This window comes from Curtobacterium oceanosedimentum (assembly GCF_020297365.1).
Classification (GTDB): Bacteria; Actinomycetota; Actinomycetes; order Actinomycetales; family Microbacteriaceae; genus Curtobacterium.
The window spans coordinates 1-57,671 of sequence record NZ_JAIXIG010000015.1 but is presented as its reverse complement, the minus strand read 5'-3'; the positions used below and the strand labels follow the sequence as shown (position 1 = coordinate 57,671).

At 71.1% G+C, this 57,671-nt stretch carries 49 protein-coding genes (1 of these 49 running past the window's edge); 42 read left to right on the top strand and 7 right to left on the bottom strand.

Going from position 1 to position 57,671, the window contains the following annotated elements; all coding sequences use genetic code 11:
* The 5 genes from dnaE to LEL83_RS08645 form a co-directional block, all read left to right on the top strand.
* Window positions 1–3,397, top strand: the 3' portion of a protein-coding gene (gene dnaE, locus LEL83_RS08665) for a DNA polymerase III subunit alpha (protein WP_232832867.1). The gene continues 83 nt to the left of window position 1, outside the view; the window shows 3,397 of its 3,480 coding nt (coding positions 84–3,480); its start codon lies beyond the left edge, outside the window; its stop codon occupies window positions 3,395–3,397.
* 9 nt (window positions 3,398–3,406) lie between these two features.
* Window positions 3,407–3,757 carry a DUF2200 domain-containing protein gene (locus LEL83_RS08660; RefSeq protein ID WP_225558502.1) on the top strand — a complete coding sequence of 117 codons (351 nt, stop codon included), beginning with the start codon at window positions 3,407–3,409 and terminating at the stop codon, window positions 3,755–3,757.
* A gap of 142 nt (window positions 3,758–3,899) precedes the next feature.
* Entirely contained in the window at window positions 3,900–5,207 is a 1,308-nt protein-coding gene (gene hisD, locus LEL83_RS08655; RefSeq protein ID WP_225558501.1) for a histidinol dehydrogenase, read from the top strand.
* A gap of 13 nt (window positions 5,208–5,220) precedes the next feature.
* Complete coding sequence (gene nrdR, locus LEL83_RS08650; RefSeq protein WP_198658299.1) at window positions 5,221–5,691, top strand: transcriptional regulator NrdR; 471 nt, start codon at window positions 5,221–5,223, stop codon at window positions 5,689–5,691.
* Complete coding sequence (locus tag LEL83_RS08645; RefSeq protein ID WP_225558500.1) at window positions 5,688–6,764, top strand: quinone-dependent dihydroorotate dehydrogenase; 1,077 nt, start codon at window positions 5,688–5,690, stop codon at window positions 6,762–6,764. Before nrdR ends, LEL83_RS08645 begins: the two co-directional genes overlap by 4 nt.
* Window positions 6,765–6,984: 220 nt before the next feature.
* Here LEL83_RS08645 and LEL83_RS08640 read toward each other — a convergent pair whose 3' ends face one another.
* A complete protein-coding gene (locus LEL83_RS08640; RefSeq protein ID WP_225558499.1) occupies window positions 6,985–7,560 on the bottom strand; it encodes a DUF3043 domain-containing protein in 576 nt (191 codons plus the stop codon).
* Window positions 7,561–7,612: 52 nt separating this feature from the next.
* Between LEL83_RS08640 and LEL83_RS08635 the strand changes: the two genes are divergently transcribed.
* From LEL83_RS08635 to LEL83_RS08610, 6 genes are all read left to right on the top strand, one after another.
* Window positions 7,613–9,064, top strand: coding sequence for a dipeptidase (locus tag LEL83_RS08635; RefSeq protein WP_225558498.1), 1,452 nt, complete (start codon window positions 7,613–7,615; stop codon window positions 9,062–9,064).
* 58 nt (window positions 9,065–9,122) lie between these two features.
* Window positions 9,123–9,494, top strand: coding sequence for a HesB/IscA family protein (locus tag LEL83_RS08630; RefSeq protein ID WP_198658303.1), 372 nt, complete (start codon window positions 9,123–9,125; stop codon window positions 9,492–9,494).
* Window positions 9,495–9,786: 292 nt separating this feature from the next.
* The gene (ctaC, locus tag LEL83_RS08625) at window positions 9,787–10,689 is read left to right on the top strand and encodes an aa3-type cytochrome oxidase subunit II (RefSeq protein ID WP_225558497.1); all 903 of its coding nucleotides are present in this window, start codon (window positions 9,787–9,789) and stop codon (window positions 10,687–10,689) included.
* 11 nt (window positions 10,690–10,700) lie between these two features.
* Window positions 10,701–12,437: an aa3-type cytochrome oxidase subunit I gene (ctaD, locus tag LEL83_RS08620; RefSeq protein WP_198658305.1), complete on the top strand. Its 1,737-nt coding sequence runs from the start codon at window positions 10,701–10,703 to the stop codon at window positions 12,435–12,437.
* Between the two features lie 4 nt (window positions 12,438–12,441).
* Window positions 12,442–12,858 (top strand): cytochrome c oxidase subunit 4, encoded by a 417-nt coding sequence (locus LEL83_RS08615; protein ID WP_198658306.1) that lies wholly within the window; start codon window positions 12,442–12,444, stop codon window positions 12,856–12,858.
* Window positions 12,859–13,041: 183 nt separating this feature from the next.
* Complete coding sequence (locus LEL83_RS08610; RefSeq protein ID WP_198658307.1) at window positions 13,042–14,421, top strand: glucose-6-phosphate dehydrogenase; 1,380 nt, start codon at window positions 13,042–13,044, stop codon at window positions 14,419–14,421.
* A 214-nt stretch (window positions 14,422–14,635) separates the two neighbouring features.
* Here the strand turns inward: LEL83_RS08610 and LEL83_RS08605 are convergent, their stop codons facing one another.
* Window positions 14,636–16,537: a glycoside hydrolase family 15 protein gene (locus LEL83_RS08605; protein ID WP_225558496.1), complete on the bottom strand. Its 1,902-nt coding sequence runs from the start codon at window positions 16,535–16,537 to the stop codon at window positions 14,636–14,638.
* A gap of 77 nt (window positions 16,538–16,614) precedes the next feature.
* A complete protein-coding gene (locus LEL83_RS08600) occupies window positions 16,615–17,679 on the bottom strand; it encodes an App1 family protein phosphatidate phosphatase (protein WP_198658309.1) in 1,065 nt (354 codons plus the stop codon).
* Between the two features lie 136 nt (window positions 17,680–17,815).
* On the opposite strand from LEL83_RS08600, the gene LEL83_RS08595 reads away from it, so the two are divergent.
* The 13 genes from LEL83_RS08595 (at window position 17,816) to holA (ending at window position 34,979) form a co-directional block, all read left to right on the top strand.
* Window positions 17,816–18,463 (top strand): TetR/AcrR family transcriptional regulator, encoded by a 648-nt coding sequence (locus LEL83_RS08595; protein WP_198658310.1) that lies wholly within the window; start codon window positions 17,816–17,818, stop codon window positions 18,461–18,463.
* Window positions 18,464–18,675: 212 nt separating this feature from the next.
* The gene (locus LEL83_RS08590) at window positions 18,676–19,602 is read left to right on the top strand and encodes an ABC transporter ATP-binding protein (protein WP_198658311.1); all 927 of its coding nucleotides are present in this window, start codon (window positions 18,676–18,678) and stop codon (window positions 19,600–19,602) included.
* Window positions 19,599–20,315: an ABC transporter permease gene (locus LEL83_RS08585; protein WP_225558495.1), complete on the top strand. Its 717-nt coding sequence runs from the start codon at window positions 19,599–19,601 to the stop codon at window positions 20,313–20,315. The genes LEL83_RS08590 and LEL83_RS08585 overlap by 4 nt, the downstream gene beginning before the upstream one ends.
* Window positions 20,312–21,040: an ABC transporter permease gene (locus tag LEL83_RS08580; RefSeq protein ID WP_225558494.1), complete on the top strand. Its 729-nt coding sequence runs from the start codon at window positions 20,312–20,314 to the stop codon at window positions 21,038–21,040. Before LEL83_RS08585 ends, LEL83_RS08580 begins: the two co-directional genes overlap by 4 nt.
* Window positions 21,037–21,960 carry an ABC transporter substrate-binding protein gene (locus LEL83_RS08575; RefSeq protein ID WP_225558493.1) on the top strand — a complete coding sequence of 308 codons (924 nt, stop codon included), beginning with the start codon at window positions 21,037–21,039 and terminating at the stop codon, window positions 21,958–21,960. The genes LEL83_RS08580 and LEL83_RS08575 overlap by 4 nt, the downstream gene beginning before the upstream one ends.
* 268 nt (window positions 21,961–22,228) lie before the next feature.
* Complete coding sequence (locus LEL83_RS08570) at window positions 22,229–23,641, top strand: cytochrome ubiquinol oxidase subunit I (RefSeq protein ID WP_225558492.1); 1,413 nt, start codon at window positions 22,229–22,231, stop codon at window positions 23,639–23,641.
* Between the two features lie 15 nt (window positions 23,642–23,656).
* Window positions 23,657–24,661 carry a cytochrome d ubiquinol oxidase subunit II gene (gene cydB / locus LEL83_RS08565; protein WP_225558491.1) on the top strand — a complete coding sequence of 335 codons (1,005 nt, stop codon included), beginning with the start codon at window positions 23,657–23,659 and terminating at the stop codon, window positions 24,659–24,661.
* A 10-nt stretch (window positions 24,662–24,671) separates the two neighbouring features.
* A complete protein-coding gene (gene cydD, locus LEL83_RS08560; protein WP_225558490.1) occupies window positions 24,672–26,327 on the top strand; it encodes a thiol reductant ABC exporter subunit CydD in 1,656 nt (551 codons plus the stop codon).
* Window positions 26,324–28,030 carry a thiol reductant ABC exporter subunit CydC gene (gene cydC, locus LEL83_RS08555; protein WP_225558489.1) on the top strand — a complete coding sequence of 569 codons (1,707 nt, stop codon included), beginning with the start codon at window positions 26,324–26,326 and terminating at the stop codon, window positions 28,028–28,030. Before cydD ends, cydC begins: the two co-directional genes overlap by 4 nt.
* Window positions 28,031–28,080: 50 nt before the next feature.
* Window positions 28,081–30,636, top strand: coding sequence for a leucine--tRNA ligase (gene leuS / locus LEL83_RS08550; protein ID WP_225558488.1), 2,556 nt, complete (start codon window positions 28,081–28,083; stop codon window positions 30,634–30,636).
* Between the two features lie 161 nt (window positions 30,637–30,797).
* Window positions 30,798–31,544 carry a ComEA family DNA-binding protein gene (locus tag LEL83_RS08545; protein ID WP_225558487.1) on the top strand — a complete coding sequence of 249 codons (747 nt, stop codon included), beginning with the start codon at window positions 30,798–30,800 and terminating at the stop codon, window positions 31,542–31,544.
* A gap of 11 nt (window positions 31,545–31,555) precedes the next feature.
* The gene (locus tag LEL83_RS08540) at window positions 31,556–34,111 is read left to right on the top strand and encodes a ComEC/Rec2 family competence protein (protein ID WP_225558486.1); all 2,556 of its coding nucleotides are present in this window, start codon (window positions 31,556–31,558) and stop codon (window positions 34,109–34,111) included.
* The gene (gene holA, locus LEL83_RS08535) at window positions 33,996–34,979 is read left to right on the top strand and encodes a DNA polymerase III subunit delta (RefSeq protein WP_225558520.1); all 984 of its coding nucleotides are present in this window, start codon (window positions 33,996–33,998) and stop codon (window positions 34,977–34,979) included. Before LEL83_RS08540 ends, holA begins: the two co-directional genes overlap by 116 nt.
* 239 nt (window positions 34,980–35,218) lie before the next feature.
* On the opposite strand, the gene rpsT is transcribed toward holA, so the two are convergent.
* Window positions 35,219–35,479: a 30S ribosomal protein S20 gene (rpsT, locus tag LEL83_RS08530; RefSeq protein ID WP_017886662.1), complete on the bottom strand. Its 261-nt coding sequence runs from the start codon at window positions 35,477–35,479 to the stop codon at window positions 35,219–35,221.
* 326 nt (window positions 35,480–35,805) lie between these two features.
* Here rpsT and LEL83_RS08525 point away from each other — a divergent pair, with 326 nt between their 5' ends.
* Both LEL83_RS08525 and lepA read left to right on the top strand, forming a co-directional pair.
* Entirely contained in the window at window positions 35,806–36,972 is a 1,167-nt protein-coding gene (locus LEL83_RS08525; RefSeq protein ID WP_225558485.1) for a pyridoxal phosphate-dependent aminotransferase, read from the top strand.
* 155 nt (window positions 36,973–37,127) lie between these two features.
* On the top strand, window positions 37,128–38,975 hold the full coding sequence (lepA, locus tag LEL83_RS08520) for a translation elongation factor 4 (protein WP_198658323.1): 1,848 nt from the start codon (window positions 37,128–37,130) through the stop codon (window positions 38,973–38,975).
* 91 nt (window positions 38,976–39,066) lie between these two features.
* Here the strand turns inward: lepA and LEL83_RS08515 are convergent, their stop codons facing one another.
* Window positions 39,067–39,558 (bottom strand): hypothetical protein, encoded by a 492-nt coding sequence (locus LEL83_RS08515; protein ID WP_225558484.1) that lies wholly within the window; start codon window positions 39,556–39,558, stop codon window positions 39,067–39,069.
* 127 nt (window positions 39,559–39,685) lie between these two features.
* On the opposite strand from LEL83_RS08515, the gene LEL83_RS08510 reads away from it, so the two are divergent.
* Window positions 39,686–40,333, top strand: coding sequence for a DUF1990 domain-containing protein (locus tag LEL83_RS08510; RefSeq protein ID WP_198658325.1), 648 nt, complete (start codon window positions 39,686–39,688; stop codon window positions 40,331–40,333).
* A 65-nt stretch (window positions 40,334–40,398) separates the two neighbouring features.
* On the opposite strand, the gene LEL83_RS08505 is transcribed toward LEL83_RS08510, so the two are convergent.
* A complete protein-coding gene (locus tag LEL83_RS08505; RefSeq protein ID WP_225558483.1) occupies window positions 40,399–41,091 on the bottom strand; it encodes an HAD family hydrolase in 693 nt (230 codons plus the stop codon).
* A 28-nt stretch (window positions 41,092–41,119) separates the two neighbouring features.
* Between LEL83_RS08505 and hemW the strand changes: the two genes are divergently transcribed.
* Window positions 41,120–42,361 (top strand): radical SAM family heme chaperone HemW, encoded by a 1,242-nt coding sequence (hemW, locus tag LEL83_RS08500; protein WP_225558482.1) that lies wholly within the window; start codon window positions 41,120–41,122, stop codon window positions 42,359–42,361.
* Between the two features lie 12 nt (window positions 42,362–42,373).
* On the opposite strand, the gene LEL83_RS08495 is transcribed toward hemW, so the two are convergent.
* Entirely contained in the window at window positions 42,374–42,781 is a 408-nt protein-coding gene (locus LEL83_RS08495; RefSeq protein WP_225558481.1) for a DUF4870 domain-containing protein, read from the bottom strand.
* An 89-nt stretch (window positions 42,782–42,870) separates the two neighbouring features.
* Between LEL83_RS08495 and hrcA the strand changes: the two genes are divergently transcribed.
* From hrcA to recO, 14 genes are all read left to right on the top strand, one after another.
* Window positions 42,871–43,890: a heat-inducible transcriptional repressor HrcA gene (gene hrcA, locus LEL83_RS08490; RefSeq protein ID WP_198658328.1), complete on the top strand. Its 1,020-nt coding sequence runs from the start codon at window positions 42,871–42,873 to the stop codon at window positions 43,888–43,890.
* A 33-nt stretch (window positions 43,891–43,923) separates the two neighbouring features.
* The gene (gene dnaJ / locus LEL83_RS08485) at window positions 43,924–45,039 is read left to right on the top strand and encodes a molecular chaperone DnaJ (protein WP_198658329.1); all 1,116 of its coding nucleotides are present in this window, start codon (window positions 43,924–43,926) and stop codon (window positions 45,037–45,039) included.
* The gene (locus LEL83_RS08480; protein WP_225558480.1) at window positions 45,039–45,776 is read left to right on the top strand and encodes a 16S rRNA (uracil(1498)-N(3))-methyltransferase; all 738 of its coding nucleotides are present in this window, start codon (window positions 45,039–45,041) and stop codon (window positions 45,774–45,776) included. The genes dnaJ and LEL83_RS08480 overlap by 1 nt, the downstream gene beginning before the upstream one ends.
* 38 nt (window positions 45,777–45,814) lie before the next feature.
* Window positions 45,815–46,168: a histidine triad nucleotide-binding protein gene (locus LEL83_RS08475; RefSeq protein ID WP_198658331.1), complete on the top strand. Its 354-nt coding sequence runs from the start codon at window positions 45,815–45,817 to the stop codon at window positions 46,166–46,168.
* Window positions 46,158–47,300: a PhoH family protein gene (locus LEL83_RS08470; protein WP_372454450.1), complete on the top strand. Its 1,143-nt coding sequence runs from the start codon at window positions 46,158–46,160 to the stop codon at window positions 47,298–47,300. The genes LEL83_RS08475 and LEL83_RS08470 overlap by 11 nt, the downstream gene beginning before the upstream one ends.
* Complete coding sequence (gene ybeY, locus LEL83_RS08465) at window positions 47,297–47,758, top strand: rRNA maturation RNase YbeY (RefSeq protein ID WP_198658333.1); 462 nt, start codon at window positions 47,297–47,299, stop codon at window positions 47,756–47,758. Before LEL83_RS08470 ends, ybeY begins: the two co-directional genes overlap by 4 nt.
* Before the next feature lie 3 nt (window positions 47,759–47,761).
* Complete coding sequence (locus tag LEL83_RS08460) at window positions 47,762–49,084, top strand: hemolysin family protein (protein WP_198658334.1); 1,323 nt, start codon at window positions 47,762–47,764, stop codon at window positions 49,082–49,084.
* Window positions 49,081–50,019: a GTPase Era gene (gene era / locus LEL83_RS08455; protein WP_198658335.1), complete on the top strand. Its 939-nt coding sequence runs from the start codon at window positions 49,081–49,083 to the stop codon at window positions 50,017–50,019. The genes LEL83_RS08460 and era overlap by 4 nt, the downstream gene beginning before the upstream one ends.
* The gene (locus tag LEL83_RS08450) at window positions 49,985–51,334 is read left to right on the top strand and encodes a sensor histidine kinase (protein WP_225558479.1); all 1,350 of its coding nucleotides are present in this window, start codon (window positions 49,985–49,987) and stop codon (window positions 51,332–51,334) included. Before era ends, LEL83_RS08450 begins: the two co-directional genes overlap by 35 nt.
* Window positions 51,331–52,020 carry a response regulator gene (locus LEL83_RS08445; protein ID WP_198658336.1) on the top strand — a complete coding sequence of 230 codons (690 nt, stop codon included), beginning with the start codon at window positions 51,331–51,333 and terminating at the stop codon, window positions 52,018–52,020. Before LEL83_RS08450 ends, LEL83_RS08445 begins: the two co-directional genes overlap by 4 nt.
* Before the next feature lie 143 nt (window positions 52,021–52,163).
* The gene (locus LEL83_RS08440) at window positions 52,164–52,916 is read left to right on the top strand and encodes an ABC transporter ATP-binding protein (protein WP_225558478.1); all 753 of its coding nucleotides are present in this window, start codon (window positions 52,164–52,166) and stop codon (window positions 52,914–52,916) included.
* On the top strand, window positions 52,913–54,313 hold the full coding sequence (locus tag LEL83_RS16205; protein ID WP_225558477.1) for an ABC transporter permease: 1,401 nt from the start codon (window positions 52,913–52,915) through the stop codon (window positions 54,311–54,313). Before LEL83_RS08440 ends, LEL83_RS16205 begins: the two co-directional genes overlap by 4 nt.
* Window positions 54,314–54,834: 521 nt before the next feature.
* Window positions 54,835–56,610, top strand: coding sequence for a 2-isopropylmalate synthase (leuA, locus tag LEL83_RS08430; RefSeq protein WP_225558476.1), 1,776 nt, complete (start codon window positions 54,835–54,837; stop codon window positions 56,608–56,610).
* Between the two features lie 247 nt (window positions 56,611–56,857).
* On the top strand, window positions 56,858–57,671 hold an 814-nt coding region (gene recO, locus LEL83_RS08425; RefSeq protein ID WP_225558475.1), incomplete at its 3' end, for a DNA repair protein RecO.

Below are 57,671 nucleotides of genomic sequence, written 5' to 3'. Positions count from 1 at the left end.
CGGCAACATGTTCGGCGCGTTCGAGTTCTGGAAGGCCGCGAAGGCCGGCGGCGTCAAGCCGATCATCGGGACCGAGGCGTACATCACGCCGCGCACCCACCGCTCGGACAAGACCCGTGTGCGCTGGGGCGACGGCGGCGGGGACGACGTGTCGGGTGCCGGGTCGTACACGCACATGACGATGTTCGCCGAGAACACGACCGGCATGCACAACCTGTTCCGGCTGTCGTCGAAGGCGTCGCTCGAGGGCTACTACTTCAAGCCCCGCATGGACATCGAGCTGCTGCAGGAGTACCACGAGGGGATCATCGCCACGACGGGCTGCCCCTCCGGCGAGATCCAGACGCGGCTGCGCCTCGGGCAGTACGACGAGGCCCGACAGGCGGCGGCGGACTACCGCGACATCTTCGGCAAGGAGAACTACTTCGCCGAGGTCATGGACCACGGCCTCGAGATCGAGCGCCGGATCATGACGGACCTGATCCGCCTGGCGAAGGACCTCGACATCCCGCTGGTGGGCACGAACGACCTGCACTACACGCACGCCCACGACGCCAAGTCGCACGCCGCGCTCCTGTGCGTGCAGTCGGGGTCGACGCTGAACGACCCGAACCGCTTCAAGTTCGACGCCGACGAGTTCTACCTGAAGACGCCCGCGCAGATGCGCCACGTCTTCCGCGACAACCTCGAGGCCTGCGACAACACGCTGCTCATCGCCGAGCGGTGCAACGTCGAGTTCGACACCGCCGCCAACTACATGCCGAAGTTCCCGGTGCCCGAGGGCGAGACGGAGCACTCCTGGTTCGAGAAGGAGGTCGCGAAGGGGCTGGAGTACCGGTACCCGGGCGGCATCTCGAAGGAGGTCCAGGAGCGCGCGGACTACGAGGTCGGCATCATCAACCAGATGGGCTTCCCGGGCTACTTCCTGGTGGTCGCCGACTTCATCAACTGGTCGAAGAACAACGGCATCCGGGTCGGTCCGGGCCGTGGCTCCGGTGCCGGTTCGATGGTCGCGTACGCGATGCGCATCACCGACCTCGACCCCATCCGGCACGGCCTGATCTTCGAGCGATTCCTCAACCCTGACCGCGTCTCGATGCCCGACTTCGACGTCGACTTCGACGACCGGCGCCGCGGTGAGGCGATCAAGTACGTCACCGAGAAGTACGGCTCCGAGCGCGTCGCGCAGATCGTCACGTACGGCACCATCAAGGCGAAGCAGGCGCTCAAGGACTCCTCGCGGGTGCTCGGGTTCCCGTTCGGCATGGGCGAGAAGCTCACCAAGGCGATGCCGCCGCCCGTGATGGGCAAGGACATCCCGCTCACCGGGATCTTCGACAAGGACCACCCGCGGTACAAGGAGGCCGTCGACGTCCGCACCGTGGTCGAGACCGACCCCGAGGCGAAGACCGTCTTCGACACCGCGCTCGGCCTCGAGGGGCTGAAGCGCCAGTGGGGCGTGCACGCCGCCGGCGTCATCATGTCGAGCGACCCGCTCATCGACATCATCCCGATCATGAAGCGGGAGCAGGACGGCCAGATCGTCACGCAGTTCGACTACCCGGCAGCGGAGTCGCTCGGCCTGATCAAGATGGACTTCCTGGGGCTCCGCAACCTCACGATCATCAGTGACGCCCTCGACAACATCAAGACCAACCGCGGCACCGAGCTCGACCTCGAGACGATGGGCCTCGAGGACCCGGAGGCCTACGCCCTGCTGCAGCGCGGCGACACCCTGGGCGTGTTCCAGCTCGACGGCGGCCCGATGCGTGGTCTGCTGCGCCTGATGAAGCCGGACAACTTCGAGGACATCTCCGCGCTCATCGCCCTGTACCGTCCTGGGCCGATGGGTGCGAACTCGCACACGAACTACGCGCTCCGCAAGAACGGCGAGCAGCCGATCACGCCGATCCACCCGGAGCTCGAGGAGCCCCTCAAGGACATCATCGGCACGACCTACGGCCTGATCATCTACCAGGAGCAGGTCATGGCGATCGCGCAGAAGGTCGCGGGGTTCTCCCTCGGCCAGGCGGACATCCTCCGCCGCGCGATGGGCAAGAAGAAGAAGTCCGAGCTGGACAAGCAGTACGCGGGCTTCCAGCAGGGCATGAAGGACAACGGGTACTCCGACGCGGCGATCAAGACGCTGTGGGACATCCTGCTGCCGTTCTCCGACTACGCGTTCAACAAAGCGCACTCGGCGGCGTACGGCGTGGTGTCGTTCTGGACGGCCTACCTGAAGGCGCACTACCCGGCCGAGTACATGGCGGCGCTGCTGACGAGTGTCGGCGACGCCCGCGACAAGCTTGCGCTCTACCTCAACGAGTGCCGTCGCATGGGCATCCGGGTGATGCCGCCGGACGTCAACGAGTCGATCGGCTTCTTCGCCGCCGTCGGCGACGACATCCGCTTCGGCATGGGCGCCATCCGCAACGTGGGTTTCAACGTCGTCGACGACATCGTGAAGGCCCGCACCGAGAAGGGCGCCTTCGAGTCCTTCCACGACTTCCTGCGCAAGATCCCGATCTCGTCGGCGAACAAGCGCACGGTCGAGTCACTCATCAAGGCCGGTGCGTTCGACGAGTTCGGCGACACCCGTCGTGCCCTGGTGGAGATCCACGAGGGTGCCGTCGAGGGCGCGGTCAAGGTGAAGCGCGACGAGGCCAACGGCAACGTCGGCTTCGATTTCGACTCCCTCTTCGCCGAGGTCGCCGAGGATGCCCCGAGCGCCGCGGTGTCCCAGGTGCCCGACCGGCCGGAGTGGTCGAAGCGCGACAAGCTGGCGTTCGAGCGCGACATGCTCGGGCTCTACGTGTCCGACCACCCGCTCGCCGGGCTCGAGATCGAGCTCGCGAAGCACCAGTCGATCACCATCGCCGACCTGCTGACCGCCGACGACTCCATCGAGGGCGAGACCGTCACCGTGGCCGGCCTGCTGACGAGCGTGCAGCACCGGGTGGCGAAGTCGAGCGGCAACCCGTACGGCATCGTCCAGATCGAGGACTTCGGCGGCGAGATCGGCGTCATGTTCCTCGGCAAGACGTACCAGGAGTTCGGTCCCTCGCTCGTGGCCGACTCGATCGTCGTGCTGCGCGGCCGCGTGAACGTCCGAGACGACGGCAAGGCCCTGCACGCGGTGAGCATGTTCCAGCCGAACGTCGGCGACGCGATGGGCTCCGGCCCGCTCACGCTGTCGCTGCCCGAACGGCAGGCGACCACCACGACCGTCACGGAGCTCGCCGCCGTGCTCGGCCGGCACCGGGGCGAGACCGAGGTGCGACTGAAACTGCTCAAGGACGAGGTCGCGCGGACCTTCGAGCTGCCGTTCCCGGTCAACCTGACGCCGGACCTGTTCGGGGAGCTGAAGAGCCTGCTCGGGCCGCGCTGCCTGGTGTAGAGGACCACCATGGCCGGACACCGCATCTTCGACACGCCCGTCGCGGACGTCTACGTGCACTACCTCGCGAAGGTGGAGCGCAAGGGGCACACGAAGGCTGAGCTCGACACGGTCATCGCGTGGCTGACCGGCTTCGACGAGACGGCGCTCGCGCGACACCTCGCCGACCGGACGACCTTCGCGGATTTCTTCGCCGCCGCGCACGTCAACCCGGACGCTTCGCTCATCACCGGGGTGATCTGCGGTGTCCGGATCGAGGAACTCGACGACCCGCTCATGCGCAGGATCCGGTACCTCGACAAGCTCGTCGACGAGGTCGCCAGAGGCCGACCGATGGCGAAGATCCTGCGAAGCGTGTGACGGGTCGGCCGGGAGGCGCGGTGCGGGTCCCGCCGCGGCTCGCCCTGCACAGGCGGCTGCGTCCTCCACAGGCGGTTGCGTCTTCCACGAGTGGACCGGCCGGTCCCGCCCGCCGGAGTCACCCTCGGTAGGCTTGGCTCCGATGATGCAGCGAATCGACCTCCGCGGCGGCCTCCCCGCCCGTGCCGAACTCCTCCGACTCATGCCCCGTGCCGTGGGTGACGTGTCGCACGCGGTCGACGCCGCGCGCGAGCTCGTCGAGGACGTCCGACACCGTGGCGCCGCGGCCCTGCACGACCAGGCCGAGCGGTTCGACGGGGGAGCCCCCGCGAACGTCCGGGTGCCGGCTGCCGAGATCGCCGCCGCGGTCGCCGGGCTCACCCCCGAGCTCCGCGCAGCCCTCGACGAGGCGATCCGCCGCGTGCGGGCCGCGAGTGCCGCGCAGATCCCCGCCGGGTCCGTGACCACCCTGGCCGACGGCGCCGAGGTGCACCAGCGCTGGCAGCCGATGCGCCGCGTCGGGCTCTACGTCCCCGGTGGCAAGGCCGTCTACCCGTCGAGCGTCGTGATGAACGTCGTCCCGGCCCAGGCAGCCGGGGTGCGGTCGATCGCCCTCGTGTCCCCGCCGCAGCGCGACCACGGTGGCGCGGTGCACCCGACGATCCTCGCGGCGGCCGGGCTGCTCGGCATCGACGAGGTCTACGCGATGGGCGGCGCCGGAGCCGTCGGCGCCCTGGCGTACGGCGTCGCCGAGATCGACCTCGAGCCGGTCGACCTCATCACCGGTCCGGGCAACAACTACGTCGCCGCGGCGAAGCGTCTGGTGCGCGGCGTCGTCGGGATCGACTCCGAAGCCGGGGCGACCGAGATCCTCGTGATCGCGGACGACACGGCCGACGCCGGGTTCGTCGCCGCCGACCTCATCAGCCAGGCCGAGCACGACGAGCAGGCGGGCAGCGTGCTGGTGACGACGTCACCGGCGTTCGCCGATGCGGTGGAGGCCGCCATCCCGGAACGCACGGCGGTGCTCGGGACGGCCGCGCGCCTCCAGACCGCCCTGGACGGACCGCAGTCCGCCGTGGTCCTGGTGGACTCGCTGGCCGACGCCGCGACCGTGAGCAACGCCTACGGGCCGGAGCACCTGGAGATCCAGACGGCCGACGACGACGCGGTCCTCGCGGACATCGACTCGGCCGGTGCGGTCTTCGTCGGACCGAGCACGCCGGTGAGCCTGGGGGACTACCTGGCGGGGTCGAACCACGTGCTGCCGACCGGTGGACAGGCTCGGTTCGGCTCCGGGCTGTCGGCGTCGACGTTCCTGCGCCCGCAGCAGGTCATCCGCTACACGTCGGACGCGCTCGCGCAGGTCGCCGACCACATCGTGGCGCTGTCCACCGAGGAACAGCTCCCCGCGCACGGGGCCGCCGTGACGGAGCGGACGAACCGCTAGCCTGGGGAACGACATGTTCTGCCCCTTCTGCCGCCACCCGGACTCCCGCGTCGTCGACTCACGGACGAGCGACGACGGAACCTCCATCCGTCGTCGCCGCCAGTGCCCCAACTGCGGGCGGCGGTTCTCGACCACCGAGACCGCTTCGCTCAACGTCGTGAAGCGCAACGGCGTCACCGAGCCTTTCAGCCGCGACAAGATCGTCTCGGGCGTGCGCAAGGCGTGCCAGGGGCGCCCGGTCACCGACGGAGACCTCGCCGTGCTCGCGCAGCGCGTCGAGGAGACCGTGCGGTCGTCGGGGTCGAGCCAGATCGACGCGAACGACATCGGCCTGGCGATCCTGCCGCCGCTCCGCGAGCTCGACGAGGTCGCCTACCTGCGGTTCGCGAGCGTGTACCAGGCCTTCGACTCGCTCGAGGACTTCGAGGACGCCATCGGCCAGCTCCGTCGTGACCACCACGCGTCGGCCGGGACGAGCGCGTGAGCGACCTCGGCGAACGGGCGGTCCGCGGCGGCTACGCGGTCGTCTTCCGGTCGGTCTTCGCGAACATGGACCCCGAGCGGGCGCACCACCTGGCGTTCGCCGTGATCGCCACGTTGCCGCGCGTGCCGTTCCTGGCCGGCATCGTCGAGCGGTACTGCCGCCCGGCTGCCGCCGACGGCGTCACGACGATGGGGATCCACTTCCCCTCGCGCTTCGGCCTGGCCGCCGGCTTCGACAAGGACGCCCGCGGCATCGCCGGGCTCGGCCTGCTCGGGTTCGGCCACGTCGAGGTCGGCACGATCACCGCCAAGCCGCAGCCGGGCAACGAGCGTCCGCGGCTGTTCCGGCTCATCGGCGACCGCGCCCTGATCAACCGGATGGGCTTCAACAACCACGGCGCCGCAGCGGCCGCACGTCGCCTCGAGCGTGCCCGCCGCAACCCCGGTCGGCCCGTCATCGGCGTGAACATCGGCAAGAGCCGCGTCGTCGCGGTCGAGGACGCCATCGACGACTACCTCGAGTCCACCCGACGCCTCGCGACGTTCGCCGACTACCTGGCCGTCAACGTGAGCTCCCCGAACACGCCCGGGCTGCGCGGCCTGCAGGAACTCGACCAGCTGCGGCCCCTGCTGTCCGCCGTCCGCGGCGCCGCCGGCCGGACGCCCGTGCTGGTCAAGATCGCGCCGGACCTGACCGACGAGCAGATCGACGCGATCGCCGGCCTCGCGGTCGAGCTCGGGCTCTCTGGTGTGATCGCGACCAACACGACGATCGACCGGTCCGGGTTGCAGACGCCGAGCGCCGACGTCGAGGCGATGGGCGCCGGCGGCCTGTCCGGAGCTCCGCTCGCCGCCCGGTCGCTCCAGGTCCTGCGCCGCGTGCGCGCTGCCGTCCCGGAGGACTTCTGCATCATCGCCGCCGGGGGCGTCACCACGGAGCAGGACGTGCAGGACCGCATCGAGGCCGGGGCCACCCTGGTGCAGGGCTACACGGCGTTCCTCTACGAGGGGCCGACCTGGGCCGCGCGCATCAACCGCCTGCGGCGGCGACGGGCGCGACGCGCGGCGCGGTAGACGCGACCACCTGACGGACGGGAGGCCCGTGGCGACACCGCCACGGGCCTCCCGTCCGTCCTGGGGGCGCGCCCACGGCCGCTTCGTGAGCAGGAATGGTCGGGTGCGCCGCGTCCACCCGACCATTCCTGCTCACGAAGCACGAGCGGGGGAGTGGGGGTGCGGGAACGACGGAGCGCCGCCCGACCGAGGTCGAGTGGCGCTCCGTCGAGGCCGGGGACTACAGCGCCGGGTACTCGCCGCGCCGGACCTGGGGCTTCGGCAGGCGCAGGAACCGCAGCTGCCACGCCCGCGTGAGGATGTAGAGGAACGTACCGCGCTGCATCTCGCCGAACTTCGCGGTGAGCTTGCGGCGGAGCGACAGCCAGAGCACCACGCAGTCGATGATGAAGAGCGCGACGAACGCCCACACCAGCAGGAGCGAGTACGACGCCACGACGGTCTGCGCCGCGGCGAACCCGACGATCAGGAACAGCACGAGCACCGGCATCATGACCTCGCCGACGTTCCAGCGGGCGTCGATCCAGTTGCGGACGAAGCGGCGCTGATCGCCACGGTCCTTCGCGGGCAGGTAGCGCTCCTCGCCGTTCGCCATGCCCACACGGGCGCGCTCGCGCTCGGAGTTGAGACGCGCGCGGGCAGCCTTCTTGTCGACGGGGGTGCCACCGACGAGGGGACGACGGTTCGCGGCCTCACGCTCCCGGCGCGACGGCGTCGGCCGACCCTTGCCCTGCTCGAGGAGTTCCTCCTCGGACGGGTTGACGGTCGTGTTGGTCTTGGGTGCTGCCTTCGCCACGGTGCGTTCCTGACTGCGGTTGCGTGCTGGATCGTCCTCTAGATTACGGGACATGACCGACACCGACCAGCACAGCACCGCGACCGACCCCGCACTCCTCGACGCCCTGCGCGAACAGGTGCAGGGGGCGTTGCCGACCACGATCGCCGACCTCTCCGCGCTGGTGCGCCTGCCGTCCGTGTCGTGGTCGGCGTTCGACCCCGCGCACGTGCGGGCGAGCGCCGAGGCCGTCGCGGACCTCGCGCGCTCGACGGGGGTCTTCGAGGCGGACGACGTGCGGATCGTGCGGTCCGCGGTGTCCGGCGCGACCGCCGACGTCGCCGAGGCGGACGCCGAGGCGGAGCTCGGCCAGCCGGCGGTGCTCGCCGTCCGTCCGGCACGGAACGGCAAGCCGACCGTCATGCTCTACGCGCACCACGACGTGCAGCCGCAGGGCGACGACGCCCTGTGGGAGACGCCGCCGTTCGAGCCGACCCTGCGCGGCGACCGGCTGTACGGGCGCGGCGCCTCCGACGACAAGGCCGGCGTGATGACGCACATCGCCGCGCTCCGCGCCGTGCACGCGCAGTTCGGTGACGACCTCGACCTCGGCGTGGTCCTGTTCGTCGAGGGCGAGGAGGAGTTCGGCTCCCGTTCCTTCCGCACCTTCCTGCGCGAGCAGAAGGAGCACCTGGCGGCGGACGTCATCGTCGTCGCCGACAGCGACAACTGGTCGACCGAGGTGCCGTCGATCACCGTCTCGCTCCGCGGCAACGTCACGTTCAAGCTCACCCTGACGACCCTCGAGCACGCGAGCCACAGCGGGATGTTCGGGGGAGCGGCCCCCGACGCGATGATCCCGATGGTGCGCCTGCTCGCGTCGCTGCACGACGACGCCGGCTCGGTCGCGGTCGACGGTCTCTCGTCGTACGAGGCGGACGTCCCCGAGCGGACCGACGACGAGCTCGCCACCGACGCCGCGCTCGTGCCCGGGGTCCACCCCATCGGCACGGGTGCCGTGCTCTCGCGCATGTGGTTCCAGCCGTCGATCACGGTCACCGGCATGGACGTGCCGAGCGTGGCCAACGCGTCGAACACGCTGCTGCCGACCGTGTCCGCCCGCGTCTCGGTGCGCGTCGCGCCCGGGCAGGACGCCGAGCAGGCCTTCGCGGCCGTCGAGCGTCACCTGCGCGAGCACGTGCCGTTCGGTGCCCGCCTGGAGATCAGCGAGCCCGACAGCGGTGACGGCTTCCTCGTCGACACGGCCGGCTGGGCCGTCCAGGAGGCCCGGACCGCCATGCGCGAGGGCTGGGGCAACGAGGCGGTCGAGCAGGGCATCGGCGGCTCGATCCCGTTCGTGTCGGACCTGGCCGCCGAGTTCCCGGAGGCCCAGATCCTGGTCACCGGTGTGGAGGACCCGGACACCCGCGCGCACAGCCCGAACGAGTCCCAGCACCTCGGCGTCCTGCACCGCGCGATCGTATCCGAGGCGATCCTGCTCGCCCGGCTCGCGACCCGCAGCTGACGGTGCTTACAATCGACGCCAGGCGCGGTGAACGGCACCGCCCGGAGGGAGACGCGCGATGAGCGACACCATCACCGACGACGCACCGGCGACCGAGGTTCCGTCGCACGGCGTGCTCCTGAGCGACGCCGCCGCCGGCAAGGTCGCCAGCCTGCTCGAGCAGGAGGGCCGCGACGACCTGCGCCTGCGCCTCGCCGTCCAGCCCGGCGGCTGCTCGGGGCTCATCTACCAGCTCTACTTCGACGAGCGTCTGCTCGACGGTGACACCACCGCCGAGTTCGACGGTGTCGAGGTCGTCGTCGACAAGATGAGCGTGCCGTACCTCGACGGCGCGACCATCGACTTCGAGGACACCATCCAGAAGCAGGGCTTCACGATCGACAACCCGAACGCGCAGGGCAGCTGCGCGTGCGGCGACAGCTTCCACTGATCGTCCGTCGATCCGACACGCGAGCGGGGAGTGACCGGTACGGTCGCTCCCCGCTCGCGTTCGTGGGGCCGGACACGCCCCGCGGGAGTGCGGTGTGACCGGGTCCGACGGGGCCGTTCCCGGTGCGGATCGGGGCCACTGGCGTGGCGTGTGTGCGCGAGCGGTGGCGAGCTGCGAGTAAGCTAGGAGTGTTCCAATCAAGCTGGGAGCCAGCACCGCGTCGCCTCTGTGCGGCACACCGTCGCACTCGACGGGCTGACCTCCGAGCTCACGTCTTTTGCGAGAGGTAACAGTGCGTTCGAATCGCCGTATACGTTGGGCGGCCGTCCCGGTGGCCGTCGGTCTGGTCATCGCACTGGCTGGCTGCACGCAGCAGCAGATGAACGGATGGCTCCCCGGCACGGAGGAGACGAAGGACGTCACGAACCACACCAGCCGCGTCGTCGGCCTGTGGACCACCAGCTGGATCGTGCTCCTGGCCGTCGGCCTCATCGTGTGGGGCCTGATCATCTGGGCGGCGATCGTCTACCGCCGGCGGAAGGGCCAGACCGGCCTGCCCGTGCAGATGCGGTACAACATGCCGCTCGAGATCTTCTACACGATCGTGCCGCTGATCCTGGTGCTCGGCTTCTTCGCCTTCACCGCGAAGGACCAGGCCGCCATCGAGCAGCCGTTCGAGGACCCCGACGCCACCGTGCACGTGTACGGCAAGCGCTGGGCGTGGGACTTCAACTACATCAACAAGGACAACCCCGAAGAGAGCGTCTACTACCAGGGCATCCAGGCCCAGGAAGAAGAGGACGCCAACGGGGCGATCGACGAGTCGCAGCTGCCGACCCTCTACCTGCCGCAGGGCAAGAAGGTCGCGATCGAGCTCTCCTCGCGCGACGTCGACCACTCCTTCTGGGTCATCGACTTCCTGTACAAGAAGGACATGCTCCCGGGCAAGACCAACTGGGAGTACTTCATCCCGCAGAAGCTCGGCACCTACCAGGGCAAGTGCGCGGAGCTCTGCGGTGAGTACCACTCGCTGATGCTCTTCCAGGTGAAGGTCGTCACGCCGGCCGAGTACCAGGAGTACCTCGACACCCTGAAGGACCAGGGCAAGGTCGGTCTGCTGGGCGACGAGTACAACACCAACAGCAACGAACCGAACAACAAGGCGCCGGTCGAGGCGTCCAGCGAGAACAAGTAGGGGCTCGTCAGATGACAACGTCACTCGTCGGCCAACCGACCCAGACCTCGACGCCGGACTTCCAGGCGTCGAAGGTGGGCCGGAAGGGCAACATCGTCGTTCGGTGGATCACCTCCACCGACCACAAGACCATCGGGTACATGTACCTGATCGCGTCGTTCATCTTCTTCCTGCTCGCAGGTGTGATGGCCCTCGTGATCCGCGCACAGCTCTTCGAGCCCGGCCTGAACGTGGTCGCGACGAAGGAGCAGTACAACCAGCTGTTCACGATGCACGGCACGATCATGCTGCTGATGTTCGCGACGCCGCTCTTCTCGGGCTTCGCGAACGCGATCATGCCGCTGCAGATCGGTGCGCCGGACGTCGCCTTCCCGCGACTCAACGGCTTCGCGTTCTGGCTCTACCTGTTCGGGTCGCTCATCGCGGTCGGTGGCTTCCTCACCCCGCAGGGCGCCGCCTCGTTCGGTTGGTTCGCCTACGCGCCACTGAGTGACACGACGTTCACACCCGGCCTCGGCGGGACGCTGTGGGTGTTCGGCCTCGGCATGACCGGGTTCTCGACCATCCTCGGCGCGGTGAACTTCATCACCACGATCATCACGATGCGTGCGCCTGGTCTGACCATGTTCCGCATGTCGATCTTCACGTGGAACACCCTGGTGACGGCGCTGCTCGTCCTGATGGCCTTCCCGGTCCTGGCGACCGCGCTGTTCGGCCTCGGGCTCGACCGGGTGTTCAACGCCCAGATCTTCAACCCGGCCAACGGCGGTGCCCTGCTCTGGCAGCACCTCTTCTGGTTCTTCGGGCACCCCGAGGTGTACATCATCGCGCTGCCGTTCTTCGGCATCGTCTCCGAGGTCTTCCCGGTGTTCAGCCGCAAGCCGATCTTCGGGTACAAGACCCTCGTCTACGCGACCATCTCGATCGCCGCCCTGTCGGTCACCGTGTGGGCACACCACATGTACGTCACCGGCGGTGTCCTGCTGCCGTGGTTCTCCCTCATGACGATGCTCATCGCGGTCCCGACCGGCGTGAAGATCTTCAACTGGGTCGGCACCATGTGGCGCGGCTCGGTCACGTTCGAGACCCCGTTGCTCTGGGCGCTCGGCTTCCTCATCACCTTCACGTTCGGTGGTCTCACCGGTGTGATCCTGGCGTCGCCGCCGCTCGACTTCCACGTGTCCGACTCGTACTTCGTGGTCGCGCACTTCCACTACGTGGTCTTCGGGACCGTCGTGTTCGCGATGTTCTCCGGCTTCTACTTCTGGTGGCCGAAGTGGACCGGCAAGATGCTCAACGAGCGCCTCGGCAAGATCCACTTCTGGCTCCTGTTCATCGGCTTCCACACCACGTTCCTCATCCAGCACTGGCTGGGCGTCATCGGCATGCCGCGTCGCTACGCGACCTACCTGCCGAACGACGGCTTCACCTGGATGAACCAGCTGTCGACGATCGGCTCGATGATCCTGGCGATCTCGTTCCTGCCGTTCATCTTCAACGTCTACGTGACCGCTCGGAACGCACCGAAGGTCGCCGTGAACGACCCGTGGGGCTACGGCCGCTCGCTCGAGTGGGCCACCTCGTGCCCGCCGCCGCGCCACAACTTCACGTCGATCCCGCGCATCCGTTCGGAGTCCCCGGCCTTCGACTTGAACCACCCCGAGGCCGGTGTGCCGATCGGCGTGGGTCCCGCGAAGGACGCTCCGGATGCCCCGACCTACGACGCCGCGAAGGGCGAGGTGAAGTAACGCCATGCGCGCCAACGTCAACCTGTTCTGGATCCTCTTCGGGTTCTTCATCGTCGCCGATGCGGCGTACACGATCTGGGCGTACATCTACTACGGCCGGCCCGAGTGGGTCGGTACGGTCGCCATCGGCCTCACCGGGATCATGTCCGCGTTCATCGCGTTCTACCTGGCGAAGGTCATGGGCTCCCAGGGCGGCGTGCTGCCCGAGGACCGCCCGGACGCCAACATCGAGGACGGCGACGCCGAGCTCGGGCACTTCAGCCCGTGGTCGTGGTGGCCCATCCTGCTGGCCGCCGCGGTCGGCGTCTGCTTCCTCGGCGTCGCGGCGGGCCTGTGGATCGTCCCGATCGGCCTCGTCCTCGTGACGATCACCCTGGTCGGCTGGGTCTACGAGTACTACCGCGGCAACTTCGGGCACTGACCCGGCGCTGCAGCGCACCGACACTTCGGGCGGCACCAGAACGGTGCCGCCCGTAGTGCGTCCAGGTGACGATCTCCGGTACCGATCCGGAACAGACGATCTCCGGTACCGATCCGGAACAAACGGTCCCGCCCGCGACTTGACTGGAGCGGACCCCCACAACAGCGAAAGGAGTCACCTCAGGTGACCGACAAGCGCACCCTCATCATCTTCGGCGCGACGGGCGACCTCGCCTCCCGCCTGCTGCTCCCCGGCCTCGGCACGTTCCTGCAGAGCGGCCGCGCCGTCCCCGTGCAGTTGATCGGCACGGGCCGCAGCGAGCGCAGCCCCGAGAAGTGGAAGGACATCGTCACGCAGTCCTTCGCGTCGCAGGACGTCGCGGGCCCGGAGGTCGACGCCACCCTCGCGTCGACGCAGTTCATCCAGGGCGACCCGACGGACCCCGAGCACCTGAAGGCCCTGTTCGCCGCGGCGGACGCCGACGCCGAGCCGATCCTGTACTTCGCCCTGCCGCCGCAGATCGCCTCCGACATCTGCGAGGCGCTGCAGCAGGTCGAGCTGCCCGAAGGCACGACCCTCGCGTTCGAGAAGCCCTTCGGCACCGACGTCGCGAGTGCCGAGGCCCTCAACGAGACCGTCCTCAAGCTCGTCCCCGAGGACCGCGTGCACCGCACCGACCACTTCCTCGGTCGCACCACGGTGCTCAACATCATCGGCCTGCGCTTCGCGAACCGTCTGTTCGAGCCGATCTGGAACGCCGAGAACATCGAGAAGGTCGACATCTTCTACGACGAGACCCTCGGTCTCGAGAACCGCGCCCAGTACTACGACGAGGCCGGCGCGATGGTCGACATGATCCAGTCGCACCTGCTGCAGATCCTCGGTCTGGTCACGATGGACGCCCCCGCCGCGATCGACTCGGTCGAGTTCCGCTCGTCGCTGGCCCGTGCGCTCCGTTCGACGCGCCTCAAGGGCGACGACGCCACGGTCGCCTCCCGTCGTGCCGTCTACACGGCCGGCACCATCGACGGCAAGGACCTGCCGTCGTACCAGGACGAGGACGGCGTCGACCCGTCGCGGCAGACGGAGACCCTCGCCGAGATCTCGGTCGAGGTCGACACCGCCCGTTGGGCCGGTGTCCCCTTCACGCTGCGCTCCGGCAAGGCACTCGGTGCGAGCCGCAAGGAGGTGCTGATCACCTTCAAGCCGGTCACGCGCCTGCCCTCCGGTCTGTCCGGTCGGCCGAAGACCGACACGCTGCGCATCGTCCTCAACCCGGACGAGATCGAGCTGACGGTGTCGGCCAACGGTGGCGGCAACCCGTTCGAGATGGGCCAGGTCACCCTGTCGTCGTCCTTCGCGGACGGCGAGCTCACCCCGTACGGCGAGGTCCTCAACGGGATCTTCCACGACGACCCGCTGCTCTCGATCCGCGGTGACGTCGCCGAGCGCTGCTGGGAGATCGTCGCGCCGGTCGTCGACGCGTGGAAGGCCGACGAGGTCCCGCTCGAGGAGTACCGCGCCGGTTCCCGTGGCCCGGCCGACTGGGAGTCGTCGTCCTGACGGACGCACGTCGCGCGCCCTGATCGCGCGCCCCTGACGGACGGGAGGCCCGGTGCCAGCTGGCACCGGGCCTCCCGTCCGTCGTGGAGTCGCCACCAGGGCACCGCACGACGCCGTCGTGTCGTCGAGACGCCGCCGGATCCGGCGGCGTCTCGACGCTTCCGAGGCGTCGCGCAACGAGGACGGCGGCGTCGTCGCGAGTCGGAGCGACGGTTCAGCCGGGGGAGCCGGCCCGCTCACCGGCACCGGTCCACGACCGCGTCCCACCGTCGTGCACGGCCAGCCGGGTGCGGTGCCCGACGGCGCGGCCCCGGGTCCGCTCGATGGCGTCGGCGGCCGACACCAGCGTCAGGTGCGACAGCACCTGCGGCGTGTTGCCGATGTGGTGCCCGGTGGCCACGTCGATCTCCTCAGACAGCATGCCGACGTCGTTGGCGGAGGCGACGAGCACCTCCATCAGGCGTTCGGCGTCGTCCACCCGCCCCGAGGCCGCGTACTGCTCGACCAGCCAGAACGAGCACGCCAGGAACGGGTGCTCGCTGCCGGACAGCCCGTCGAACCCGGCAGCGGTGCGGTAGCGCAGGAGGAGCCCGTCGGGTCCGGTCCGCAGGTCCTGCTCGATCGCGGCGACGGTCCCGGTCATCCGCGGGTCGTCAGCGGGCAGGTACCCGATCTGGGGCAGGACGAGCAGGCTCGCGTCCACCTCGTCTGTGTCGTAGTGCTGCCGGTAGCAGCCCCGTGCGGCGTTCCAGCCGTGTTCCTCGATCTCCGCCCGGACCTGCTCGCGGAGTGCGCGCCAGCGGTCGACCGGGCCCTCGAGCCCGAACTCCTCGACGGCGGCGACCCCGCGGTCGAAGGCGGCCCAGATCATCGCGCGGGAGTGCGTGAAGTGCCGACGCGGTCCCCGCATCTCCCAGATCCCGTTGTCGGGGTCCTGCCAGTGCTGCTCGACGTGACCGAGCAGGGCGCGCTGCAGTGCCCACGAGTCGGCGTTCTCCTCGACGCCGAGCTCGCGGGCGTCGTGCAGGGCCGCGAGGACCTCGCCGAAGACGTCGCCCTGGTACTGCTCCGATGCGCCGTTGCCCACCCGCACCGGGGTGGAGCCCGCGTAGCCGGGCAGCTCCGGGAGCACCCGTTCGGGCAGCTCGCGCTCCCCGGCGATGCCGTACACGATCTGCACGTCCCCGGGGTCGCCGGCGATCGCGCGGAGGAGCCAGCCCCGCCAGTGCGTGGCCTCGTCGCGGTACCCGTGTGCGATGAGCGACGCCAGCGCCAGGGACGCATCGCGGAGCCACACGTAGCGGTAGTCCCAGTTGCGTTCGCCCCCGGGGTCCTCCGGGAGGCTCGTGGTCGCGGCCGCCACGACGCCGCCGGTCTCGCCGTGCGTCATGGCCCGCAGGAACACGAGCGACCGCCGCGTGGCCGCGGCGAACGGCCCCGCCGCCTGCACCGGGGCGATCCAGTCCGTCCACCACGACCTGGTCTGCTCCAGGGCGGCGTCGACGTCGAACGGCGCCGGCGGTTCACGGTGGGAGGGGTACCAGGTGAGCACCGTGTCGACCACGTCACCGTCGTGGACCGTCGACGTCGCGGTGTGCCGGTGGTCGTCGGCCCGGAACCGCGGACCCCGAACGACCACGGAGCCGGGCCCGGCGGTCGCCACGAGGGCCGGTCCGCCGTCGTCGCCGACCTGGCGGATCCACGGCAGCGCACGGGCGTAGTCGAACCGGATCCGGAGAGTCTGCCGCATCCGCACGGTGCCGCGCAGCCCGCGGACGCGCCGGACGATCGACGGTCGGTGCGCCCCGACGGGCATGAACTCGGTGACCTCGACGACGCCCTCCGCGGTCGTCCAGACCGTCGAGAGCACGAGGGTGTCGCCGTCGTAGTGGCGGTCCGCGGTCGCCTCGTCGTCGACGGGACGGAGCGTCCAGTGCCCGTGCTCCTCGGTGCCGAGCAGCGAGGCGAAGGTGGACGGACTGTCGAACCGCGGCAGGCACGCCCAGTCGATCGTGCCGTCGCGCCCCACCAGCACCGCGGTCCCGGTGTCACCGATCAGCGCGTGGTCCTCGATGCGGTTGCGGGGCGCGGGTGCGCGCCGGGTCTCGGTGCTCATGGCCCGATCGAACACCCGCGGCCCGAGCATCGTGCTCCCTCGTCGTCCCCGGCGCCGAGGACGTGCTGAAGGGTCGTTCAGGCCGGGTCGGAGGCGTCGGCCTCGATGATCCCGACGCGGGCGAGCTCGCTCCACAGTCCGGCACCGTCCGGGGCGTAGACCCACGGGGCGGACGAGTCGCGCGAGCGCTCCTGCGCACGGGAGCGACCACCGGCGAGCACGGCCTCGCTCGTGGAGAGCTGCCGGATCGCGACACCGGCGACGTTGTCGGGGTGCTCGCGCGAGAAGTCGCCGTACAGGGTCTCGTCGTGCTGGCCGTCGTCGCCCACGAGCAGCCACCGCACGTCGGGGAAGTCCTTCGCCAGGCGGCGCAGGTTCTCCTGCTTGTGGAGCTGGCCGCTGCGGAAGAACCGGTCGTGCGTGGGGCCCCAGTCGGTGAGCAGCAGCGTGCCCGAGGGGTACATGTTGCGCGACAGGAAGCGCCCCAGGGTCGGTGCCACGTTCCAGGCGCCGGTCGACAGGTACACGGTCGGCGAGCCGGGGTGCTGCGCGAGGATGCGTTCGTACAGCACGGACATGCCCGGCACCGGGCGTCGCGCGTGCTCGGTGAGCACGAAGGAGTTCCACGCGGCGAGCATCGGGCGGGGGAGCGAGGTCACCATCACGGTGTCGTCGATGTCGGACAGCAGGCCGAAGCGGGTGTCCGGGTGCACCACGAAGACGTCCGCCTCGACGTCGCGACCGCCGCCGGCCGACAGGCGCACCGTGCGCCACCCCGGCTCGAGGTCGATCGGCACGATCGTGTCGACCACGCCGCCCCGGTCGGTCTGGACGACGTGGGACACGCCGCCCGCGGTCACGGTGACCTCGGCGTGGTCGACGGCGACGCTCGTGAAGCTCCGCCACCCGCGCACGCCGGCGTAGGAGACGTCGGACGCGAGCCCCCGTCGGGTCAGCAGCACGCGGCAGAGGATGCGCACCCATCCGGGCGCACCGTAGCCGGTGTAGGGGACCACCGTCGGGACCAGGCCGCGACGGCGCGCGCGCTGCTCGCGGAACTCCTGGACGGCGTCCTCGATGCGGGCCGCGCGGTGCAGGAGCGGCTCGGCCAACGACGGCTCGTGGGGCGTCGGGTCGGGCATGCGGTCATCATCCCACGCGCGCCTCCGAAGTCCACGCGCCGTCGGTCGTGGTGAGTCGCAGCCACGTTCCAGGCGGTCTCTGCGAGAGTTGTCCCGTCACACCAACGAACCGCGCTGGAGCGCAAGAGGAGAACACGTGCTCGTCACCGAGGTAACGAACGCTCTGCCGGGGGGATCATCACTGCTCAGGAACGAGCCGGTCCAAGCCCGCAGTTCGGCGCGCCTCGCCGGCCTCCTCGACGCCGCTGCCGCGGTCATCGACGAGATCGGGTTCGAACGGCTCACGACCGCCATGGTCGCCGAGCGTGCCGGCGCGTCCATCGGGACCGTCTACCGGTACTTCCCCGACCGGATCGCCGTCGTCGAGGCACTCGCCATCCGCTGCACCCAGCGGCTGGCCGAGCGGTTCGTCGAGGCGCTCGACGCCAGCGGCGCCGCGACCTGGCAGGACGCCAACGACGCGCTCATCGACGTCACCGCCGAGATGTACCGCACCGAGCCCGGCTTCCGTGCGATCCGCTTCGGCGACGCTGCGGACACCGGCACCGGTGACGCCGAGGACCGCATGGCGGCACTCGGCAGCGCCGTCGGCCAGATCATGCGCGACCGCTTCGGCCTGCCGGACGACGAGCGGACCGCGCGCGCGTGGGTGGTGCTCGCCGAGTCCGGTCACGCCGTGCTCGCACGCGCGCACCGCGACCGGTCGAACCCCGACACCGCGCTCATCGAGGAGTACCGCCGGATGAACCGCGCCCACCTGGAGTCGGTGATCGCCGCCTCCTGACCGCCGCGACACGCCGCGATCCGATCCGAACGCCCGCGTCCTCCGAACAGGAGGCGCGGGCGTCGTCGTCCCCGCCGCTCGCGCGGTCGCACTGCGGTCCACACCCTGGAGGCAGTCCGGCAGGCGCGTCACGGACCGTCACACCGAACCGATGTCGGCCTCCGCGGGTACTCTCGTGCGGAGTCGGGCTACCTCCGAACAGAAGGGCACCCATGATCGAGTTCCGCTCGGTGCGCAAGACCTACCCGGACGGTACGACCGCGGTCGAGGAGTTCGATCTGGTCATCCCTTCCCGCACCACCACCGTCTTCGTCGGCTCCAGCGGCTGCGGCAAGACGACGCTGCTCCGGATGATCAACCGCATGGTCGATCCCACCTCCGGCTCGGTCGAGATCGATGGCTCGGACGTCGCCGGGGTGAACCCCGTGGAGCTCCGTCGCAGCATCGGCTACGTCATGCAGAACTCCGGGCTGCTGCCGCACCGCAAGGTCGTCGACAACATCGCGACCGTCCCGCTCCTCACCGGGGTCTCCAAGGCCGACGCGCGGCAGCGTGCCCTCGAGCTGATGGACACCGTCGGGCTCGACCGCGGCTTCGCCGACCGGTACCCCGCGCAGCTCTCCGGTGGGCAGCAGCAGCGCGTCGGCGTCGCCCGCGGTCTGGCCGTCGACCCGAACATCCTGCTCATGGACGAGCCGTTCGGTGCCGTCGACCCCCTGGTCCGCAACGACCTGCAGGAGGAACTCATCCGGCTGCAGCGCGAGCTCGGCAAGACCGTCGTCTTCGTCACGCACGACATCGACGAGGCGTTCAAGCTCGGCGACCAGGTCGTCATCCTCAAGAAGGGCGGCGAGATCGCCCAGCAGGGGACCCCGGCCCAGATCCTGGCCGAACCCGCCGACGAGTTCGTCGCGAACTTCATCGGGGTCGGCCGCGGGCGCCGTGCCCTCCGCGTGGAGCAGACCCCGACCGGCCCGGTCGTGGTCGACGGCGAGGGACGCGCAGCCGGCGTCCTGACCGGACCGGTCACGGTCGTCGACGCAGCAGCCGCGGTACCGCAGTCCGGTACCGGTGCAGCAGAGGCCGGAGCGCCTGACCGCGCTCCGGGTGCTCCGGCGCAGGGTGGGGGCATCCGGTGAAGTGGGTCCTGTCGAACCTCGACACGATCGGGGACGACACGGTCTCGCACCTCGCGATCGCCATCCCGCCGATCATCATCGCGTTCGTGCTCTCGATCCCCATCGGCTGGCTCGTCGTGCGGCTGCAGCGCCCCGGTGGCTCGCGCCTGGCCGCGGGCGTCGGCAGCAGCATCGTCACCCTCGCCGGGCTCCTCTACGCGATCCCGTCGCTCGCGCTGTTCGTCGCGTTGCCCGGCATCATCGGCACGGGCCTGCAGGACCCGATCAACGTCGTCATCAGCCTGACGCTCTACGGCCTCGCGCTCATGGTGCGCTCCACCGTCGACGGCCTGACCTCGGTGGACGCCGCGACGAAGTCCGCCTCGACGGCGATGGGCTACTCGGCGGCGCAGCGGTTCTTCCGCGTCGAGCTCCCGCTCGCCGGCCCCGTGCTGCTGGCCGGCCTGCGGGTCGTCTCGGTGTCGACCATCTCGCTCACGACCGTCGGCGCGGTGCTCGGCATCCAGAGCCTCGGATCGCTGTTCACCGACGGCCTCGCCCGCGGGATCTTCGAGGAGATCCTCTCCGGCATCGTCATGGTGCTCGTGCTCGCGTTCGTCCTGGACGGCCTGCTCGTCCTGCTCGGTCGGATCGTCATGCCGTGGACGAAGCGTGAGCCCCGCGGTCGGCGTGCCTCGCGTCGGGTGCTCCAGCGCGCGGAGGTGGCCTCGTGATCATCGGTCAGGCGTTCGGGTGGGTCTTCGACCCCACGAACTACACGGGCTACAACGCCATCCCCGGTCGGCTCTGGGAGCACGTCTGGATCACGCTGCTCGCGGTGTTCCTCGCCTCGGTCATCGCGGTGCCGATCGGCTACGCCATCGGCCACACCCGTCGCGCGCGCGGCTTCTCGATCGCGGTCTCCGGCGGCATCCGTGCCCTGCCGACGCTCGGCGTGCTGTCGCTGTTCGGGCTGCTGCTCGGCATCGGGCTGCAGGCGCCGCTGCTCGCGCTCGTCGTCCTCGCGATCCCGTCAGTGCTCGCCGGCGCCTACTCGGGCATCGAGTCCGTCGAGCCGGTCACGGTCGACGCCGCGAAGGCGCAGGGGATGACCGGGTGGCAGGTGCTCTGGAAGGTCGAGATCCCGCTCGGGCTGCCGCTCCTGATCGGTGGCCTCCGCGCCGCGGTCCTGCAGGTCGTCGCCACGGCGACGCTCGCCGCCTACGTGGGCGCCGGTGGCCTCGGCGGTTACTTCTTCCTCGGTCTGAAGACCCAGGACTACGCCGAGATGCTCGGCGCCTCCATCCTCGTGATCGCCCTCGCGATCGCGTTCGAGATCGTGTTCGCCGTCCTGCAGCGGGCGGCGGTGCCGAAGGGCACCGCCGACCCGTCGGACCGGCGGCGCCAGGGGTCGCGCGAGCGGGCCCGCAATCCCATCCCGGAAGGAAATCCATCGTGATCACAGCAAAGATCCGTGCCGGCGCCGCAGCAGCGCTCGCATTGGGCGTCGCCGCAGCCCTGACCGGCTGCGCGTCGAGCGACCCGCTCGACGACGGCGCCAGCGCGTCCTCCGACTCGAAGACGATCGTCGTCGGCTCGCAGCAGTACTACTCGAACGAGATCATCGCCGAGCTGTACGCCCAGGCGCTCGAGGCCAAGGGCTTCGACGTCGAGCGCAACTTCAACATCGGGCAGCGCGAGGTCTACGTCCCGCAGCTCGAGAAGGGCAAGATCGACGTCATGCCCGAGTACAGCGGCAACCTGCTGCAGTACTTCGACAAGGACTCGGACGCCAAGACCGCCGACGAGATCGACGAGGGCCTCGAGCAGGCGCTGCCGGACGGCCTCCGCGTCCTCGACGAGGCCGAGGCGACCGACCAGGACAGCTACACCGTCACCAAGGAGTTCTCCGAGGACAACGACGTCACCAGCCTGGCCGACCTCAAGGACGTCGAGGAGAAGCTGACGGTCGGAGCGAACTCCGAGTTCCAGACGCGCCCGTACGGGCCCGAGGGGCTCGACTCCGTGTACGGCGTGCAGGTCGGCTTCAAGTCGATCGAGGACTCGGGCGGTGCCCTGACGGTCAAGGCACTCAAGGACGACACGGTCCAGCTCGCCAACATCTACACGTCCGACCCGAGCATCAAGGCGAACGACTTCGTGTCGCTGGAGGACCCGGAGAACCTGATCCTGCCGCAGAACGTCATCCCCGTGGTGTCGGACAAGGTGGACGAGCAGGCCGCCGACGCGATCGACGCGGTGAACGAGAAGCTCACGGCGGACGCGCTCATCGACCTCAACACGAAGAGCACGGTCGACAAGGAGAAGGCGTCGCAGATCGCCGAGGAGTTCCTGAAGGACGAGGGCCTCGTCTCGTAGTCACACCCCTTCCACACGACAGGCGTCGGGCATCTGCCCGGCGCCTGTCGTCGTTCCCGGCCCGTCCGCGCAGCACATCCGTGCCGCACGGTTGTGCCGTGCACGGGGTCTGCACGTTCGTGCACAGATCGGTTCTACACGTTGTCGAACGCTGTCCGGAAGCGCTACCGTGGAGGAGTCCCGAGGCTGTGACACCTGAAGTATCCGATCCACAGGAAGCTACTGACGTGCACGAACAGCGCGCGGCGACCCGGCTGGGGAACGCCGCATGAACGACCTCCTCGATCCCCTCCTGCTGTCGCGGTGGCAGTTCGGTCTCACGACCATCTACCACTTCCTCTTCGTTCCGCTGACGATCGGCATGGCCGCGGTCGTGGCCGTGTTCCAGACCGCCTGGTACCGGACCGGTCGCGCGCACTACCTGCAGCTGACGCGGTTCTTCGGGCGGATCTTCCTGATCAACTTCGCGATGGGCGTCGTCACCGGCATCGTGCAGGAGTTCCAGTTCGGCATGAACTGGTCGAACTACTCGCGCTTCGTGGGCGACGTCTTCGGAGCGCCGCTCGCGCTCGAGGGCATCCTCGCGTTCTTCTTCGAGGCGGCGTTCATCGGCGTCTGGATCTTCGGCTGGGACCGCCTGCCGAAGGGCCTGCACCTGGCGAGCATCTGGTGTGTCAGCGCCGGCACGATCATGTCGGCGTACTTCATCATCGCCGCGAACGCGTTCATGCAGAACCCGGTCGGCTTCGCGATGAACGAGGCCAAGGGGCGCGCGGAACTGACCGACATCTGGGCGGTGCTCGGCAACAAGGTCGCCCTGGCGGCGTTCCCGCACACGCTCTTCGCCTGCTTCATGGTCGCCGCGGCGGTCATCATCGCCGTCGCCGCGTACCACCTGGCCCGGAACCAGAACCTCGAGACGATGATGCCGGCGCTGAAGTTCGGCATGTGGACCATGCTGGCGGCCGGCGCGCTCACCGTCCTGACGGGCGACCAGCTCGGTCTCACCATGGTCGAGACGCAGCCGATGAAGATGGCGGCGGCCGAGGCGCTCTACAACACCGCGACCGGCAAGGACGCCTCGTTCTCGATCTTCACGCTCGGCACCCCGGACGGCGTGCACGAACTGTTCTCGATCCGGGTGCCGTACCTGCTGTCCTTCCTGTCGACGCACACCTTCAACGGCACCGTCGAGGGCATCAACGACCTGCAGGCGCAGTACACCGGGGTCTACGGCCCCGGCGACTACAAGCCGATCATCTGGGTCACCTACTGGTCGTTCCGCTGGATGATCGCCCTGGGGATCGGTGCGGTCCTGGTCTCGGTGGTCGGGCTCTGGCTGACCCGCAAGGGCCGGTTCCCCACGCAGCGCTGGGTCTGGCGCGTCGCCACCTGGACCGTGCCGCTGCCGATGGCCGCGATGATCGTCGGCTGGATCTTCACCGAGATGGGCCGCCAGCCGTGGCTCGTGTTCGGTCTGCTCCGGACGGAGGACGGCGTCTCGCCCAACGTGACCGGGCTCGAGGTGCTCATCTCGCTGCTGGTCTTCACCCTGATCTACGGCGCCCTGGCGGTCGTCGAGTTCAAGCTCATCAAGAAGGTCGCCCAGGAGGGCCCCGCCGACCCGGCAGAGGTCGACGAGGAGACCGGCGAGGTCAAGCACGAAGTGACCGTGTACTGAAATGGATGCTGTCTGATGGATCTCCCCGTCCTCTGGTTCGCGATCGTCGGCGTGTTCTTCGTCGGCTACTTCGTCCTCGACGGATTCGACTTCGGTGTCGGGATGTCCCTGCCGTTCCTCGGCAAGGACGACACCGACCGTCGGGTCCTGATCAACACCATCGGCCCGGTCTGGGACCTCAACGAGACGTGGGTCATCGTCGCCGGTGCCTGCCTGTTCGCGGCCTTCCCGGAGTGGTACGCGACGATGTTCTCCGGCTTCTACCTGGCCCTGCTGCTCATCCTGGCCGCGCTCATCGCCCGCGGGGTGTCGTTCGAGTACCGGCACCAGAACAAGCACCTCGAGTGGAAGCGCCGCTTCGACCTGATGATCGTCGTCGGCAGCGCCGTCCCCGCGTTCCTGTGGGGCGTCGCGTTCGGCAACGTCGTCCGGGGCATCCCGATGGACGCCGACCACAACTACACCGGCACGCTGTTCGACCTGCTCAACCCGTTCGCGCTGCTGACCGGCGCTGCGACGCTGCTGGTGTTCTTCACCCACGGGGTCGTGTTCGTCGCGCTCAAGACCGACGGTGAGATGCGTCAGCGGGCCATGCGGCTGGCGACGCGGGCCGGGATCGTGACCGTCGTGGTCGGCGCGGCGTTCCTGGTGTCCATGGCGTTCGTCCGCGCCACCCCGGCGTCGCTCGTGCTCTCCGTCGTCGCGGCGCTCGCGCTCGTGCTCGCCGTGCTCTGCAACGCCTGGGGCCGGGAAGGGCGCGCGTTCACGCTGATGGCCCTCACCATCGCCGCGGTCGTCCTGGCGATGTTCACGGCGATCTTCCCGGACGTCATGCCCGCCTCGAACGAACCGGCGAACAGCCTGAACGTGTACAACGCCTCGTCCGGCTCGTACACGCTCACCGTGATGAGCTGGGTGGCGCTGATCTTCGTGCCGCTGGTCTTCGCGTACCAGGCGTGGACCTACTGGGTGTTCCGCAAGCGCGTCTCCCGCGCCCAGATCACCGCGGCCGCGCACTAGGCGGCCGACGGTGAAGCCCCTCGACCCCCGACTCCTGCGACTGTCCCGGACGGCGCGCGGCTTCATCGTCGCCGCCGCCGGCACCGGGCTGCTGCGGACGATCGCGACCATCGGGATCGCGTGGGGGATCGCCGCTGCGGTCACCCTCGGGGTCGACGCGGTCGGGGACGGCTCGGTCCCGGTCGCCTTCGGGCAGTCACTGGCGTTCCTCGGCGGCGCCTTCGCACTGCGCGCCGTCGCGGCCTGGGCGACCGACGACCTGGCAGCGCGTGCCGCGGCGACGGTGAAGAGCGAACTCCGGACCGCGGTGCTCGCCCGCGCCGCCGAGCGTGGCCCGTCGTGGCTCGCCGGCCGGTCGAGCGCCGGGTTCGCGACGACGCTCGGGCCGGGGCTCGACGCGCTCGACGCCTACTTCGGCCGGTACCTGCCGCAGCTCGCGTTGACCGCGATCGCGACACCGGCGCTCCTGGTCGCGATCGCGCTGGGCGACCTGACGAGCGGGCTGATCATCCTGTTCGCCCTGCCGGTGATCCCGGTGTTCATGATCCTGATCGGGCTGGCGACGCAGGCCCTGCAACGGAAGCAGGCGGACGCACTCGCGAAGCTCGGCGGTGCGTTCCTCGAGGCCGTCGAGGGGCTCGCCACGCTCAAGGTGTTCGGACGCGCGCGCCGCCAGGTCGGTCGCATCGGCACCGTCACCGACGAGTACCGACGGGGGACGCTCGGCGTGCTCCGGCTGTCCTTCGTCAGCGGGTTCGCACTCGAGCTCGCGGCGAGCCTGTCCGTGGCGCTCGTCGCCGTGTCGATCGGCATCCGCCTGGTCGACGGGTCGCTGGGACTCGGCGCGGCGATGTTCGTGCTCGTCCTCGCCCCCGAGGCGTTCGCTCCGATCCGCCAGGTCGGCGCCGACTTCCACGCCGCACAGGACGGCGTCGAGGCATCGGGTGCGGTGCTCGACGTCCTGTCCGACGCCGACACCGACGCCGCCGGTCCCGCGTCGGCCGCGGCCACCGTGCCCGCAGCGACCGCCCTGACCGTGCGGGGCCTGACCGTCCGACGGCCCGACGTCGTGATCGGTCCGTTCGACCTGCACGCCGGACCGGGCACGGTCGTGGTGCTCGCCGGGCCGAGTGGCTCGGGCAAGTCGAGCATCATCGCGGCGGTCCGGGGTGTGCTGGCCAGCGAGGGGGACGTGCTCCTCCCCGGCGCCGCCGGCACCACCCCCGCCGAACGGATCGCCTGGGCGGACCAGCGACCGCGACTCGTCCGCGGGACCGTCGCCGAGAACGTCGCGCTCAGCCCCACCCCCGACGACGCCGACGTCCGGACCGCGCTGCGCGACGCCGGGCTGCCGCTGGAGCCGGACCTCGAGGTCGGCGCCGGTGGCAGCGGCCTGTCCGGCGGGCAGGCGCAGCGCGTCGCCGTCGCGCGGGCCCTGTACCGGGCCCGGCGCGCGCAGACCCCGCTCGTGCTCCTGGACGAGCCGACCTCCGCGCTCGACGCCGAGGCCGAGGCCCGCGTCGTCGCGACGATCCGCGGACTCGCCGACGACGGCGCCGTCGTCGTGGTCGCCAGCCACCGACCGGCGGTCGTCGCCGCCGCGGACGTCCGTGTCGACGTCGCCCCGGACGGATCCGTCACCGTGCGACCGGGGGTGCGCGCATGAGCCGCCGGACGGCGGTCGGTCGGGAGGCCCGTGGTGCGTCCGTCCTGCGGCTCGCCATGCCGCACGGGGCCGGTTGGGCGAAGGCGGTGGCGGCCGGGTCGCTCAGCGCCCTCTGCGCGGTGGCGCTGCTCGCGGCGAGCGGGTACCTCATCACCCGGGCCGCCGAGCACCCGCCGATCCTCTACCTCACCCTCGTGATGGTCGGCGTGCGGGCGTTCGCGCTCGGGCGTGCGGTGCTGCGGTACGTCGACCGACTGGCCGGACACGACGCGTCGTTCCGGCAACTCGCCGTGGTGCGCACGGAGATGTACCGACGGCTCGCATCGGTCGCGCCCGCGGGGCTCGGGCGCACCGGGCGCGGCGACCTGATGACACGACTCGTCACGGACACCGACCGGCTGCAGGACCTGCCGATCCGGGTCGTGGGCCCGCTCGTGTCCGCGGTCGTTGCCGCCGTGCTGTCCGTGGTCGCGGTCGCCCTGGTGTCGGTGCCGGCGGCGCTCGTGCTGGTCCTCGCACTCGCGGTCGCGGCCCTGGTCGGATCGGTCGCCACGACGGCGATCGCGGAGCGCTCCGAGCGCGAGACCGCGGCCGACCGGGGTCGGGTGGCCGACCTGGTGCTCGACACGGTCCGGACGCTGGACGTCTTCGCCGCCTACGGCACCCTGCAGGGACGGCTCGCCCACATCGCGCGGCTCGACGCCGGGGTCACCCGGGCCGTGCGACGCCGGGGTGCGGTGGAGTCCCTCGTGGGTGCCCTCGTCGGGCTCGTCGGCGGCGGTGCCGTCATCGGCGTGCTGGCCGTCGCCGCCCCCGCGGTGGTGTCCGGTGCGCTGCGCGGTCCGCTCTGGGCCCTCGCGGTCTTCGTGCCGCTCGCGCTGTTCGAGGTCGTCGGCAGCGTGCCGCTCGCCGTCCTCACGTTCCGCCGGGTGCGGGCCGCCGCGGACCGCGTGGAGGAGATCGTGCCGACCGAGGTCCCCGCGGGGATCGTCGCCGAGCCCGACGAGGACGCGGACCCCGCCGCGCTCGTGGTCGACGGTCCGGTGACGGTCGCCGTGCGCGACCTGACGGTGCGCTGGCCGGGGGCCGACCGTCCGGCGGTCGACGGCGTCTCCTTCGACCTGCACCCGGGCGAGGTCGTCGTGCTCGCCGGACCGAGCGGCGCGGGGAAGAGCACGCTCGTCGACGCGCTCGTCCGGTTCGTCGACCACCGGGGCTCGTACACGCTCGACGGCGTCGAGGCCCGGACCATGCACCCCGACGCCGTGCGCGCCCGGATCGGACTCATCGAGCAGGACCCGTTCGTGTTCGACCAGTCCGTGCGCCAGAACCTGCTGTTCGCGCGCGACACGGCGACCGACGCCGAACTGCTCGCCGTGCTCGACCGCGTCGGACTCGGCGACTGGGTCGGGCGGCGCGGTGGGCTCGACGCCCCCGTGGGGGAGCGTGGCGCCCTGGTCTCCGGCGGGCAGGCGCACCGCCTGGCCCTCGCCCGTGCGCTGCTGCACGCGTTCCCGGTGCTCGTGCTCGACGAACCGACCGCCGACGTCGATCCGGACCTCGGTGCGGCGGTGCTCCGCGACCTCGTCACCACCGCCCGCGCCGCCGGGCGCACCGTCGTGATCGTGTCGCACGTGCCGGTCGCACCGGACCTGGTCGACCGCACCCTGCGGATGCGGGACGGACGCCTGCTCGCAGGGTGAGCCGACAGGCGGACGCGGGGCGGGCCTCCCGGCTTGTATCGTTGAGGACCGTGACCACCGAGCAGCACGCCGAGGACCCGAACGCCTACGACTTCCGTCGTATCCAGGACAAGTGGCAGCCCCGCTGGGAGGAGCTCGGGCTCTTCACCACGGACCTCGACGACACGCGTCCGCGCAAGTACATCCTCGAGATGTTCCCGTACCCGTCCGGCGACCTGCACATGGGGCACGCCGAGAACTGGGCGCTCGGCGACTTCGTCGCGCGTTACTGGCGCCAGCAGGGCTTCAACGTGCTGCACCCGATCGGCTGGGACTCCTTCGGGCTGCCCGCCGAGAACGCGGCGATCAAGCGCGGGGTCGACCCGAAGGAGTGGACGTACGCGAACATCGAGCAGCAGAAGGCGTCGTTCAAGCGCTACGCGCCGTCGTTCGACTGGACCACCGAGATCCACACGTCCGACCCCGAGTACTACAAGTGGAACCAGTGGCTGTTCCTGAAGATGTACGAGAAGGGCCTGGCGTACCGGAAGGACAGCTGGGTCAACTGGGACCCGGTGGACCAGACGGTGCTCGCGAACGAGCAGGTCCTGCCCGACGGCACCTCGGACCGCTCCGGCGCCGTCGTCGTCAAGAAGAAGCTGACGCAGTGGTACTTCGCGATCACGAAGTACGCCGACCGGCTGCTCGACGACCTCAACCAGCTCGAGGGCCGGTGGCCCGCCAAGGTCATCGCGCAGCAGCGCAACTGGATCGGCCGCTCCGTCGGCGCTGACGTCGACTTCGTCATCGAGGGCCGCGACGAGCCCGTCACGGTCTTCACCACGCGCCCGGACACGATCCACGGCGTGACGTTCCTGGTGGTCGCGCCGGACTCCGACCTGGCGAGCGAACTGGTCGCATCGGCGCCCGACGACGTGCGTGCTGCGTTCACGGACTACCTGACCGCGACGCAGAAGACCTCCGAGATCGACCGGCAGAACGCCGACCGCCCGAAGACGGGCGTGCCGCTGGGCCGTTCCGCGATCCACCCGCTGACCGGTGAGCGCCTGCCGATCTGGGCCGCCGACTACGTCCTCGCCGACTACGGTCACGGTGCGGTCATGGCCGTCCCCGCGCACGACCAGCGCGACCTCGACTTCGCCCGGGCGTTCGACCTGCCCGTGAAGGTCGTCGTCGACACGAACGCCGCCGTGACCGGGGCGATCCCGGTCATCCCCGAGGGTGCGACACTCGACGACTTCGACGTGCCGACCCTCGACCCGGTGGCCACCGGCGAGGCGCTGACCGGCCAGGGTCGGATGATCAACTCCGGTCCGCTCGACGGCATGTCGAAGCAGCACGCCATCACGGCGGCGATCGCCCTGCTCGAGGAGCGCGGCACCGGCCGTGCGGCCAAGACCTACCGTCTGCGCGACTGGCTCATCTCGCGCCAGCGCTTCTGGGGCACCCCGATCCCGATCATCCACGGCGCCGACGGCACGGAGCACCCGGTGCCGCTCGACGAGCTGCCGGTGCGACTGCCGGACACCGAGGGGCTCGACCTCAAGCCGAAGGGTACCTCGCCGCTCGGCGGTGCGACCGACTGGGTGAACGTCCCGAACCCGGTCGACGGCACCCCGGCGCTCCGCGACACCGACACGATGGACACCTTCGTCGACTCGTCGTGGTACTTCCTGCGCTTCCTGTCGGCGCAGGACGACACGCAGGCGTTCGACCCCGCAGCTGCGCGCCGCTGGGCGCCGGTCGACCAGTACATCGGTGGCATCGAGCACGCGATCCTGCACCTGCTCTACGCCCGCTTCGTCACCAAGGTGCTGTTCGACCTGGGCTACCTCGACTTCACCGAGCCGTTCTCGGCGCTGCTCAACCAGGGCATGGTGCTGTCCGGCGGGTCGAAGATGTCGAAGTCGAAGGGCGGCGTCTCGCTCGGTGACGAGCTCGACGCCAACGGTGTCGACGCCATCCGCCTGGTGATGGGCTTCGCCGGCCCGCCGGAGGACGACATCAACTGGGAGGATGTCTCGCCGTCCGCCTCGGCTCGGTTCCTGGCCCGTGCGTACCGCCTGGCGCTCGACGTCACGTCGTCGCGGGACGCCGTGTGGGCCGACGGTGACCGGGCGCTCCGTCAGGTCACCCACCGGTTCCTGGCCGACGCCCCCGGGATGATGGAGTCGTTCAAGTTCAACGTCGTGATCGCGCGGCTGATGGACCTGGTGAACGTCACCCGCAAGGCGATCGACAGCGGCCCCGGTGCCGGTGACCCCGCCGTCCGCGAAGCCGTCGAGACCATCGCGCTCGGGCTGGCCGTGTTCGCGCCGTACACCGGCGAGGAGATGTGGGAGAAGCTGGGCTACGAGGCCACCGTCGCCACGTACGGCTGGCGGAAGGCCGACCCGACGCTGCTCGTGCAGGAGATCCTGACGGCCGTCGTGCAGGTCAACGGCAAGGTGCGGGACTCGTTCGAGGTGTCGAAGTCGATCGAGGCGGACGAGCTCGAGCAGCTCGCACGGTCGTCGGCGAACGTGCAGCGGTACATCGGTGACCGCGAGATCGTGAAGGTGATCGTGCGGGCGCCGAAGCTCGTCAACATCGCGATCAAGGGGTAGCGGCCGCCGTCGCGAGCGGCGTCTGCTGGCGCCGTCGCCCACGACGTCTGCTGGCGCCGTCGCCCGCGACGTCCCTCCACAGCAGGGGCGGTCGCGGCGACCGTCCACGGGCGTGACCCTCGGAGCCCGGCGGACCGGCCGGGCTCCGTAGCGTTCCGGGCATGTCGTCGCCGTCGTCTCCCGGACCGTGGTGGTCCCGTCTCGCGTTGTCGCCGCGGGCTGCCGTGGTGCTGGCCGCTGCCGCGGTCGTGATCGCCGTCGTGGTGGTCCTGGCCGGCGCGCTGGCCGCGGGTGGCGGGGGCGCGGGCGGTGTGGTGGTCCGTGGTGCCCCGACCGCCGGGCCGGGTGGTGCGACGGGTACGCCGTCCCCGACTGCCGGTGCCGGCGCTCCGTCGACCCCGGGTGGCGGCGGCGGTCCCGACGCGGGGCGCGTGGTGGTGCACGTGCTCGGGGCGGTGCGACGCGGGGGCGTGGTCGAACTCCCGGCGGCGACCCGCGTGGGTGACGCGATCGAACGGGCCGGCGGAGCCACCGACGACGCCGACCTCGACCGGCTCAACCTGGCCCGGGTCCTGACGGACGGCGAGCGGCTGTACGTGCCGCGGGTGGGGCAGCAGGACGTGCCCGAGGCGCTCGGCCCGGTCACCGGGGGCGCCGCCGCCGGGTCTCCGGACGCGTCCGTGGTCGACGGCGGCGCTGCCGGTTCCGGGACTCCGGCCGTCGTCGACCTGAACACCGCCGACCAGGCCGCGCTCGAGAGCCTGCCCGGTATCGGCCCGGGGCTGGCCGGTCGGATCATCGCGTGGCGTGACGAGCACGGTCGGTTCGCCGCGGTCGAGGACCTGCTCGACGTCAGCGGGATCGGCGACGGGCGGCTCGCCGAGCTGCGCGACCGGGTTCGGGTCTGAGGGGGACCGCGGTGCAGCTCGCACCGAGTGCGGTCGACCTGCGGGTCGCGGTACCGGTGGCGGTCGCCTGGGTCGTGGCCGCGCTGCTCGTCGGGCAGCCCGGTGCGGCCGCGACGGCCGGGGGCGTCGCGGCCGTCCTGGTCGTCGTCAGCGGCGTCGTGCTCGGACGGCGGCGGTCCGGGGCAGTGGCGGTCGTGGCCGGCCTGGTGTTCGTGACGGCGGCCCTGTCCGCGCTGCTCGCGGTGTCCGTCACCGAGGGGGAGTCGCGTCGGGCACCCGAGCCGTTGCGCGCCCTCGTCGCCGGTCCGGAGGCCAGGAGCGTCGACGTCGAGGCCGTGCTGACCCGCGACCTCGCGCCGGGTGACCGGTCGGTCACCGCGAAGCTGGTGCGCGCGGGCGACCTCGACGATCTTCGTGTGCCGGTCCGCCTCGTCCCCGACGTGCACGGTGACCAATCTGGGGTCGTGCTGCCCGCCGGTGCCCGGGTGGCCGGGGCGGCGACACTGCAGCGGGACGGCCCCGGGTCCACGACGGCCTTCGTGGTGTTCCTGCGCGGGACGCCGTCGTCGGTGCCGCCCGACGGGCTGCTCGGCGCGACGGACGCCGCGCGGCAGGCCTTCGTGCAGGCCACCGCCGATCTGCCGCAGCCCGGCGCGGCACTGCTCCGCGGGCTCGTGATCGGCGACCGATCCGGACTCGACCCCGCGACCGAGGCGGCCATGGAGACCTCGGCGCTGACCCACTTGACGGCGGTGTCCGGATCGAACTGCGCCGTGGTGGTGGGCCTCGTCGTCGTGGTCGGGCGGGCGTGTGGCCTGCCTCGTGGCGTCCGGGCTGCGCTGGCCGTCGTGGTGCTGCTGGTGTTCGTCGTGCTCGTGCGGCCCGACCCCTCGATCGTGCGGGCGGCCGTGATGGCGATCGTGGTGCTCGTCGTGCACCTCGTCGGCCGTCCCGTGCGGGGCGTGCCGCTCATCGCCCTCGCCGCGGTCGGCATGCTCGTCGCCGACCCCTGGCTCGCGCGGTCGTTCGCGTTCGCCCTGTCCGTGCTCGCCACCAGCGGGATCGTGGTGCTCGGACCACCGCTCACCGAGCTGCTGGCGCGTCGCCTGTGGACGCCCGTGGCAGCGGCGCTGGCGATCCCGGTGGCCGCCCAGGTGGCGTGCTGGCCGGTCACGATCCCGCTGTCGGCGGCGCTCCCGACCTACGCGGTCCCGGCGAACCTGCTGGCGGAGCCGTTCGCACCGGTCGTCACGGTGATCGGGCTTGCCGCGTGCGCACTGGCTCCGGTGTGGCCGCCCGGCGCGCAGGTGCTCGCGGCCGTCGCGTGGGTCCCCGCTGCCGCCGTCGGGGCCGTCGCCCACGGGGCCGCCGCCCTGCCGTACGCCTCCGTACCCTGGCCGGCCGGCTCGTTCGGGGTCGCCGCCGCCGTGCTCGTGTGCGGCTGCGTCGCGACGGCCGTGCTGGTCCGGGGTCGTGCAGGATCCCGCCTGCTGCTCGCCGCGGCGACGGTGGCCGTGATCGGCGTGGCCGCGGTGACCGTCCCCGTGCTCGTGGTCCGGGGGACGGTCCCCGACGACTGGTCGGTCGCGGCGTGCGACGTCGGGCAGGGCGATGCCGTGCTGCTCCGCGACGACGACGCGGTCGGGCTCGTGGACACCGGTGACGACGAGGAACGGCTCCGTGCCTGCCTGGACCTGCTCGGGGTCACACGGGTCGACCTCCTCGTGCTGACGCACTTCGACCGCGACCACGTCGGAGCGGTGGGCGCGGTGTCCGGCATCGCCGAGACCGCCCTGGTCGGCACCGTCGGCCGCGCCGCCGACGCCCGGGTCGTCTCCGAGCTCCAGCGTGCCGGGGTGGACGTGCGGACGGCCGACGACCGCGCCTCCGGTGTCCTCGGGGCACTCGCCTGGCGCGTGGTGTGGCCACGTGCCGGCGACCCCGACTCCGGCAACGACGCGAGCATCGTGCTGGTCACGGGTCCGCCGGAGGGGGAGCGGTGCGACGCCTGTCTGACCGGGGTCTTCCTCGGTGACCTGGGGGAGTCGTCGCAGCGCGGTCTGCGCAGCGCCGGCGCACTGCCGACGGCACCGATCGACGTCGTCAAGGTGGCGCACCACGGCTCGGCCGACCAGGACGCGCAGCTCTACCGGGACCTCGCCGCGCGGGTCGGCCTCATCGGCGTCGGGGCGGACAACACCTACGGTCACCCGACGCGGTCGGCCCTCGGGGTGCTGGAGGCCGCCGGCACGGTGCCGCTCCGCACGGACGAGCGCGGCACCGTGGTGCTCGCCCGGTCCGGCGTCGACGAGGTGCGGGTGTGGACGGAACGCACGCCGTCGGCGGCCGCCCGTAGGATCGTCGGAGCACGACTCGACCCGGCACCGTCCGGGCCGGCACCACCGGAAGGACCCCATGGCCGCCAAGAAGCCCGCGCGCGCCGCCGCGAAGATCGACCAGGTCCCGTGGTCGGGCATCCGTCCGGCCCCGGTCGTCCTGGTGACCGGGCCGGAAGCGTTCCTGGCCGACCGCGCCCGCGGTGTGCTCAAGGACCTGCTGCAGGGTGAGGACCCGGCGCTCGAGGTGCACGACCTCGAGGCGGACCAGTACGCCCCCGGCCTGCTCGCCACGCTCGCCAGCCCCTCGCTGTTCGGGGAGCCCCGACTCGTGCAGGTCACGAACGTCGAGAAGTGCACCGACGCCTTCATCACCGAGACGATCTCGTACCTGCAGGCCCCCGCCGACGACGTCACGCTGGTGCTGCGGCACGGCGGCGGCATGCGCGGCAAGAAGCTCCTCGACACCATCCGCAGCGGGGTCGGCGGTGGCGTCGAGGTGCTGTGCGACGAACTCAAGCGCGAGACCGACCGCATCGACTTCGTGAACGCGGAGTTCCGGGCCGCCCGGCGCCGGATCGCGCCCTCGGCGGTGCGGACCCTCGTGGCAGCCTTCGCGGACGACCTGGCCGAGCTCGCAGCGGCGTGCCGGCAGCTCCTGGCGGACGAGGCCGAGGAGATCACCGACAAGGTCGTCGACAAGTACTACGGCGGACGCGTCGAGACGAACGCGTTCAAGGTGGCGGACATCGCGCTCGCGGGGCGGTCGGCGCCGGCGATCGTCGAGCTCCGGCACGCCCTCGCCACGGGTGAGGCACCGGTCCCGATCGTCGCGGCGTTCGCGAGCAAGATCCGCACGATGGCGAAGGTGAGCGCCTTCCGAGGCCCGAGCGGCCAGGCTGCCTCCGCGCTCGGCATGGCACCGTGGCAGGTACAGCGTGCCCAGCGTGACGTGGCGGGCTGGAGTGAGTCCGGCCTGGCGAACGCGATCATCAGCATCGCCGAGGCCGACACCGCGGTGAAGGGTGGCTCCCGCGACGCGCACTACGCGCTCGAGGTGATGGTCCGCACCATCGCCCGACGCGGCGAGCCCCGCTGAGGCGACCCACGCCTCCCGGCCGTGGCGACCCGGCCGCCTGTCCTGCTGGTCGTCGCATCGCTCGGCGGCATCTCGTGAGCAGGAATGGTCGGGTGCGACCTCGCGACCCGACCATTCCTGCTCACGAAGTGCCACACGCGCACGCACCCCGCGCACGCACCCCCGCACGCGCCCCACACACGACGAAGGCCCCGCACCAACGGTGCGGGGCCTTCGTGCAGACCGGAAGGGTCAGTGCGTCAGAGCGACGAGACCTTCTTCGCGATGGCCGACTTGCGGTTCGCGGCCTGGTTCTTGTGGATGACACCCTTGCTCACGGCCTTGTCGAGCTTCTTCGACGCGAGGGCCAGGGCGGCAACGGCCTTGTCCTTGTCACCGGCGGCGACAGCGTCGTTGGCGCGACGGATGTGCGTCTTGAGCTCCGACTTGTACGCCTTGTTGCGCTCGGTGGCCTTGAGGTTGGTCTTGATGCGCTTGATCTGCGACTTGATGTTCGCCATGAACTGCTCCTGCTCGTCTCGTACGGGTGGGCGCGACCGCAGGGTAGAGGGGCCCTTGGTCGCATCGCGTTCCACCCGTGGGCGGGGAACGCGGAAGCCAGCCACCAACACTACCAGGCCCGGGGGCCGCCACCAAAGCACGAAACGCCCGACCCCGGGGGCCGCCACCAAAGCACGAAACGCCCGACCCCGGGGGCCGCCACCAAAGCACGAAACGCCCGACCCCGGGGGCCGCCCCCAAAGCACGGAGCACCGCCGGATCCGCGAGAGCCCGCGGCCGGCCCCCGCGAAACTCCACCGCAACACGGAGCGGATACCGTGGCGGCATGCCCTCCCTCGCGTCTCGGATCGACACCGTCCCCGCCTCCGGCATCCGCAGGGTCTTCGAGCAAGCGGCACTGCTGCAGTCGAGCGGCACCGACGTGACGATGCTCGTGATCGGCGAGCCGGACGTCCCGGTGGCACCGCACATCGGCGAGGCCGCCCGACGGGCGTGGACCGAGGACCGCACCGGCTACACGCCGAACGGGGGCATTGCACCGCTCCGCGAGGCCGTGCGGGACAAGCTGCGCCGCGAGAACCGGATCGAGGCCGACCTCGAGCAGATCTGGATGACGATCGGGGCGACGCAGGCGCTGTTCCAGGCCATGACGCTGACCCTGAGCCCGGGCGACGAGGTGCTCGTGCCCGATCCCGGCTACACGACCTTCACGATGAACGCCCACATCATCGGGGCGACCCCGGTGCCGTACCGGCTCGAGCCGCAGCACGGGTTCGAGCCCGACCTGCAGGCGCTCGAGGCGAGCGTCACCGAGCGCACCCGGGTGCTCGTCGTGAACTCGCCGTCGAACCCGCTCGGGTCGGTCTTCGGCGAGGACACGCTCCGGGCGCTGCTGGCGTTCGCGAAGCGGCACGACCTGTGGGTCATCAGCGACGAGGTCTACGAGTACTTCACCTACGGCACCCGCCACGTCAGCCTGGCCGCCCTCGACGAGGACGACCGGGTCTTCTCCGCCTTCTCGCTGAGCAAGACGTACGCGATGACGGGCGTGCGGGTCGGCTACCTCGTGACGCCGAAGGGGCTCGGTCCCACCATGCGCACCACGCAGGAGGCGATGATCAGCTGCGTCGCCGAGCCCGACCAGTACGCGGCCCTCGCGGCCATCGTGGGGGACCACTCCGCGGTGCGGGACGCCCGGGAGCACTACCGGGCCAACCTCGACGTGGCGAAGGAGACGCTCGACGCCGCCGGCATCCACTACCTCGACCCGCGCGGGGCGTTCTACCTGTGGGTCGACGTGTCGCACGCGTCGGACGGGGACGTCGCCGCGTGGGCCCTGGCGTTCCTGCAGCGCGAGCACGTCGCCGTCGCACCGGGCAGCGCCTTCGGCCGCACCGGCGAGGGCTGGATCCGCGTGTGCCTCGCAGCCACCCCGGACGACCTCCGCCGTGGTCTCGGCGCCCTGCCGGCTCCGGCACACGCGACCCTCTGACGGACGGGAGGCATGGTGCCGGCCCGCCCCGTGCCTCCCGTCCGCCCTGCACGACGTCCACGGCGGCGCCCGGCCTCCACAGGTCGGCCGCGGGTGCGCGCGCCGGCGTGCAACCGTGGGAGACTGGTCCGACCGTCCGACCCACCTGAGGAACCGTGAGCCCACAAGCATCCGCTCCGCTCGAGCCCGCCGCGACCCCGGCCGACGCGATCCGCAACTTCTGCATCATCGCGCACATCGACCACGGCAAGTCGACGCTGGCCGACCGCATGCTGTCGATCACCGGCATCGTCGAGGACCGCGCGATGCGTGCGCAGTACCTCGACCGCATGGACATCGAGCGCGAGCGCGGCATCACGATCAAGTCGCAGGCCGTCCGCATGCCGTGGGAACTCGACGGCGAGACCTTCGCGCTCAACATGATCGACACCCCCGGGCACGTCGACTTCTCGTACGAGGTGTCCCGGTCGCTCGCGGCGTGCGAGGGCGCGATCCTGCTCGTCGACGCGGCCCAGGGCATCGAGGCCCAGACGCTCGCGAACCTGTACCTGGCGCTCGAGAACGACCTCGAGATCATCCCGGTCCTCAACAAGATCGACCTGCCCGCGGCCGACCCGGACAAGTACGCCGCCGAGCTCGCGCAGCTCATCGGCGGCAAGCCGGAGGACGTCCTGCGCGTCTCCGGCAAGACCGGGGTCGGTGTGCCCGAGCTCCTCGACCTGGTCGTCCGTCGCGTCCCCGCGCCGGTCGGCAACGTCGACGCCGCGCCCCGCGCGATGATCTTCGACTCGGTCTACGACAGCTACCGCGGCGTCGTGACCTACGTGCGCATGATCGACGGATCGATCCAGCCGCGCGAGAAGGTCCAGATGATGTCGACGAAGTCGACGCACGAGATCCTGGAGATCGGGGTGTCGAGCCCCGAGCCGAAGCCCACGAAGGGGCTCTCCGTCGGCGAGGTCGGGTACCTGATCACCGGCGTCAAGGACGTGCGGCAGTCGAAGGTCGGCGACACCGTCACCACCGCGCAGAAGCCCGCGACCGAGCCGCTGCCCGGCTACACGGACCCGAAGCCGATGGTGTTCTCGGGCCTGTACCCGATCGACGGGTCGGACTACCCGGACCTCCGCGACGCGCTCGACAAGCTCAAGCTCTCCGACGCCGCACTGGTCTACGAGCCCGAGACCTCCGTGGCGCTCGGCTTCGGCTTCCGCTGCGGGTTCCTCGGGCTGCTCCACCTGGAGATCATCACCGAGCGACTCAGCCGGGAGTTCGGCCTCGACCTCATCACCACCGCGCCGAGCGTGGTCTACGAGGTCACCAACGAGGACAACTCGGTCACCGAGGTCACGAACCCGTCCGAGTTCCCCGGCGGCCGGATCGTCGAGGTCCGCGAGCCGATGGTGCGCGCCGCGATCCTGGCGCCGAAGGACTACGTCGGCGCGATCATGGAGCTGTGCCAGTCACGGCGGGGCTCGCTGCTCGGCATGGAGTACCTCGGCGAGGACCGCGTCGAGATCCGCTACGAGATGCCCCTCGGCGAGATCGTGTTCGACTTCTTCGACCAGCTGAAGAGCAAGACGCAGGGCTACGCGTCGCTCGACTACGAGCCCATCGGCGACCAGGCGGCCGACCTGGTGAAGGTCGACATCCTGCTGCAGGGCGACCAGGTCGACGCGTTCAGCGCCATCGTGCACCGCGACAAGGCGTACGCCTACGGCACGCTCATGACCGAGCGGCTGCGCAAGCTCATCCCGCGCCAGCAGTTCGAGGTGCCGATCCAGGCCGCGATCGGTGCCCGCATCATCGCCCGCGAGAGCATCCGCGCCATGCGCAAGGACGTCCTGGCCAAGTGCTACGGCGGTGACATCACCCGCAAGCGCAAGCTCCTCGAGAAGCAGAAGGAGGGCAAGAAGCGCATGAAGACCATCGGTCGGGTCGAGGTGCCGCAGGAAGCCTTCATCGCGGCGCTCTCGGGCGACGTCGAGGAGAAGAAGAAGTAGCGCCGGACGCTCAGCGCGTTCCGCGCTGAGCGACAGCTCACGCACTGAGACCGCCGAAACCTGTCGGTGAGCGCGAAAGCTCGGCGCCGGTTCAGCCGGTGCGGCGGGCCCGGGTCCGCAGGGCGGCCAGGCAGAGGGCCGGGAGGCTCGCCACGGCCAGTCCCGCCAGTGCGGTCCGCAGGATGGCCCAGCGCGCAGCCGCGTCGAAGTCGGTCTGCTCGCCGGAGGCGATCCCGGCGACGACGGCGCCCACCACCATCGCGAGGGTCACGACACCGATGACCGACGGCAACCGTGGTCCCGCGCGCCGGGACACCGCCGAGACGAGGGCGGCTCCGAACAGCAGGACCCCGGCTCCGGCGGCACTCGCCCCGACGGCCGCGATGACGTTCGCCGTGTCGAACCCGTCCCACGTGCCCGGCGCACCGGTGGCGTACCGCGCGGGGGACGCCGCCGCCGCGGTGGTGGCGTCGACCAGCGCGCGGGCGGACGCCGCCACGCCGAAGGCGACGAGGGTGAGCACGGCGAAGGCGACGGTCCGGCGGTCGACGGACCGCGGGCGGGTGGGGGTGGAGCGGGGCACCCGCTGACGATAGCCGCGGGCCGGACGCTTGTCGGGCCTCCAGTCCGGGGCACACGCGATCCGGACGACCCTGCCGGAGCCGTCCCGCGGTTCGGCCCGGGGCGGTCGGCCCAAGTAGCATGGCGGCATGAGCATCCGCGGCAGCTACCGGACCGCCCTGACGTACGGAGCCGTGGGTGCGACCCAGGCGCCGGACCTCATGACGTACCCGCCGGAGGGGTTCACCCCGTCGGAGTCGCGCTCCCGCATCGGCCACGGCGACCAGCGCTTCGAGACCGCGGTCACGCAGACCCTCACCTGGCAGATCCAGGAGCGCAGCGGCATGCGCGTGCACGTCGAGGAACAGCCCGATGACGACGAGGTCCGCTACAACCCGGTGACCTTCGACGACGCCGGTGTGCCGATCGCGCCGGCCTCGATCGGGACGCCCCGGGTCGAGAAGTTCGCGCCGGACGGCACCCCGCTCGTCACGGCGGGCACGAGCGCGACGCTGACGATGCACGCGTTCGGGCAGACCGTGCAGGCGCCGGTGCGCGTGGTGTCCATCATCGACGAGCACGACCGCAAGGGGTTCGCCTACGGCACGCTCGAGGGGCACCCGCTCTCCGGCGAGGAGTCGTTCGTCGTCGAGCGCACGCCGGACGGGTCGGTGTGGCTGCAGATCCGGCAGTTCTCGCAGCCGGCGAGCCGGAAGTGGCGGTTCGTGGCGCCCCTGGTGCGACGGCAGCAGAAGGTGATGGCGGAGCGGTACCTGGCGGCGTTGCGGGGCGACTAGGCGTCGCGGCGGCCGGTGTCGCTGCTGGTGCTCGTGCCCGTGTGGCGGTCGCGCGCGCTCGCCGGTCAGCGGAGCGGCGGGAGTGCGGCGATCGCGTCCTCGATGAGAGTGGCGTCCTGTCGGCAGTCGCGGGCGATCGTCACCGCGTTCGTGTGCCGGAGCGCCTCGACGTCGTAGACGCCGGTCGCGACGGCCAGGAACGGGATGCCCGCGGCGTCGGCGGCCTCGCCGTCGCGCGGGGTGTCGCCGACGATGACCGCCCGGGTCCCGGCGAGCTCCGCGGCTGCCCGCCGCGTCACGCCCGCGCGGTCCACCTCGGTGTCGCCGAAGTACGAGTGCTCCCAGTCGAACAGGTCGGGGTCGAAGCCCGCCCCGGTGAGCTTCACCCGGGCGCGGTACGCCGAGTTGCCGGTGAGCAGGCCGTTGCGCCACCCGAGATCGGCGAAGCGCGACAGGAGCGCCTTCGCACCGGGGACCGGACTGCGGTGGTCACCCGAGGCGTGCCGCTCGGCGGTCAGGTCGTGCAGGTGGCGACCGACCGAGGGGATCAGGTCGTCCTCGAGCTCGTGGGCCCGCACGTGCTCGGCGATCAGCCCGGCGTCGGTCCGCCCGTGCTGGTGCCCGACGCGGAGCGTCAGGTCGCGGCCCACCGCACGCTCCAACGCGAGGTGGTACAGGTTGCCCGGGGACGACGCGTTCATCACGAGGGTGCCGTCGATGTCCCACAGGACCGTGGTGGGGACGGGGTGGTGCTCCATGGCTCCATCATGACGGACAATGGAGTCCATGCCGAGTGCTCTCCCGATCGCCGATCCAGCGCCCGCGGACGGGCTCATCGTCCCGCGTCCTGGCGGCGCTCCCGGAGGGGCACCTGCGGTGGGCGACGTGCCGTTCGGCGTGTACGTGCACGTGCCGTTCTGCCGGGTCCGCTGCGGGTACTGCGACTTCAACACGTACACGGCGTCGGAACTGCGCGGGGTCCGGCGCGACGACTACGCCGGCCACGCCGTCCGCGAGATCGAGTGGGCCGCGACCGTGCTCGACCGCTCCGGGGTACCGCGGCGACCGGTGTCGACGGTGTTCTTCGGCGGCGGGACGCCCACCATGCTGCCGGCGTCGGACCTGGCGATGATCCTCCGGGCGATCGACGACACCTGGGGCATCCTGCCGGGAGCCGAGGTCACGACCGAGGCGAACCCCGACTCGGTCGACGCCGCGGCACTCGAGACGCTGCGCGCCGGCGGGTTCAACCGGATCAGCTACGGCATGCAGTCGGCGGTGCCGCACGTGCTCGCGACGCTCGACCGCACCCACGACCCGCTCCGGGTGCCCGTCGTCGTCGACCTGGCGAAGCAGCAGGGGCTCGACGTGTCGCTCGACCTCATCTACTCGACGCCGGGGGAGTCGCTCCACGACTGGCGCACCTCGCTCGACGCCGCGATCGCCTGCGAGCCCGACCACGTGTCGGCGTACTCGCTCATCGTCGAGGACGGCACCGCGATGGGCCGGATGGTCGCCCGCGGTGAACTGCCCGCTCCCGACGACGACCTTGCGGCCGACATGTACGAGCTCGCCGACCAGGTGCTCGGGGACGCCGGGTACTCCTGGTACGAGGTGTCGAACTGGGCGCGCGGCGACGCGCACGCGAGTCGCCACAACCTGTCGTACTGGAGGGGCCACGACTGGTGGGGCGTCGGCCCCGGTGCGCACTCCGCCGTCGCCGGCACGCGCTGGTGGAACGTGAAGCACCCGGCCGCGTACGCGAACCGGGTGCTGTCGGGGGAGTCGCCGGCCGCCGGCCGCGAGACCATCGACGACGAGACCCGCTACGTCGAGCGCCTGCTGCTCGCGGCCCGCGTCCGCGGGGAACTCGCCACGAGCGAGATCCGCCAGGAGGCCCGTGGTCGGGTCGCCGGGCTCATCGCGCGTGGGCTGGTGGACGGCTCGGCCGCGGTGCGGGGACGGATCGACCTGACACTGCAGGGTCGCCTGCTCGCCGACGCCGTGGTGCGGGAGCTGCTCGACTGAGCAGCGCGCCGACTACTGCTTGATGAACTCGATCGACAGGGGGTAGCGGTAGAACTGGCCCTGGTTCGCGGCGATCGCGGCCATGATGCCGAAGACGAGCGTCAGGACCGCGATCAGCGGGATCAACAGCGCGCCGATCAGGACGACCGTGAGGAGTCCCGAGACGACGTAGGCGATGCCCATCGTGATGTGGAAGTTCAGTGCGACCCGGGTGTGCTCGCGGATGAAGTTGCCGCGGTCCCGCAGGACCAGGTACGCCACCAGGGGCGCGACGAAGTTGAAGAAGATGCCGCCGATGTGGGTCAGCGTGGCCCAGAGGCGCTGGTCCTCCGGTCGCATCTGCTGCGGCGGGGTGTACCCGCCCGGGTACTGGGGGCCGTTCGGGTTCTGCGGGCCACCGGGCTGCTGTCCGTAGGTCATGCCCGAAGCGTATCGGGGGAGCAGCCGTGCGGGCGTAGGATCAGCAGTCGACACGTCCGAGTGCCAGTCCGACCGGGAAGGAGACGCTCGTGGTCAGTGAACGCAGCCTCGAGGTCCTGAAGGCGATCGTGCGCGACTACGTGGCGTCGCGCGAACCGGTCGGGTCGAAGACCATCGTCGAGCGGCACGCCTTCGGGGTCAGCGCCGCGACGATCCGCAACGACATGGCCCTGCTCGAGGACGAGCAGCTCATCGCCGCCCCGCACACGTCGTCCGGCCGGGTCCCCACCGACAAGGGGTACCGCGTCTTCGTCGACCACCTCGCGGGTGCCCGTCCGCTCTCCAGCGCGCAGCGGCACGCGATCGAGACGTTCCTCGGCGCCCCGAACGACCTCGACGAGGTGCTCGGGCGCACCGTCCGGCTGCTCAGCCAGCTCACGAACCAGGTCGCCCTGGTGCAGTACCCCTCGATGGTGCGCGCCCGGGTGCAGCACGTCGAACTCGTCCGGCTCGGCGACGCGCGCCTGATGGTGGTGCTCATCACCGACACCGCCCGGGTCGAGCAGCGCGTGGTCGAGACCGACGTGCCGCTCGACGAGCCCTCGCTGTCCGAGCTCCGGTCCGTCGTGAACGGCGCGACCGTGGGCCTCCTGCTCCAGGACGTCCCGACCGCACTCCGGGCGGTGCCGCAGCAGCTCCGTCCCGACGCCCAGACCCTGGGCGGAGTCGTCGTCGCGACGCTCATCGAGCAGGTCGCGGCGAACCGGCAGGACCGCCTGCTCATGGCCGGGGCCGCGAACCTGGCGAAGAGCGAGCAGGACTTCTCCGGCGGCCTCTTCCCGGTGCTCGAGGCGATCGAGGAACAAGTCACCCTGCTCCGGTTGTTCGGGGAGATGCAGGTGGACGACATCGCGGTGGCGGCCCGGATCGGTGCGGAGAACGCCGAGTACGGGCTCGACGCCACGAGCATCGTCGCCGGCGGATACCTGGCCGGTGGCGAGGTGGCCCGCCTGGGCGTCCTCGGACCGACCCGGATGGACTACGGGACGAACATGGCGGCCGTCCGCGCCGTCGCACGGTACCTGTCCAAGCTCCTGGGCGAACATTGACCGACCGACCGAACCCAACCGACTGAGGGATACGTGGCAGACCACTACGACGTCCTCGGCGTCCAGCGAGACGCCTCCGATGCCGACATCAAGAAGGCCTACCGCCGGCTGGCGCGCGAGCTCCACCCGGACGTGAACCCGGCCCCCGACGCCGCCGAGCGCTTCAAGGACGTGACGCACGCCTACGACGTGCTCAGCGACCCCGAGCAGCGCCGTCGGTACGACGCAGGCCCGCAGGCCGACAGCCCGTTCGGCGGTGGCGCGGCCGGCTTCAGCGACATCTTCGACGCCTTCTTCGGCGGCGGCGGTGGTGGCGGTGGACGCGGGTCCGGCCCGCGCAGCCGTGCCGAGCGCGGCCAGGACGCCCTGCTCCGCATCGAGGTCGACCTCGACGAGGTCGTCTTCGGCACCCACAAGGACGTCGAGGTCGACACGGCTGTGCTGTGCGAGACGTGCCACGGCTCGTGCTGTGCCCCCGGCACCAGCCCGCGCACGTGCGACATCTGCGGCGGGTCCGGACACATCCAGCGCCAGGTCCGCTCGCTCCTCGGCAACGTCGTGACGAGCGCGCCGTGCGGCACCTGCCGCGGGTACGGCACCGTGATCCCGAGCCCCTGCCCGACCTGCCAGGGCCAGGGCCGCGTCCGCGCCCGACGCACGGTCCCGGTGGACGTCCCCGCCGGTGTCGACTCGGGTCTGCGCCTGCAGATGCCCGGTCAGGGCGAGGTCGGCCCGGCCGGTGGTCCCTCGGGTGACCTCTACCTGGAGATCCGCGTCCGCCACGACGACGTCTTCAGCCGTGACGGCGACGACCTGCTCGCCACGCTCGAGGTCGGCATGACCGACGCCGTGCTGGGCACGACCACGACCATCGACGGGCTGGACGGCCCGGTCGAGCTCGAGATCCGTCCCGGCGTGCAGAGCGCCGACGTGCTGGTCATCAAGGACCGCGGCATCACGAAGCTGCGCGGGAACGGCCGCGGTGACCTGCGGGTCGGCGTGCAGGTCGTGACCCCGACCAAGCTGTCGCACAAGGAACGACAGCTGGTCGAGCAGCTCGCGAAGTCGCACAAGACGACGGCGCCCCAGCTCGCCCGGTTCCAGCAGGGCATGTTCGGCAAGCTGCGCGACCGGTTCTTCAACCACTGATGGCCTCGCTCTACCTGGTCGACTCGCTCGACGGCGTGGCCGTCGGCGGCACCGTGCCGCTCGACGGCCCCGAGGGTCGGCATGCCGTGACGGTGTCGCGGGTGCGCGTCGGCGAACCGCTGCGCATCTCCGACGGCCGCGGCACGGTCGTCGCCGGCTCGGTCGCCGAGGTGGGGCGGGACACCCTGACGCTCGCCGTCGAGACGGTGTCGGTCGACCCGGCTCCGTCCCCGTCGCTGACGCTCGTCCAGGCGCTGGCGAAGGGCGGACGCGACGAGATGGCCGTCCAGGCGGCCACCGAGGTCGGCGTCGACCGGGTGGTCCCGTGGGCCGCCGCACGCAGCGTCTCCCGGTGGGACGGCGCGAAGGTCGAGAAGGGCCGTGCGCGGTGGGCGGCGATCGTGCACGAGGCGGCGAAGCAGGCCATCCGTTCCCGGGTGCCGTCCGTCGGAGCGCTCGTCACCACCGGGCAGCTCGTCCCCGCCCTCGGCGAGGGCACCACGGTCCTCGTGCTCGACCCCACCGCGACCGTGCGGCTCGCGAGCTGGGAACCTCCGGCGGACGTCGAGGACATCGCCCTCGTGGTCGGACCGGAGGGCGGCATCGACGCCGCCGAGCTCGACCGGCTCGGCGCGGCCGGTGCCGTCCGGGTGCGGCTCGGCGACAGCGTCCTGCGCACCTCGACGGCGGGTCCGGCGGCGCTCGCTGTCCTGCAGGCGCGACTGGGCCGCTGGTGAGCGGGACCGGCGTCACGGGTGCGTCCTACGATGGGGGCATGAGCACCAGCGAGCCCAGCGTCTTCTCGAAGATCATCGCGCGCGAGATCCCGGCCACCGTCGTCGCCGAGGACGACCGTGTGATCGCGATCGAGGACATCGCGCCGAAGGCACCCGTCCACGTGCTCGTCGTCCCCAAGACCGACCAGTACGCGAACGTCTCCGAGCTGGCGGCGGGGGACCCCGAGCTCCTCGCCCACGTGGTCGCCACCGCGCAGCGCATCGCCGACGAGCGTGCGGGCGGCCAGTTCCGACTCGTCTTCAACACCGGCGAAGCCGCCGGTCAGACCGTGTTCCACGTGCACGCGCACGTACTCGCAGGCGAACTGCAGGAAGGCACCCTTGCCGGATAACGAACCAGTACACCCCGCCGCCGCCGACGAACAGCCCGTCTCCGTCTCCCTCCAGGTGGACGGCATCGCCATGGTGCAGCTGCTCGGTCCCCAGGACCGGCTGCTGAAGACCGTGGAGCGGCAGTACCCGGGCGTCCGGGTCGTCGTCCGCGGCAACGAGGTCACCCTGACCGGACCGGACCGCGACGTCACCCGTGCGAAGGCGCTCGTCGACGAGCTCGTCGGCATGGTCCGCCGCGGGCAGGAGATCGGCCCGGCCGACATCCCCATGTCCGCCAGGATCCTCGACGACGACCGCAAGCCGTCCGACACGTTCGGCACCCCGATCGTGTCGAGCCGCGGCAAGTCCGTCCGCCCGAAGACCGACGGGCAGCGCGCCTACGTCGACGCGATCGACGAGCACACCATCACGTTCGGCATCGGTCCGGCCGGCACCGGCAAGACCTACCTGGCGATGGCCAAGGCGGTCCAGGCGCTGCAGCGGCGCGAGGTGAACCGGATCATCCTGACCCGGCCCGCGGTCGAGGCGGGCGAACGGCTCGGCTTCCTGCCGGGCACGCTGACCGACAAGATCGACCCGTACCTGCGCCCCCTGTACGACGCCCTGAACGAGATGATGGACCCCGAGCTGGTGCCGAAGCTCCTCGCAGCCGGCACCGTCGAGGTCGCTCCGCTGGCGTACATGCGCGGTCGCACCCTGAACGACTCGTTCGTCGTGCTCGACGAGGCGCAGAACACCACGCCCGAGCAGATGAAGATGTTCCTGACGCGTCTCGGGTTCGGCTCGAAGATGGTGATCACCGGCGACATCACCCAGGTCGACCTGCCCGGCAACGTGTCGGGTCTGCGGCTGGTGACCCGCATCCTCGACGAGGTCGAGGACATCCACTTCGCCCGCCTCGGCAGCGAGGACGTCGTGCGGCACACGCTGGTCGGCCGCATCGTCGACGCCTACACCGTGTACGACGAGGAGCGCCTGGCGGAACAGGCCGGGCAGCGACCCGGCGGCCGGGGGACCGCTCCGGTCGGCAACCCGGACGGTGCCAACCGCGCCGAGCGCCGCGGACGCCCGCCGCAGGACCGCCAGCGGTCCCCGTACCCCCAGAGTGACGCCCGAGGAGGCAACCGGTGAGCATCGAGCTCAACAACGAGTCCGGCGTCGAGGTGGACGAGGCCGCGATCCAGCGCCTCGCTGCGTTCGCGCTCGACGCGATGCACGTGCACGCCGACGCGGAACTCGCGATCGTCCTGGTGGACGAGGGCGCGATGGAGCAGCTGCACGTGCGGTGGATGGACGAGCCCGGTCCGACCGACGTGCTGAGCTTCCCGATGGACGAGCTCCGGCCCGGCACCGAGGACGACCCGACCCCCGCCGGCCTGCTGGGCGACATCGTGCTCTGCCCGCAGGTGGCCGTGGAGCAGGCGAAGACCGCCGGGCACTCGAGCACCGACGAGATGCTGCTGCTCACCTGCCACGGGATCCTGCACCTGCTCGGGTTCGACCACGCCGAACCCGACGAGAAGGCCGAGATGTTCGGGCTGCAGGGCGAGATCCTGACCGCCTTCGCGGCGCAGCACCGAGGGCGGTAGCGCATGGTCGTCGTCGCCGGACTCCTCGCGGTGGCACTGGTGCTCGTCGTGCTCGGCGGGCTGCTCGCCGCAAGCGACGCCGCGCTGTCCGTCGTGTCCCGGGCCGACCTCGAGGAGATCGCACGGGGCAACAAGCGCCGGCGCGCCATCGAGGCGATCGCCGACGACGTCGGTGCACACGTCAACGCCCTGAACTTCTTCCGGGTGCTGGCGGAGACGGCAGCCGCCGTGCTCGTCACGATCGCCCTCGTCCGCGCCTTCGACAGCTGGTGGCTCGCGCTCGTCCTGTCCGCGGCGATCATGACCGCGGTGTCCTTCGTGCTCGTCGGGTCCAGCCCGCGCAGCGTCGGCCGGGCACACGCGGAACGGCTGCTCGGCGCGACGGGCGGGCTCGTCCGCGCCGTCCGGATCGTGCTCGGACCGCTCGCCGGCCTGCTCGTCCGCATCGGCGACCGGGTGACACCCGGCCGTGGGCGGAGCGCGTCCACCGTCTCCAGTGAGGAGCAGTTGCTCTCCCTGGTCGACGAGGCCACCGAGAGCAACGTGCTCGAGGACGAGGACCGCGACCTCATCCACTCGGTGTTCGAGTTCAGCGACACGCTCGTGCGTGAGGTCATGGTGCCCCGCACGGACATGCTGACCGTCGACGGCACCGACACGCTCGCCGCCGGCATGGAGCGCTTCCTCGCCGCCGGGGTGTCGCGGATGCCGGTGACCGGCAAGGACAGCGACGACGTCCTCGGCGTCCTGTACCTCCGCGACGTCGCCCGTGCGCTCTACGAGCGACCGGGCGCCGGTGCCGAACCGGTCACCGCGCTGCTGCGCCCGGCCGAGTTCGTGCCGGAGTCGAAGGCCGCCGACGACACCCTCCGGCACATGCAGGTCGCCAAGAACCACCTGGTCCTGGTGGTCGACGAGTACGGCGGCGTCGCCGGGCTCGTGACGATGGAGGACCTCATCGAGGAGCTCGTCGGGGACATCTCCGACGAGTACGACCGCGCGGTGGTCGACCGGGTCGAGGTCGAGACCGGGGTGTGGCGCATCTCCGCCCGACTGCCGATCGACGAACTCGGCGACCTGTTCGGCATCGAGCTCGACGACGACGACGTCGACACCGCGGGCGGCCTGCTCACCAAGGAACTCGGGCACCTCGCCGTCTCCGGCGACACCGTGACCGTGTCCGGCGTGGTGCTCACCGCCGACCGTGTCGAGGGCAAACGCCGCCACCTCATCACCGTGCTCGCCGAGCGCACCCACGCGCTCGCGGACGTCGAGGACGCCTTCGACGACGCCGACCACTCCACGACGGGAACCCAGCACGCATGACCGACGCCGACACCGCCCAGGTGACCCCCGCCGAGCCCTACCGCGCGGGCTTCGTCTCGTTCGTCGGGCGCCCGAACGTGGGCAAGTCCACGCTGACGAACGCGCTCGTCGGCGAGAAGGTCGCGATCACTTCGTCGAAGCCGCAGACCACCCGCCGCGCCATCCGCGGGATCGTGCACCGGCCCGACGGCCAGGTCATCATCGTCGACACCCCCGGCGTCCACCGGCCCCGCACGCTGCTCGGCGAGCGGCTCAACGACCTGGTGCAGTCCACGCTCGGCGACGTCGACGTGATCGGCTTCTGCGTCCCGGCGAACGAGCCGGTCGGTCCGGGCGACCGCTTCATCAACGACACGCTCGACCAGTACCCGCGGGCGAAGAAGATCGCCATCGTCACGAAGATCGACCGGACGTCGAAGGACGGCGTCGGCGAGCAGCTGCTGGCCGTGTCGAAGCTGCGCGACTGGGACGCCGTGGTGCCGACGTCCGGCACGAAGGGCATGCAGCTCGAGGACCTCCTCGGTGTCATCACCTCCCTGCTGCCCGAGTCGCCGCAGCTCTACGACTCGAGCGCCGTGACCGAGGAGACCGACGAGGAGCGCATCGGCGAGCTCATCCGCGAGGCCGCGCTCGAGGGCGTCCGCGACGAGCTGCCGCACTCGCTCGCCGTCGTCATCGAGGACGTCGTCGAACCCGACGAGGACGACGACCCGGACGGCCCGCTGCGCATCTTCGCGAACCTGTTCGTCGAGCGCGACAGCCAGAAGGCGATCGTGATCGGCCGCAAGGGGGAGCGCCTGAAGGACGTCGGCTCGCGGGCACGGACCGAGATCGAGTCGCTGCTCGGCGGTCGGCACGTCTACCTCAACATCCGCGTGAAGGTCGCCAAGGAGTGGCAACGTGACCCGAAGCAGCTCGGACGCCTCGGCTTCTGACGACCCGGCGTCGGGCGCGACGAGGGTCATCCGGGCGGCGGACGCGACGACCGACCACGCCCCGTACCGTGGACGGGTGTTCCGACCCATGATGCGCGCGCAGGTGCTCACCGACCTCGTGATCGCCGTGCTGCTCGGCGGACTCGTGCTGGTCGCCGGCGCCCGGGGGCTCGACAGCCCGCTCGCGATCGTCACCGTGGTCGGGATGACCGCCGCGCTGGCCCTCCGTCGACTGTCGCCGGCGCTCGCCCTGACGGTGGCGTGGACGTTCGCGGTGTTCCAGATGGCCACCGGGCAGGAGCCCGACCTGTCGAACGCCTTCATCGCCGGCGTCATGTTCACCACGAGCGCGTACGGCAGCCGACGCGTGCGGCTGGCCGGGCTCGTCTCCGCGATCGTCGGCTCGGTCACGGCGGCGCTGTACATCGGGATCGACGACTACCGGAACCGGCTGACCTTCGAGACCGCGTCGACCCCCGCGCAAGAGGCCGTGCAGGTCACCGTGTCGTACTTCGCGGTCGTCCTGATGCTGCTGCTCCTGCCGTGGCTCGCCGGCCTCGTGGTCCGCACCCGACGGGCGGCGAGCATGAGCCGCGAGGCCCAGCTGCTGGCCGAGCGCGACGCCGCGCGGGCCGACCGCGCCGTCGCGGTCGAGCAGGAGCGCGTGCGCATCGCCCGGGACATGCACGACATCGTCGCGCACTCGCTCGCGGTGGTCATCGCGCAGTCCGACGGCGCACGGTACGCGCTCAAGGCCGACCCGGCGGTCGCCGACCAGGCCCTCAGCACGATCTCCGCGACGGCGCGACGCGCCCTGGGCGACGTGCGCGAGCTGCTCGGTGCGCTCCGGCACGAGCAGGGGACCGTGCCGACGCCCGAGATCGACGACATCGACCGCCTGATCGCCGACATGCGGCAGCTCGGCCTCGACGTCCACGTGGAGCGCGAGGGCGACCCCTCCGGCCTGCCGACGACGACGCAGCTCGCCGTGTACCGGATCGTGCAGGAGAGCCTGACGAACGCGTACAAGCACGGCGAACCGGGCAGCCCGGTCCGCGCCGCCCTGACCTACCGTCCGGACACCGTCGAGATCGCCGTCGTGAACCGCCGTGCCGACGACGGGTCATCCGGGCCGGGCACGGGCCACGGGCTCGTCGGCATGCGGGAGCGTGCCGTCATGACCGGCGGCACGATGACGGCCGGAGCGCGCGGCGACGACTTCGAGGTCGCCGTGCGCATGCCCGCCGTCCCGGCCAGCGGCCAGGTGCCCCGTGGCCGAATCACCCAGACCGAGCAGGAGCGAACCGCCCGATGACCACGACCCCGCCGTCCGACCAGCCGATCCGCGTCGCCCTCGTCGACGACCAGGCGCTCTTCCGCACCGGCATCCGGATGCTCATCGACTCGCAGCCCGACCTGCAGTTCGTCGGCGAGGCCGGGGACGGCGCCGAGGGCGTCGAACTCGTCCGTCGGACGCGACCGGACGTCGTGCTGATGGACGTCCGCATGCCCGTCATGGACGGCATCACCGCCACCGGCCGCATCGTCGAGCAGTCCGGTGCGGACGGCGCGAAGGTCCTCGTCCTGACGACGTTCGACTTCGACGAGGCGGCTGCGAAGGCGATCCGTGCCGGTGCGAGCGGCTTCGTGCTGAAGGACGCCGACCCCGAGTTCCTGCTCGCGGCGGTCCGGACGGTGCACGCCGGCACCGCGGTGTTCGCAGCATCGGCCACGCGGGAGCTCCTGCGGCGCTACGACGACTCGGTCGGCCGTGCCGCCGCGGTGCCGCCGGCCTTCGCGGACCTCACACCCCGCGAGCGGGAGATCTTCGACCTGGCGGCCCGCGGGTTCAGCAACAGCGAGATCGCGCAGCACGAGTACGTCAGCGAGGCGACGGTGAAGACGCACATCTCGCGGGTGCTCACGAAGCTCGAGCTCCGGGACCGTGTGCGGCTCGTCGTGTTCGCGCACGAGCACGGACTGGTCACGAAGGGCGACTGACCCGGCGCGCCCGACGGTTCCGGGTGCGCGGTTCGGCGTCATCCGGAGGGATGACCCCTCCACACGGAACCGAGCCGACCGGACGATCCACAGGAGCCGCGGGATCGACGCGGGGCGGGCCTCCTGGCCGTCATCGTGGATGCATGACCAGCAGCCACGCTCCGATCATCCGCCTCGACCACGTCTCCAAGCACTACGGCGACGCCGCCCGTCGTGTGACGGCGCTCGACGACGTCAGCGTCGACATCGGCGCGGGGGAGTTCACCGCGGTGATGGGGCCCTCGGGGTCCGGCAAGTCGACGCTCATGCACGTCGCCGCGGGACTCGACGCCGTGTCGTCCGGACGCATCCACATCGACGGTGTCGACATCACGAGCCTCGGCGACAAGGACCTCACCGAGCTCCGCCGCCGGCGACTCGGGTTCGTCTTCCAGTCGTTCAACCTCGTGCCGACCCTGGACGTCAGCGAGAACATTCGGCTGCCGTTCCTGCTCGGCGGCCACAAGCCGTCGCGGGACGAGACGGCGTGGATCGACCGGCTGGTCGACATGCTCGGGCTCGGGAACCGCCTGACGCACCGGCCGCACCAGCTGTCCGGGGGCCAGCAGCAGCGCGTCGCCATCGCCCGCGCGCTCGCTTCGCGGCCGGCCGTGGTCGTCGCCGACGAGCCCACCGGGGCGCTCGACTCCCGCACCGGGCGCGACGTGCTCGCGATCCTGCGTGGTGCGGTCCAGGAGTGGGGCCAGAGCGTCGTCATGGTGACGCACGACCCGGTGGCGGCCGCGAACGCCGACCGCATCCTGTTCCTCGCCGACGGCCGGATCGTCGCCGACCGCCCCGCGATGGACGCCGGCGCCATCTCCACCACGATGCTCGGGATGGAGGCCGCGGCGTGAACGGCATCCGTTCGTTCGCCCCCACCGTCCTCGTCGCCGCGCTCGGCACCACGTTCGGCTCCGCACTCGTCATCGCGCCCGGCATCGTGGCCGAGGCGCTCGGCGCGACCGGGTTCGCCGATCTCGGGCCCGTCAAGGCGATCCTGTCCGTGATCGGGTGGCTGTTCCTCGGCATCGCGCTGTACGTCGGTGCGATCGTCACCGCGAACACCTGCGCGACCCTCATCGCCGGGCAGACGCGGATCATCGCGCTGCAGCGGCTGGTCGGTGCCACCGGGGCGGCCCTGCGCGCCCGGATCACCCGGACCGGCCTGGCGGTCGGTGTGCTCGGCGGCCTCATCGGCGCCGTCGTCGGCACGGGGCTCTCGGCGCTCTTCGTCCTGGTCCTCCGCGGCAACGGATTCCTGCCCGACACCGACTACACCCTGGTGCCGTGGGAGCTCGTGCTGCCGGTCGTGGCCGTCGTGCTCGCCACCTGGGGTGCGTTCGCGGTCGGCTCGCGTCGCGTCCTCACCGTCACCCCGCTCGAGGCGCTGTCGTCCAGCGTCGAGCCGAGCCACGACGACGTGCGGTCCGGGCGGGCACGCAAGGTCTGGGCCATCGTGCTCATGGCCGCCGGTGCCGTGCTCATGTTCCTCGGGCTCGCGGCGAGTGTCGTGTCCCCGGTCGCGGTGCTGCCGGCGGCCCTGGGCGGGTTCGTCTCCTTCGCCGGGGTCGCCGTCGGGGCGACGGTCGTCATGCCGCCCGTGCTGCAGCTCATCGGCCGGATCGGGTCCGGCAACCCCGTGGTCCTGCTCGCCGGTCGCAACGCAATGCGGGCACCCGGTCGGTCCTCGCGGGCGACGATCGGCCTGGTGATCGGCGTGACGCTGCTCGTGACGTTCGCGGTGGCGCTCGGCATCATGCAGCAGGTGCTCGAGACCCAGCTGCAGCGCCTGGGCGACGGGCAGACCACGCCCGAGATGCTCGAGCAGCAGCGGGACTTCTTCGTCCAGGTCAACGCCGTCGTGAGCGTCATCGTCGGGTTCTCGGCCGTCATCGCCGCCGTCGGTGTCGTGAACGCCCTCGCGCTCGGCGTCCTGCAGCGCCGCCGCGAACTCGGTCTCCTGCGTGTGCTCGGACTCACCGGGGCGCAGGTCCGGCGCATGATCGTCACCGAGGCCGTGCAGATGGTCGTCGCGGCGGTCGTCTCGGGGCTCGTGCTCGGGGTCCTGTACGGCTGGGTCGGCGGGCAGACGCTGCTCGGGTCCCTCGGTGCCCCGGTGACGCCGGTCCTGCCGCCCCTGACGATCGCGATCGTCGTGGTGGGCGCGCTCGTGCTCGCCGTGGTCGCGACCATCGCCCCGGTCCGCCGCGCGATGCGCGTCCCGCCGACGGAGGCCCTCGCGGTCGACTGACGCGTCGCCCTGGGCGCACCGCGTGACGGACGGGAGGCCCGGTGTCAGCTGGCACCGTGCCTCCCGTCCGTCGTCGCTCGCGGCGCTGCCCCGCCGCCTGTGTCCGCCGAGGTGGCAGGGTGCCGCCCCGCGCCCGCGCCCGCGCCCGCGCCCGCCCCCGCGCGCGCCCGCGCCACGCCGCTCGGTTCCGCTGAGGTGTCACCATCTGTCGCCCGACCGGCCCTCTGGCGACGCTTCGTGACCCCTCGGCGCAGCACCGACGGCGTGTCTCGACCGCTCGGTGCGCCCCTCGATGCGCCCCTCGGCGCACCGCTCGACACCCCGCCCGACTCCGCCCGACCCCTCCCGCGTCACACGCTTGCGACAGCCTGGTACACCAGTGCTACCGTGGACGCGATGTACTCGGCGCACCTCCTCCTTCGCTGCCGCGACGAGGCCTGACACTCCGGCCCACCTCGTCGCGGAGTCCGTCGTGGCCGCCTCACCCAGAGCACACGAACACGCGACGAAAGCGACGAACGATGCAGAACACGCAGCAGCCATCCGGGATGCCGATCCACAAGTACGTCCCCTTCCACGAGCAGATCACCGTCGACCTGCCGGACCGCACCTGGCCGACGAAGCGCATCGACAAGGCTCCGCGCTGGTGCGCCGTCGACCTGCGGGACGGCAACCAGGCCCTCATCGACCCGATGGACGCCGAGCGCAAGCGCGCGATGTTCGACCTGCTCGTCGGCATGGGTTACAAGGAGATCGAGGTCGGGTTCCCGAGTGCCTCGCAGACCGACTTCGACTTCGTCCGGGCGCTCATCGACGACGGCGCGATCCCCGACGACGTCACGATCCAGGTGCTGACCCAGGCGCGCGAGCACCTCATCCAGCGCACCTACGAGGCGATCGACGGCGCGAAGCAGGCCATCGTCCACCTGTACAACTCCACGAGCATCGTGCAGCGTGAGGTCGTCTTCCGCACCGACGTGCAGGGTGTCGTGGACATCGCGGTCGCCGGCGCGAAGCTCTGCAAGGCGGCCGAGGCGACGCTGCAGCACGACACGACGATCTACTACGAGTACTCGCCGGAGTCCTACACGGGCACCGAGCTCGAGGTCGCGAAGGAGATCTGCAACGCCGTGCTCGAGGTCTTCCAGCCGACGCCCGAGCGCAAGGTCATCATCAACCTGCCGGCGACCGTCGAGATGGCGACCCCGAACGTCTACGCCGACTCGATCGAGTGGATGTCCCGCAACCTGGCGCACCGCGAGGACGTCATCCTGTCGCTGCACCCGCACAACGACCGCGGCACCGCCGTCGCCGCCGCCGAGCTCGGCTACATGGCCGGGGCCGACCGCATCGAGGGGTGCCTGTTCGGCAACGGCGAGCGCACCGGCAACGTCGACCTCGTCGCCCTGGGCATGAACCTGTTCACGCAGGGCATCGACCCGGAGATCTCGTTCGCCGACATCGACCAGGTGAAGCGCACGGTCGAGTACTGCAACCAGCTGCCGGTGCCCGAGCGCCAGCCGTGGGCGGGCGACCTCGTCTACACGGCCTTCAGCGGCTCGCACCAGGACGCCATCAACAAGGGCTTCGAGGCGATGAAGGCCAAGGCCGCCGCCGCGGGCAAGGACATCGACGAGATCGAGTGGGCGGTGCCGTACCTGCCCGTCGACCCGAAGGACATCGGCCGGTCGTACGAGGCCGTCATCCGCGTCAACTCGCAGTCCGGCAAGGGCGGTGTCGCGTACCTGCTCAAGACCGACCACGCCCTCGACCTGCCGCGCAAGCTGCAGATCGAGTTCTCCGGCGTCGTGCAGCGGCACACCGACACCGAGGGCGGGGAGTTCTCGTCGCAGCGCATCTGGGACGTGTTCCAGGACGAGTACCTGCCTGCGTCGGTCGACGACGAGAAGTGGGGCCGCTACGAGCTCACCAAGACGGCGACGTCGAGCGACTTCGACGGCACGACCTCGCTGTCCGTGGCGCTCCGCGTCGACGACGGCTCGGTCACGGCCGAGGCCGTCGGCACCGGTCCGATCGACGCCTTCCTCAAGGTGCTGGCCGAGCAGGGCGTCCAGGTCACGCTGTACGACTACTCGGAGCACACGATGAGCGCCTCCGGTGACGCGAAGGCGGCGTCGTACGTCGAACTCGACGTCGACGGCGTGCGCCTGTGGGGCGTGGGCATCGACGCCGACATCTCGACGGCGTCGCTCAAGGCCGTCATCTCCGCGGTGAACCGCGCGGTGCGCGCGGGTGCCGCCGCCGGCGCCGACGCGCCGGAGCTCGTCTCGGCCTGAGATCGCGACCAGGCCGGGAGGCGCGGTGCGGGTCCGTCCCGCACCGCGCCTCCCGTCTGTGCGCACCTCCACCCCTGACGCACGACGCCGTCGTGTCGTCGAGACGCCGCCGGAAGTCGCGGCGTCTCGACGAGCACACGGCGTCGTGTGGAGACGACGGCGTCTCGTCGCAGCGACCGAACCCGAGCCGCCGCCCGAGCCGCCCGACCCGCACGCGGGTGTCGGCGGAGCGGGGGATACTGGGGGCATGCCGCTGTACCGGGACGAGTGCGTCGTGTTGCGCACCCACAAGCTCGGTGAGGCCGACCGCATCGTCACGATGCTCTCGCGGCAGCACGGCAAGATCCGCGCGGTGGCCAAGGGCGTGCGGCGGACCGCGTCGAAGTTCGGTAGCCGGCTCGAACCGTTCATGGTCGTCGACGCGCAGTTCTACGAGGGCCGGTCGCTCGACATCGTCACCCAGGCCGAGTCGCTCGGTGCCTACGGAGCCCAGATCGTCGCCGACTACGGCGCCTACACGGCCGCCAGCGCGATGGTCGAGACCGCCGACCGCCTGAGCGAGGCCGACGCCGGACTGCAGCAGTACCTGTTGCTCGTCGGGGCCCTGCGGTCGTTGTCCCGCGGGGAGCACCACTCCAGCGCGACCCTCGACTCCTACCTGCTCCGCGCCATGAGCATCGCCGGGTGGGCGCCCTCGTTCAGCGACTGCGCCGTGACGGGGGAGCCCGGCCCGCACTCCGCGTTCGTGGTGCAGCTCGGTGGGGTCGTCGCCGACCGTGCCGCCCCGCCGGGGACCCCGCGCCTCGACCCGGCGACCCTCGGCGTGCTCGGCTCGCTGCTCGCCGGCGACTGGGCGAGCGTCGACGCGACGGACGAGCGCACGCGTTCCCGGGCCTCCGGCGTGGTCGCGGCCTACGCCCAGTGGCACCTGGAACGATCGCTCCGGTCCCTGCCGCACGTCGACCGGTCCGAGCACCCGCTGCCCGTCCCGCAGCACCACGGCGGACCCGAGGCCACGGCGCGCGCGGTGGCCTCGACCCCGGCGCCGGCTGTGCCCGAGC

Excerpts from the sequence above, each read along its gene's own strand:
- LEL83_RS08660 (WP_225558502.1), top strand. The coding sequence starts at position 3,407 with ATGGCCGGACACCGCATCTTCGACACGCCCGTCGCGGACGTCTACGTG.
- hisD (WP_225558501.1), top strand. The coding sequence starts at position 3,900 with ATGATGCAGCGAATCGACCTCCGCGGCGGCCTCCCCGCCCGTGCCGAA.
- nrdR (WP_198658299.1), top strand. The coding sequence starts at position 5,221 with ATGTTCTGCCCCTTCTGCCGCCACCCGGACTCCCGCGTCGTCGACTCA.
- LEL83_RS08635 (WP_225558498.1), top strand. The coding sequence starts at position 7,613 with ATGACCGACACCGACCAGCACAGCACCGCGACCGACCCCGCACTCCTC.
- LEL83_RS08630 (WP_198658303.1), top strand. The coding sequence starts at position 9,123 with ATGAGCGACACCATCACCGACGACGCACCGGCGACCGAGGTTCCGTCG.
- ctaD (WP_198658305.1), top strand. The coding sequence starts at position 10,701 with ATGACAACGTCACTCGTCGGCCAACCGACCCAGACCTCGACGCCGGAC.
- LEL83_RS08615 (WP_198658306.1), top strand. The coding sequence starts at position 12,442 with ATGCGCGCCAACGTCAACCTGTTCTGGATCCTCTTCGGGTTCTTCATC.
- LEL83_RS08605 (WP_225558496.1), bottom strand. The coding sequence starts at position 16,537 with ATGAGCACCGAGACCCGGCGCGCACCCGCGCCCCGCAACCGCATCGAG.
- LEL83_RS08600 (WP_198658309.1), bottom strand. The coding sequence starts at position 17,679 with ATGCCCGACCCGACGCCCCACGAGCCGTCGTTGGCCGAGCCGCTCCTG.
- LEL83_RS08590 (WP_198658311.1), top strand. The coding sequence starts at position 18,676 with ATGATCGAGTTCCGCTCGGTGCGCAAGACCTACCCGGACGGTACGACC.
- LEL83_RS08570 (WP_225558492.1), top strand. The coding sequence starts at position 22,229 with ATGAACGACCTCCTCGATCCCCTCCTGCTGTCGCGGTGGCAGTTCGGT.
- cydB (WP_225558491.1), top strand. The coding sequence starts at position 23,657 with ATGGATCTCCCCGTCCTCTGGTTCGCGATCGTCGGCGTGTTCTTCGTC.
- cydC (WP_225558489.1), top strand. The coding sequence starts at position 26,324 with ATGAGCCGCCGGACGGCGGTCGGTCGGGAGGCCCGTGGTGCGTCCGTC.
- LEL83_RS08545 (WP_225558487.1), top strand. The coding sequence starts at position 30,798 with ATGTCGTCGCCGTCGTCTCCCGGACCGTGGTGGTCCCGTCTCGCGTTG.
- rpsT (WP_017886662.1), bottom strand. The coding sequence starts at position 35,479 with ATGGCGAACATCAAGTCGCAGATCAAGCGCATCAAGACCAACCTCAAG.
- LEL83_RS08525 (WP_225558485.1), top strand. The coding sequence starts at position 35,806 with ATGCCCTCCCTCGCGTCTCGGATCGACACCGTCCCCGCCTCCGGCATC.
- LEL83_RS08510 (WP_198658325.1), top strand. The coding sequence starts at position 39,686 with ATGAGCATCCGCGGCAGCTACCGGACCGCCCTGACGTACGGAGCCGTG.
- LEL83_RS08505 (WP_225558483.1), bottom strand. The coding sequence starts at position 41,091 with ATGGAGCACCACCCCGTCCCCACCACGGTCCTGTGGGACATCGACGGC.
- hemW (WP_225558482.1), top strand. The coding sequence starts at position 41,120 with ATGCCGAGTGCTCTCCCGATCGCCGATCCAGCGCCCGCGGACGGGCTC.
- LEL83_RS08495 (WP_225558481.1), bottom strand. The coding sequence starts at position 42,781 with ATGACCTACGGACAGCAGCCCGGTGGCCCGCAGAACCCGAACGGCCCC.
- LEL83_RS08480 (WP_225558480.1), top strand. The coding sequence starts at position 45,039 with ATGGCCTCGCTCTACCTGGTCGACTCGCTCGACGGCGTGGCCGTCGGC.
- LEL83_RS08475 (WP_198658331.1), top strand. The coding sequence starts at position 45,815 with ATGAGCACCAGCGAGCCCAGCGTCTTCTCGAAGATCATCGCGCGCGAG.
- LEL83_RS08460 (WP_198658334.1), top strand. The coding sequence starts at position 47,762 with ATGGTCGTCGTCGCCGGACTCCTCGCGGTGGCACTGGTGCTCGTCGTG.
- era (WP_198658335.1), top strand. The coding sequence starts at position 49,081 with ATGACCGACGCCGACACCGCCCAGGTGACCCCCGCCGAGCCCTACCGC.
- LEL83_RS08445 (WP_198658336.1), top strand. The coding sequence starts at position 51,331 with ATGACCACGACCCCGCCGTCCGACCAGCCGATCCGCGTCGCCCTCGTC.
- LEL83_RS08440 (WP_225558478.1), top strand. The coding sequence starts at position 52,164 with ATGACCAGCAGCCACGCTCCGATCATCCGCCTCGACCACGTCTCCAAG.
- leuA (WP_225558476.1), top strand. The coding sequence starts at position 54,835 with ATGCAGAACACGCAGCAGCCATCCGGGATGCCGATCCACAAGTACGTC.